Below are 56215 nucleotides of genomic sequence, written 5' to 3'. Positions count from 1 at the left end.
TGATCGCGCCGTGCCCACCGTCCTTCGCGGATGGTCTGTCGGCGGGCACGCCCTCACGCGGCTCGCGCCGCCCGATGTCTTTGCCCATCCTACGTTCGATGCACATCAGGCGCAGCATCTGTGTCTGCATATGCGACAGTCGAACGACAAACACAGCTGTCGTCCCGGCGAGCGCCGGGACCCATACCCCCAGGGAGCAGCTTGAGGCACGCTGGCGATTGGCTTCGTGCCCTTCACGTCCGCCGCGGAGTATGGGTCCCGGATCGGCGCCGCGCCGCGCTGATGCGCGGCACGGCTTGTCCGGGACGACAGCGATGGGTGGGGCTCGCATATCGAACCGCAACTCCCACCAGCGCGCAGGCTAAACGCTGGGACTCATAAGATGGACTCTTATTTCGACCCGTCGGTCTGTCCGAGATGAAGCAATCAGTCCTTCGCGACGGCCTGTCGGTGGGCACGCCGTCGCGCGGCTCGCGCCGCAGGACGTCTTTGCCCACCCTTGCTACAAACCCCGTCGTCATTGCGAGGAGCGCAGCGACGAAGCAATCCAGAGTCGCGCACTCGGCCCTGGATTGCTTCGCTTCGCTCGCAATGACGCGTGGCGATAGCAGTCGGCTACTGATACGCCGATACGATGTCGCTCACCGCGCGCTCCAGCTGCTGCGCTGTCGCACACGGGCGCACGACGTTGCAGAAGGTCTGGTAGCGCGGCATCTCGGAGTCGCCCCAGCCCCAGGTGACGCGGCCTTCCGGGTTGAGCCAGACGACGCGCTTGGCGCGTTCGGAGATCGCTTTCAAAATATCCGCGCGCGGGTCGAGCTTGTTGCTGCGGGCATCGCCGAGAACGATCACGGTGGTCTGCGGCGTGACCGAGGCCATGAACTGCTTCTCGAAATCGACCAGCGACGAGCCGTAGTCGGACGAGCCGAAGCCGACCTTGTGCATGATCTCGGCCATGGCCTCCTCGGCGGACTTCTGCTCGAGGATTTCGCTGACCTCGATCAGATGGCCGGAGAAGGCAAACGAGCGGACGTCGCTGACGACGTCGTGCAGGCTGTGGATCAGCAGCAGGAAGAAGTCGGACACGCGGGCGACCGAGCCGGAGACGTCGCATAGCGCGACGATCTTCGGGCGGTCGCGGTGCTTTCGCTTCCAGGCGGTGAGGAAGGGAACGCTGCCCCAGGCGGCGTTGCGGCGGAGCGTGCGGCGGACGTCGAGATGGCCGCGGCGCTGTCGCTTGCGCGGTTTGCTGTAGCGCTCGCGCAGGCGGCGGGCGATCTGCCGGATCAGCGCCCGCATCTCCGCGACCTGGCGCGGCTCGATGCGCGACAGCTGCGCGTTGCGCAGGATCTCGTGGCGCAGGTTCTCGGTCTCCTCGCGGCCGTACAGCGCGAGCGCCTGCGCGACCGCGTCGCGCACGGTGTCGCGCAAGGCCTCGAGGCCGGCCTGCAGCCGCTCGGCGAGCGCCGGGTTGGTTTCGGTCAGTGCGTCCAGATCGTCGCGCAGCCGCTGTATGCCCATCGTCTCCAGCATGCGGCTGGAGTACAGGCCGCGCTGGGTGAAGTAGCGGATCTCGGAGAGGCCGACGGCGCTGGAGGCGTTGGCGATCGCGGCCGAGATCTCGGCGGTGTTCTGTGCGAGCAGCATCTGGGCGAGGGGGCCGAGCTCCACATTCGCATCGTCACCGGCGGGTTGTCCGGGTGGCGAAGCCGCCTGGGCCTCGGTCGACGCCGTCTCCTGCTGCGTCTCGTCATTCGCCTCGGCCTGCGCCGGATCGACATGCGCGAAGAACAGATCGAAGCAGGCGCCGAGCGCCTTCTTCTCGTCTTCGCTCTTGGCGAGAGTCAGCAGCATCGTGTCGCGCAATACCGTGCGATCGGCGACACCGACGCTGGCGACGGCGCGCATCGCGTCGATGCTCTCGGCCGGCGAGACGTGCACGCCGGCGCCGCGCGCCGCCCGGAAGAACCGATGCAGGTTCTCCTGCATGGCGCCTACCCGAAGATGTTCTGGCGCTGTGCCTTGGCGACGAAGGTCGTCACCTGCGGCAGCGCCACCTCGATGTCGGACTCGTATTTCAGCAGCACATTGAGCGTGTCCTTGACCACCTCATGGCCGAGTTCGGCGGCTTGCAGCAGCACCAGTACGCGCGCCCAGTCGATGGTCTCGCTGACCGACGGCTGCTTCTTCAGGTCGAGCGTGCGGATGTCGTGGATGAAGGCGACGAGCTGGCGCCGCAGGGTCTGCGAGATGCCGGGCACGCGGCTCTCGACGATGCGCTCCTCCAGCCGCTGCTCGGGGAAGCCGATATGCAGGTGCAGGCAGCGCCGCTTCAGCGCGTCGCCGAGATTGCGCTCGGAGTTCGAGGTCAGGATCACGGTCGGCGGCCTGGCGGCGGCGATGCTGCCGAGCTCGGGGATGGTGACCTGGAAGTCGGAGAGGATTTCCAAGAGCAGCGATTCGAACTCGGCGTCGGACTTGTCGATCTCGTCGATCAGCAGCACGCAGCCCTCGGGCTCGAGCAGGGCCTGGAGCAGCGGCCGCGGCTCGACGAATTCTTTCGAGAAGAACACGTCGCCGAAATCATGCAGCTGGCCGAGCGCAGCGTGCAGGGTCTGGGCGCCGCCGAGCACCTCGCCGAGCTTGTCCTTGAGGATTTGGGTGTAGAGCAGCTGCTTGGCGTATTTCCACTCGTACAGCGCCTTGGCCTCGTCGAGCCCCTCATAGCATTGCAGCCGGATCATCTTCAGGCCGCGCCAGGCGGCGATCGCCTTCGCAAGCTCGGTCTTGCCGACGCCGGCCGGACCCTCAACCAGGATCGGCTTGTCGATCGCCTGCGACAGATAGACCGCGGTCGCGATCTGGCGGCTGGCGATATAGCCCTGGGCGGCGAGGCCGGCTTCGACGGCCGCGATCGAGGCGATGGCTGAAGAGGGGGCCGGGGAATCAGCCACTGACGGTGCTCCGTTTCCTGGTATCAGGACCCGGGCGCAGAATTGATCGGCGTTCCCGTCCCTGGACGTTGGCGTCAGGGGAAAACCCTGACTTTTCCTCGCATTGTGTTATGTCCTGGCTACGCGCACCGAGCGGCCCTGTCCAGTGCGCGGGTGGGTGCCTCGGTCGCATGGCTGCCGGTCGCCAGCGAGCCAGCCGAGAACCTTCTCATGAAAATCACGCCGAGCGGAATATGAACCGATCCATCCTGCATCTTCTCGTCCTCCTGGTCCTCGTGGTCGGAGGCGGCTGGATCATCGGCGCCTCCAACATGCCCGGCGCCTGGTACGGCTCGCTCAACAAGCCCTGGTTCACCCCGCCCGGCTGGCTGTTTCCGATCGCCTGGACGGTGATCTACATCCTGGTCGCGGTCGCCGGCTGGCGCACCTATGAGCGGGTCGAGAGCGGCGCCGTGATGCAGGTGTGGTGGGGCCAGCTGGTGCTCAACTTCGCCTGGTCGCCGGTGTTCTTCACCGCGCATCTGATGTGGGTCGCGTTCGCGATCATCGCCGGCATGTTCGTGCTGATCGTGACCTTCATCGTGATGCAGTGGCGCGAGGACCGCACTGCCGCGCTGCTGTTCGTGCCCTATGCCTGCTGGGTCGCGTTCGCGTCGGTGCTGAATTTCTCGGTGAACGTGCTGAATTGAGATGAGTTTGATGGAAGCTCGCTGCCAGACGCAGACGCCGGTGCGCTCCCTCTCCCCGTCCTTACGGGGAGAGGGTTGGGGTGAGGGGCGACCGCACGGGAAGTGTCTGCGTCGAGACCTCTACTCCCTCACCCGGATTACTTCTCTTCTTGCAAGCAATGCGGGGCTGTCGCGACGAACGATCGTGCCCGTTAGTTACTCCGTCATGCCCGGGCTTGCCCCGCCTGCGCGGCCGAAGCCGCTTCGGCGCGGCGAAGGCCCGGGCATCCACGTGGTTCCCAGCTTGCCGAACGACGTGGATGGCCGGGACAAGCCCGGCCATGACGGCGCGGAAGCAGGCAGGCGCAAGACCCCGACCGTCAAACGCCATGGCGCTGCCGCTGGCCCTGGGAGGTTGCGTCCAGCGTGTCGATCGGACGTCGCGTCGCAGGCCTGGGAGTCGCGGGCCCACCCATGAACCTCAAGCAGCTCGAATATTTCGTCCAGGTCGCCGAGCTCGGCTCGTTCAGCAAGGCGGCGAGCGTGCTCGACGTCGCCCAGCCGGCGCTGTCGCGGCAGGTGCGGGCGCTGGAATCCGAACTGAAGCAGCAGCTGTTCGCGCGCAATGGCCGCGGCGTCGAGCTCACGGAGGCCGGCAAGCGGCTGCTCGATCACAGCGTCGGAGTGCTGCAGCTGGTGGCGCATGCGCGCGAGGATCTCGGCGCCAGCCGTGACGCGCCGGTCGGCCGCGTCACCATCGGCCTGCCGCCGAGCATCGCGCGGCAGCTGACCCTGCCGCTGATCGATCGCTTCCGCAAAGAGTATCCGGCGGCGCGGCTCGCGATCGTCGAGGGCCTGTCGACGCACGTCGTCGAGTGGATCACCTCGGGCCGCATCGATGTCGGCATGGTCTACAATCCGGAAGCCCAGGCCGGCATCGAGATCACGCCGGTGCTGCAGGAGCCGCTCGCACTGGTCAGCCACGCGCCGAAGGGCAAGCGCCGCGTCACCGCGCCGCTGCCGATGGCCGAGCTGTCGCGCTACAGCCTGATCATGCCCGAGCGCGTGCACGCGATGCGGCGGCTCCTGGAGACGCAGGCGGCGCTCGCCGGCGTCAAGCTCGACATCGCCTGGGAGGTGTCGAGCGTGCCCTCGATCATCGATCTCGTCTGCGCGGGCTATGGCCACGCGGTGCTGACGCCGAGCGGCGTCGCGGCGTCCGGGCGGGCGGCGGAGCTTGCCATCCGGCCGCTGACCGAGCCGGCCCCGACCAGCGTGCTGTGCTTCGTCACGTCAGCCCACAAGCGCCCGACGCCGCTGGCGCAGCAGACGATGAAGCTGGCGACGGCGCTGATCAAGAAGCTGCCGCGGTGAATCGCGAATAACGTCAGCTCGGGCGGTGCCACCCTCCCCTGGAGGGGGAGGGTCGTCTCACATGGAGCGCAGCGCAATGTGAGACGGGGTGGGGTGAGCCACACGAGTAGTCCCGCCGGGGCTCACCCCATCCCGCTCGCCCGCTTCGCGCGCGATGAGCAACCGGGGACATAGGTGACAGATCTGACCGACGACATAGTTGACACAATTCTCGTTTTGTTCAGATCTTCAATTCTTGTGTCCTTTGCTGCTTTTGCTGCTGTGGACCCTGTGGGCAACGCGTAGCGTTGTCCACAAGTCCACGGCGCTTTCGCTTCGGCGGCCTGAGCTGATGCCTCTTTGGATCGATGGTGCCGAGCAGGACGGGTCCATAGCTCACAGTCCAGCCCGCCTCGGTTTCCGAGAGGCCGACGGGCTCACCCGCGAGTGCCTGGTTGATGTAGATCGTTTCGCCGCCCCACCTGATCTCGCCATTGTGGCGAACACGCCGGACGTCCCTATCCGCTTCGTATTCGGGTGAGCGCAGCACGCCATGATAGGCGCGCGGCGAGGGACGATAGCGATCGGCTGGCGTTGCGTTGTCGAGAGCCTCGTGCGGCCGTTCTTCGTTGAAGATGCGCTGGAAGCTCTGGAAGCGCTTGATCTGCTCGCGCAACGTCCGGGCCGGCGGCTTCGCGGTGTCCTGCAACAACGTCAGATGCATACGTTCATGGCGGCCGTTCTGCTGCGGCTTGCCGGGCGTGATGCGCTCCGGTGTGACGCCGGCCTTGATCAGCTTCACCGATAGCCGCGACAACCCGCCCGCCCCCTGTGATGCGAAGGGTGCGCCATTGTCCGAGCGCATCCTCAGCGGCAGGCCAAATTCACGGAATGCCGCATCCAGCACGGGCCAAACATGCTCACCGTCGGTACGCTGCAACGGCAGGCACCGCAGCAGACAGCGGCTCTCTGCGTCCGTCAGCGTGAGCGGTTCGCAACGGGTGCCATCCGCAGTCAGAAACCAGCCCTTGAAGTCGATGCACCAGACATCGTTGGCTTGCTCGCAATCGGCAAATGGAAAGCTCGAAGGAGGGCTGCGTCGACGAATCTTCCGCTTCACCGTGAGACCCTCGCGGTCAAACAGCGCTCCGATCGTGCTGGCCGCGGGCCACGTCGTGCTGGGCCGCTTCCGCTCGAGAAAGGCGCGTACCTTCGCTGGTCCCCAGGTCGGATGAGCCCGTCGGACTTCGAGGCAGAACTCGGCGATCTTCCCGGAGATTGCTTGGGGGTGGTGCAAAGGCGCTCGGGACCTGTCGAACAGACCCTCCAAACCCTCCTCCTGGTAGCGGTGCCACCACTTGTAGCCCTGCTGCCGGCTGATCCCGAACTCCCGACAGAGTGCCGCAAACGACTTCTCTCCCGCTTCAACTGCCAACACAAAACGCATCCGTTCGTCCACAGCGCAGGTTTCCTTCCAGCCCATCGGCAAGTCCTCCTGCCGATCACCTCAACCTGTCACCCATGTCGTCGGTTTGTTCTGTCACCTATGTAGCCGGTTTGGACCGCGAGCGACCCTCCCCCTCCAGGGGAGGGTGGAGCCCGCGGCGTCCAGCGGGGCAAAAAGCAAACAGCGGAGCTCTCCAGACCCATTCTAAAATCAGCATGGCTCATCTGATATCTTATGCCATTTCGGAATAGCTGATAGATACCGCCCGGCGCTGGTGCGGGCGGTCGCCCTCGGTCACATACCCTGTCAAGCTGCCGAAGCTGCAGGACCCGATCGCGCTGGAAACACGCGCCTGCGGACCTCGGCGAACGAGCCAGAACAGCACCCCAAGGAAGCAGAAGCGATGCCTACGACCGCCCGTGTCGACGTCCAGGCCTTTCTCGACGATCACCCGTTCTCCGCCTTCCAGTGGCTGATCTTCGCGCTCGGCTTCATCATCGTGCTGCTCGACGGCTTCGACACCGCGGCGATCGGCTTCATCGCGCCGTCGCTGCTCAAGGAGTGGGGCATCGAGAAATCGGCGCTCGGCCCGGTGCTGAGCGCGGCGCTGTTCGGCCTGGCCGCGGGCGCGCTGCTCGCCGGTCCCGTGGCTGACCGCCTCGGCCGCAAGCTGGTGCTGGTCGGCTCGGTTCTGATCTTCGGTGTCGCCTGTCTGGCCTCGGCCTTCGCGACCAACCTGACCGAGCTCACGGTGCTGCGGTTCGTCACCGGCGTCGGCCTCGGCGCGGCCATGCCGAATGCGGTGACGCTGCTCAGCGAGTACTGCCCAAGCCGGCTGCGCGCCACCATGACCAATCTGATGTTCTGCGGCTTTCCGCTCGGCGCCGCCTGCGGCGGCTTCCTCGCCGCATGGATGATCCCGCAATGGGGCTGGCGCAGCGTGCTGGTGCTCGGCGGCGCGACGCCGCTGGTGCTCACCGTGCTGCTGATCGCGATCCTGCCGGAATCCGTGCACTATCTGCTGTCGCGCGGCGTCAGCGCCGAGCGCGTCCGCAAGGTGATGCGCAAGATCTCGGCCAGGGCTGCCGATGTCGGCCAGTTCGTGATGCTGGAGCCGGAGCATGCCGAGACCACCCGCCGCGTCAACGCCACCGGCATCGGCATGGTGCTGTCGCCGGTGCTGCGGATCGGCTCGGTGATGCTGTGGATCACCTATTTCATGGGCCTGGTGATCTTCTATTCGCTGATCAACTGGATGCCGATCCTGTTCAAGGATGTCGGGCTGAACCCGCAGACCGCAACCCTGATCTCGGCGCTGTTCCCGCTCGGCGGCGTCGGCGCGGTGTTCTTCGGCGTCCTGATGGACCGCTTCAACGCCAACCGCATCGTCGCGATCGGCTATGTGCTGACGGCGGTGACGATCTTCCTGATCGGGCAGGCGGCCGGCAACATGGGCTTCCTGGTGGTGATCGTGTTCGTCGCCGGCGTCGTCATGAACACGGCGCAGTCGTCGCTGCCCGCGCTGGCGGCGTCGTTCTACCCGACCCAGGGCCGCGCCACCGGGGTGGCCTGGATGATGGGCATCGGCCGCTTCGGCGGTATCGCCGGCTCCTTCCTGGTCGCCGAGCTGACCGCGCGGCACCTGACCTTCAGCGAGATTTTCACCGTGATCGCAGTTCCCGGCTTGATCGCGGCGCTCGCCCTTGTGGTAAAGCAGGCGGTCGGACCGGGCGGCCGCGCCAGCGGCAAGGATGTCGGCAGCCCCGTGGTCGCGCATTGAGCGGCGCCGGACGAATGAAAAGCTTGAGGGAGAGACTGACGTGATCATCGACGTGCACGGCCATTACACGACGGCTCCGAAGGCGCTGGAAGAGTGGCGCAACCGGCAGATCGCGGGCATCAAGGATCCGTCCGTGATGCCGAAGGTCTCCGAGCTCAAGATCAGCGACGACGAGCTGCGCGAGAGCATCGAGAGCAACCAGCTCAAGAAGATGAAGGAGCGCGGCAGCGACCTCACCGTGTTCTCGCCGCGCGCGAGCTTCATGGCGCACCACATCGGCGATTTCCAGGTGTCCTCGACCTGGGCCGGCATCTGCAACGAGCTGTGCTACCGCGTCAGCCAGCTCTTCCCCGATAATTTCATCGGCGTCGCGATGCTGCCGCAGTCGCCGGGCGTGGACCCCAAGACCTGCATTCCCGAGCTGGAGAAGTGCATCAAGGAATACGGCTTCGTCGGCATCAATCTGAACCCGGACCCGTCGGGCGGCCATTGGACCTCGCCGCCGCTGTCGGACCGGCACTGGTATCCGATCTACGAGAAGATGGTCGAGCTCGACATCCCCGCGATGATCCACGTCTCGACCAGCTGCAACGCCTGCTTCCACACCACCGGCGCGCATTATCTCAATGCCGATACGACGGCGTTCATGCAGTGCCTGACCTCGGACCTGTTCAAGGACTTCCCGACCCTGAGGTTCCTGATCCCGCATGGCGGCGGCGCGGTGCCGTATCATTGGGGCCGGTTCCGCGGCCTCGCCCAGGAGCTGAAGAAGCCGCTGTTGAAGGATCACCTGCTCAACAACATCTTCTTCGACACCTGCGTCTATCACCAGCCGGGTATCGACCTTTTGACCGGCGTGATCCCGATCGACAACATCCTGTTCGCTTCGGAGATGATCGGCGCCGTCCGCGGCATCGATCCGGAAACCGGCTTCTACTACGACGACACCAAGCGCTACATCGAGGCCGCCAAGCTGACCCCAGAGCAGCGCCACCAGATCTACGAAGGCAACGCCCGGCGCGTGTTCCCGCGTCTCGACGCCGCGTTGAAGGCCAAGGGCAAGTAATCTAAAGCGAGCCATGAGCACCCCCATGAACAATCTCGGCATCGTCAAGACCAAGATCACCCGCGCCGACAAGGCGGCGGTGGAGAAGCTGTCGAAGTTCGGCGTCGCCACCATCCACGAGGCGATGGGCCGCGTCGGCCTGATGCAGTGCTACATGCGTCCGATCTATCCGACCGCGAAGATGTGCGGCACCGCCGTCACCGTGCTGCTGCAGCCCGGCGACAACTGGATGCTGCATGTCGCGGCCGAGCAGATCCAGCCCGGCGACGTCGTCGTGGCCGCCTGCACGGTGGAGAACACCGACGGCTTCTTCGGCGATCTCCTGGCGACGAGCTTCCGCGCCCGCGGCGCGCTGGGCCTCGTCATTGACGGCGGGGTCCGTGACGTGGCCGACCTCACCGAGATGCAGTTCCCGGTGTTCTCGCGCGCGATCTCGGCGCGTGGCACGGTCAAGGCGACGCTCGGCTCGGTCAACATCCCGATCGTCTGCGCCGGTGCTGCCGTCAACCCGGGCGACGTGATCGTCGCCGATGTCGACGGCATCGTCGTTGTTCCGGCGGCCGTCGCGCACCAGGCGGCGGACGCCGCGGCTGCGCGCGAGGCCAACGAGGCCGACAAGCGCGAGAAGCTGGCGTCGGGTGTGCTCGGCCTCGACATGTACAAGATGCGCGAGCCCTTGGCGAAGGCCGGGCTCAAATACATCGACTAAGCGATGACCGCTGCGTCCAACCAATGGCATGTCGGGCTGATCGGCTACGGCGAGGTCGGCAAGATCCTCGCCGAGGATCTTCGCAAGGACGGCGTGCGTGTCTCTGCCTATGACGTGAAGCTGTCGGATAACCGTGGTGACGCGATGCGTAGCCATGCCGGCAGCATCGGCGTGACGCTGACCGCGTCGCACGCCGAACTGGCGGCGCAAGCCGACTTCATCGTCTCGGCCGTGACCGCCAGCCAGGACGTGGCGGTCGCGGAAGCCTGCGCGCCGGCGATCAAGCCGGGCGCCTGGTTCCTCGACTTCAACTCGGCCTCGCCCGGCGCAAAGCAGCGCGCGGCCGCGCTGATCGACCGCGCCGGCGGGCGCTATGTCGAGGGCGCTGTCATGACCTCGGTGCCGCCGTATCGCATCCAGGTGCCGCTGCTGCTCGGCGGTGCCGGCGCGCGCGAGCTGGCGCCGCTGCTCAACGATCTCGGCTTTGCCGCCAAGCCGGCCAGCGACAAGCTCGGCGTGGCCTCGGCGACCAAGATGTGCCGCAGCATCATGATCAAGGGCCTCGAGGCGATGGTGATCGAGAGCTTCACCACCGCGCGTGCCTACGGGGTCGAGGATGCGGTTCTCGCATCGCTCAAGGAGACCTTTCCCGGCATCGACTGGGAGAAGCAGGGCGCCTATTTCTTTCAGCGCGTGATCGAGCATGGCCGCCGCCGCGCCGAAGAGGTGCGGGAAGTGGCGGAGACCGTGCGCGACATCGGGCTGACGCCATGGTCGGCGGAAGGTACCGCCGAGCGCCAGGCCTGGGTCGCCGACCTCGCCGATGACGGCCTGTTCGGCACGCGCGGCACCAAGGAGTTCGCGCGCAGCCCTGACTGGCGCACCGAGGCCGACCGTATTCTCAATAAGATCAAATCCAAGGAGTAGGGAACCTCATGGAGTTCCAGAAGACCCCGGGATGGCTCGACTGGTACGACGGCCCGTCGAAGCCGCGCTTCAAGGTGCCGGCCGGCAGCGTCGATGCGCATTGCCACGTGTTCGGCCCCGGCGCCGAATTCCCCTTTGCGCCCGAGCGCAAGTACACCCCCTGCGACGCCTCCAAGCATCAGCTCTACGCGCTGCGCGACCATCTCGGCTTCGCCCGCAATGTCGTGGTGCAGGCGACCTGCCACGGCGCCGACAACCGCGCCATGGTCGATGCACTCGTGCATTCCAACGGCAAGGCCCGCGGCGTCGCCACCGTGAAGCGCAGCGTCACCGACGCCGAGCTGCAGGCGATGCACGACGCCGGCGTGCGCGGCGTCCGCTTCAACTTCGTCAAGCGCCTCGTCGACTTCACGCCCAAGGACGAACTGGTCGAGATCGCCAACCGCATCAACAAGCTCGGCTGGCATGTCGTGATCTATTTCGAGGCCGTCGACCTGCCGGAGCTGTGGGACTTCTTCACCTCGCTGCCGACCACGGTCGTCGTCGATCACATGGGCCGGCCCGACGTCACCAAGCCGGTCGACGGCCCGGAGTTCGAGCTGTTCGTGAAGTTCATGCGCGAGCACGAGAACGTCTGGTCCAAGGTGAGCTGCCCGGAGCGGCTGTCGGTCAAGGGACCGCCGGCGCTGAACGGCGAGCAGAGTGCCTATCGCGACGTGGTGCCGTTCGCGAAGCGCATCGTCGAGACATTCCCGGACCGCGTGCTGTGGGGCACCGACTGGCCGCATCCGAACCTGAAGGACCACATGCCCGACGACGGCCTGCTGGTCGATTTCATTCCCCATATCGCCGTCACCCAGGAACTGCAGAAGAAGCTCCTGGTCGACAATCCGATGCGGCTGTACTGGCCCGAAGAATCCTAAGAGGAGGCAAGCGATGTCGCTCGACAAACCCTATACCGACGTTCCCGGCACGACCATCTTCGACGCCGACATGTCGCGGATGGGCTATCACCTCAACCAGTTCTGCATGTCCTTGATGAAGGCCGAGAACCGCGCCCGCTTCAAGGCCAATGAGCGTGCCTATCTCGACGAATGGCCGATGAGCGAGGAGCAGAAGCAGGCGGTGCTCGACCGCGATCTCAACCGCTGCATCGCGCTCGGCGGCAACATCTACTTCCTGGCCAAGATTGGCGCGACAGACGGCAAGAGCTTTCAGCAGATGGCCGGCAGCATGACCGGCATGACCGAAGACCAGTACCGCGAGATGATGATCAAGGGCGGCCGCTCGCCTGAGGGCAACCGCTACACCGGGGAGAAGAAGTAAATGGCAAAAATCTCCGCAAGCGTTTTCACCTCGCACGTTCCTGCGATCGGCGCAGCGCTCGACCTCGGCAAGACCGGCGAGGACTATTGGAAGCCGGTGTTCGCCGGTTACGACTTCGCCAAGCAGTGGGAGAAGGAGCAGAAGCCTGATGTCGTGTTCCTGGTCTTCAACGACCACGCGACCGCCTTCAGCCTGGACATGATTCCCACCTTCGCGATCGGCACTGCGGCCGAGTATCAGCCGGCCGACGAGGGCTGGGGCCCGCGGCCTGTCCCGAAGGTGATCGGGCATCCGAAGCTCGCCGCGCATATCGCGCAGTCGGTGATCCAGGATGATTTCGATCTCACCATCGTCAACAAGATGGACGTCGACCACGGCCTCACCGTGCCGCTCAGCCTGATCTTCGGTCAGGTCGATGCCTGGCCGTGTCCGGTGATCCCGTTCGCCGTCAACGTCGTGCAGTATCCGGTGCCGTCGGGCCGCCGCTGCTTCATGCTGGGCAAGGCGATCCGCAAGGCGATCGAGAGCTATGACGAGCCGCTCAACGTGCAGATCTGGGGCACCGGCGGCATGAGCCACCAGCTGCAGGGTCCGCGCGCCGGCCTGATCAATCGCGAGTGGGACAACGCGTTCCTGGACAAGCTCATCAACGATCCGGAAGGGCTGTCCAAGGTGCCGCATATCGACTACGTCCGCGAGGCCGGCAGCGAGGGCATCGAGCTCGTGATGTGGCTGATCGCGCGCGGCGCCATGAGCGACGTCAACGAGACCAAGAAGGGCAACGCGCCGACCGTGCGTCACCGCTTCTACCATGTGCCGGCCAGCAACACCGCCGTCGGCCATGTCATTCTGGAGAACAACTAAATGGCCAACACGATCAAGGTCGCGCTTGCCGGCGCCGGCGCCTTCGGCATCAAGCATCTCGACGGCATCAAGAACATCGACGGCGTCGAGGTGGTGTCGCTGGTCGGCCGCCGCTTCGACCAGACCAAGGAAGTCGCCGACAAATACGGCATCAAGCACGTCTCGACCGAGCTTGCCGACAGCCTCAAGCTGCCCGAGGTCGACGCCGTCATTCTGTGTACCCCGACGCAGATGCATGCGGCGCAGGCGATCGACTGCCTCAAGGCCGGCAAGCATGTGCAGGTCGAGATCCCGCTCGCGGATTCGCTGAAGGACGCGCAGCAGGTGGTCGAGCTGCAGAAGGAGACCAAGCTGGTCGCGATGTGCGGCCACACCCGCCGCTTCAATCCCAGCCACCAGTTCGTGCACAAGAAGATCAAGGCCGGCGAGTTCCACATCCAGCAGATGGATGTGCAGACCTACTTCTTCCGCCGCACCAACATGAACGCACTGGGCCAGCCGCGCAGCTGGACAGACCATCTGCTGTGGCACCACGCCGCGCACACCGTCGACCTGTTCGCCTACCAGGCGGGCTCGCCGATCGTGAAGGCCAACGCGATCCAGGGACCGATCCATCCGACCCTCGGCATTGCGATGGACATGTCGATCCAGCTCAAGGCCGCCAATGGCGCGATCTGCACCTTGTCGCTGTCGTTCAACAATGACGGCCCGCTCGGCACCTTCTTCCGCTACATCGGCGACACCGGCACCTACATCGCCCGCTACGACGATCTGGTTGATGGCAAGGAACAGAAGATCGACGTCTCGAAGGTCGACGTCTCCATGAACGGCATCGAGCTGCAGGACCGCGAGTTCTTCGCCGCGATCCGCGAGGGCCGCGAGCCGAACGCGAGCGTCGCCCAGGTGCTGCCCTGCTACCAGGTGCTGCACGACCTCGACGAGCAGCTCGCCAAGGGCTGAGTGGAGTGCTGAATTCAGCCCCTCCTCGCGCTGATGTGCGCGGGGAGGGCAGCTCCGGCGCCGGGAGGCGTTGCGCAGGAACGGCCGCTTCGCTTAACCTCCGGCTTCAGCAGATGAGGCCGCCTTTGACCGTCCAATCGCCGCAATCGTTCCCGACCGAGAGCTTCACCGACGCCGCGGCCGCGGTGGCCCGGCTCGAGGAGATCTACGAGCGCAATACGGCGTTCCTGCGCGGGCATTTCGAGGCCTATGCCAACGGCGTGGTGCCGGCGACCCGCATCCGCGCCACCTATCCCTTCGTGCGCCTCACCACCGCAAGTCATGCGCGGCTCGACTCGCGCCTCGCCTATGGCTTCGTCGCCGGACCCGGCGTGCACGAGACCAGCATCACGCGGCCGGACCTGTTCCGCTCCTATCTGACCGAGCAGATCCGCCTGCTGATCGAGAACCACGGCGTGCCCGTCGAGATCGGCGAATCCGCCGAGCCGATCCCGGTGCATTTCGCCTACCGTCGCGACATCAACATCGAGACGGCGCTGCCGCATCATGAGAGCCCGCTGGTGACGCGCTCGCTGCGCGACGTGTTCGATGCGCCGGATCTCGCGACCATGGACGACGCCATTGCCGACGGCACGCTCGAGCTGAAGCCGGGCATGCCCGAGCCGCTGTCGCTGTTCCGCGCGGCGCGCGTCGACTACTCGCTGCGCCGGCTCTATCACTATACGGGGACCGACCCGGATCACTTCCAGAATTTCGTGATCTTCACGAACTATCAGTTCTATGTCGACGCCTTCGCCGATTGGGGCCGGCAGCAACTGGCGGCCGGGCAGGGCGCGGCGGAAGCTTTCGTCGAGCCGGGTAACGTGATCACGCGCAACGCCCGTCTCGGCGGCGGCACCACCGGCGCAGCGCCGGCGCGCACGCCGCAGATGCCGGCGCTGCATCTCGTCGAACCCGGGCACCAGGGCATCACCCTGATCAACATTGGCACTGGCCCGTCGAATGCGCGCAACGTCACCGACCACATCGCGGTGCTGCGGCCGCACGCCTGGCTGATGGTCGGGCACTGCGCCGGCCTGCGCAACACCCAGCGGCTCGGCGACTACGTGCTGGCGCATGGCTACGTCCGCGAGGACCATGTGCTCGACCAGGAGCTGCCCCCGTGGGTGCCGATCCCGGCGCTCGCCGAGGTGCAGGTCGCGCTCGAAGAGGCCGTGGAGGCCGTCACCGGCTATTCCGGTTTCGAGTTGAAGCGGGTGATGCGCACCGGCACGGTCGCGAGCGTCGACAACCGCAATTGGGAGATCTCGGGCCCCGCCGTGATCCGGCGGCTGTCGCAATCGCGCGCCGTCGCGCTCGACATGGAGTCGGCCGCCATCGCCGCCAACGGCTATCGCTTCCGGGTGCCCTACGGCACCTTGCTCTGCGTCTCGGACAAGCCGCTGCATGGCGAGATCAAGCTCGCCGGCATGGCCAGCGACTTCTACCGCCAGCGCGTCGGCCAGCATCTCCAGATCGGCCTCAAGGCGCTGGAGCTGTTGAAGCACCAGGAATCCGAGCGGCTGCATTCGCGCAAGCTGCGCAGCTTCGCCGAGGTCGCGTTTCAGTAGCCGCCCTGAGATCAGCGCGCCCGGCGCTCGTCGAATGCCTGACGCGCCTGCTCGACCTCCGGCATCTTGGCAATGGTCCAGGCGTAGAGCGCGCGGAATGGCGGCTGCAAGGTGCGGCCGAGCGGCGTGATCTCGTATTGGACGGCGATCGGTGACCCCGCGATCACTTCCCGCGATACGAGGCCATTGCGCTCAAGCCTGCGCAGGCACTGCGTCAGCGCCTTTTGCGTCACGCCCTCGAGCTGCTTCTTGATCGCGTTGAAGCGCAGCGGGCCGCCGTCGAGCACCGCCAGCACCATCATCGACCATTTGTCGGCGATCTGGTCGATCAGCACCCGGCTCGGGCATTCCGACGAGAAGTGCTGCGGCTTGCAGCGGAGCGGGGCGGTCTCGGACGTCGGCGTAGCGGTCAAGGCGGTGGTTTCCTCTGATATACCTGAGCGACTTCGGGTGCCCCATTGACTTCAGGTTTCCGAAGTATACTGGAGCGGTTCCGAACGCAATGGAGCCTTCTGAATGTCCGATCTCGATACCAGCGTGCTGTTTCGTCCGTTTCGCCTGAAGTCGCTGGAACTGAAGAACCGCATCGTCATGGCGCCGATGACGCGCAACGCAGCGCCGAACGGCATCCCCGGCGAGGCCAACGCCGCCTATTACCGCCGCCGCGCCGAGGGCGGGGTGGGGCTGATCCTGACCGAGGGCACGGTGATCAACCGCCCGGCCTCGCGCAACGAGCCCAATATTCCGTTCTTCCACGGCGAGGCCGCGCTGGCCGGCTGGCAGAAGGTGGCGAGCGCCGTGCACGCCGCCGGCGGCCGCATCGCGCCGCAGATCTGGCACACCGGCTCGACCAAGGGCATGAGCCGCTGGGAGCCGGACGCGCCGGTCGAGAGCCCCTCGGGCCTGATCGCGCCGGAAAAGCCGCGCGGCAATACGATGACCGAGAACGACATCGCCGACACCGTCGCCGCGTTCGCGCAGGCTGCCGCCGATGCCAAGCGTACCGGCTTCGACACGGTCGAGGTTCACGGCGCCCATGGCTATCTGGTCGATGAGTTCTTCTGGTCCGGCACCAACAAGCGCGAGGACCGCTATGGCGGGCCGACCATCAAGGAGCGCTCGCGTTTTGCCGGCGAGATCGTCGCGGCGATCCGCAAGGCGGTCGGGTCCGACTTCCCGATCATCCTGCGCGTCAGCCAGTGGAAGCAGCAGGACTACGCGACACGCCTCGCCGAGACGCCAGCGCTGATGGGCGACTGGCTGCAGCCGCTGGTCGACGCTGGCGTCGACATCCTGCACTGCTCGCAGCGCCGCTTCTGGGAGCCGGAGTTTCCGGAGATCGACGGCGAGAAGGGGCTCAACTTCGCCGGGTGGGCGAAGAAGATCACGGGCGCGGCGACGATCAGCGTCGGCTCGGTCGGCCTGTCCGACGAGTTCTTCTCGGCCTTCGCCGGCAAGCCGTCGAGTTCGGCCGATCTCGATGCGCTGCTCGAGCGCATGGCGAAGGACGAGTTCGACCTCATCGCCGTCGGACGCGCGCTGATCAGCGATGCGGATTGGGTGGCGAAGATCAAGGCCGGCGACAAGGCCGGGCTCAAGGGCTTCAACGCGGCGGATCTTGGCGCTTTGGTGTGAGCTGTCGTGGCTCGGTCGATCTTCACCTCTCCCCGCGTGCGGGGAGAGGTCGGATGGCACCGAAGATGCCATCCGGGTGAGGGGGGCTCTCCGCACGGTCGGTGGGTGAGGCCGCCCCTCACCCCAACCCTCTCCCCGTAAGAACGGGGAGAGGGAGCGCACTGTCCGCGGGGCGCGAGCCTGGGTTCTCATCTAGTCCTTGCAACAACTAATGCACCGTCAGCTCCAGGTACAGCGGGCTGCGGAAGGTGGAGGACGGCATCCAGGGCAGTTGTTCCTGGGTGCGGCGATACTCCGGAACAACCTTGTGCAGTTCGTCGAATGCGATCTTGATCGCCATCCTTGCGATCGCTGAGCCTAAACAGGCATGCACGCCGCCGCCGAAGCCGAGGTGGCCGCGCGGTTTCCTCGTGATGTCGTAGACATCGGGATTTGGAAACTGCCGCTCGTCGCGATTGGCGGAGCCGTAGGCGAGGCAGACGAAGTCGCCTTCGCGCATCGTCTGGCCGTGCAAAGTGAGATCCTTCTGCAGGCAGCGGCGGAAGCGTTGGGCCGAGGTGTTGAAGCGCAGCGACTCTTCCACCGCATCCGCCAGCAGATCGGGATTGGCGACGACGGCGCGGCGGGCGTCCGCATGGTCTGCGAGATTGTAGGCCAGCATGCTCATGAAGCCGCCGAGAGACTCGATGCCGGCCATGATCAGGGTCGTCGTCGTCAGCAGCACCTCGCGCTCGTCGAGCCGGTCGCCGTCGATCTCGGCCATGCTGAAATGCGAGATCAAATCGTTCTGCGGCCGCGCGCGGCGTTCGGCGATGACGGATGCCGCATAGTCCTGCATCCAATTGTAAGCGGCGATGTGCTGCGGCCCCTTGGCGCGGCTAACCGGATCGCTCTGCACCATCAGCACCGCCTTGTCGCGCACCGTCTGCTCATCGCCGAGCGGCAGGCCGAGCGCCGCGAACAGCACCCGCACGGTGAATTTCGAGGAGAACGCCTCGATGAAGTCGAAGCGCTCCTGGCCGCGCAGCGCCTCGGCGCTGGCGCGGGCGATGTCGCGGATCGGACCCGACAGGCTCTCCAAATTGCGCTTCATGAAGGCGTGCTGCACCAGGCCGCGCAGCCGGTCGTGGCGCGGCGGGTCGGTGGTGCCGAGCGTCGCGCCGGCGCGGTTCGGCAGCTCGGTCATCAGATTGCCCTTGGCCGACGAATAGGTCTGCCAGTTGGTGCCGGCCGCCGCGACATCGGCATAGCGCGACAGGATCCAGACCTGGGCCTGGGGACTCCAGAAGCAGGGGTGCTCGTCGCGCAAGGTCTTGTAGAACGGGAACGGGTCGGCATCGACCGCCGGCGAATACGGATCGAACGTGAACATCTCCTTGGCCTCCTCTCCATTGAGTATGGTCGTTGTTGTTCTTTTCACGATCCTAACCGCGTCCTTGCCGCGGCGTGAGACACGAACCTCGGCCAAGACTTGTACTTTTCCGGCATTCCGGCTTAGCTGTCGCGCATGCCACGCTTTCGCACCAAGCCCTCGATCCCCGCCTTCGCGCTGTATGGCGAGGCGTCCGCCGCGCAGCCGGATATGCTGCATATCGAGCCGATCCAGGTGCGCAGCAAGCTGTATCGCTGGGAGATCGAGGCGCATACGCATCAGGGCCTGCATCAGATCCTCTGGGTGGCGTCCGGCCCGGCCGAGATCGCCTTGGACGAACGCCGCGAGCGCTGCACCGGGCCGGTGGCGGTGATCATTCCGCCGGGAGTCGTGCATGCCTTCCGATTCTCGCGCGACACCGACGGCTACGTGCTCACCTTCAATCCTCGTGCCGTTGTCGAAGGCGACGTGCCGGCGACCGGCGAAGCGCTGCGCGACCTGTTCGCGACCGCGCAGATCCTGCAGCTCGATCCGCAGGCGGTCGCCACCCGCCGCATCGCCGCGCTGTTCGTCGACCTCGCCGATGAGTTCGCGGCCGCGGATTCGGCGGCCTCGCCGGTGCCGCATTGGCTGGGGCGCTCGATCGTGTGGCGGCTGGCGCAGCAGAGCGCGCGGCTGTCGGAGGGCGCGCGGCGCGGCAGCGGACAGGCCGCGTTGTTCACCCGCTTCATCGTGCTGGTCGAGGCGCATCACCGCGATCACTGGTCGGTGGCGCGCTATGCCGACCAGCTCGGCATGACGCCGGAACGGCTGAACCGGCTGACCCGGGCGGAGACCGGACAGTCTGCGCTCGATATCGTGCATGCGCGGCTGGCCCGCGAGGCTTGCCGCCGGCTCACCTACATCGCGGCGCCGGTGTCGAAGCTGGCGTTCGAGCTCGGCTTCAAGGACCCCGCCTATTTCTGCCGCTTCTTCAAGCGCCATACCGGAGCGAGCCCGCGCGATTACCGCCGCGCGATAGGCGTCGGCGATGGCTCCGCGCTTCCCGGCGGCTGAGCTGCGCCGCGAGCATCTCTGTTGCGCTGCGGCATGATGCCGGAAAAGTGCAAGAGATTGCCGGGTCCATCCAAGTGACCAGCCGCATTCCTTGCTAAAATCCGCGACTGACAAGCAAAGCCAACAAACCTGTTGTCGCGAATCCGGGAGATGAAGCCCATGAAAGTCCAAGTCTGCATCATCGGCGGCGGCCCGTCGGGCCTGATGCTGTCTCAGCTGCTGCATCTGCAGGGCATCGACACGATCATCCTGGAAAAATCCAGCCGCGACTACGTGCTGTCGCGCATCCGCGCCGGCGTGCTCGAGCACGGCTTCGCCAAGCTGATGCGCGAGGCGCAGTGCGGCGAGCGCATGGACCGCGAAGGCGAGATCCATCACGGCTTCTACATCGCCCATGACGGCAAGCTCGACCGCGTCGACCTGCACAAATATTCCGGCGGCAACTCGGTGATGGTCTATGGCCAGACCGAGCTGACCCGCGACCTCTACGAGGCCCGCGACAAGCTTGGCGGCAAGGTCGTGCACAACGCGCTCGACGTGACGCCGCACGACATCGATTCCGACGCGCCCTACGTCACCTATCGGACCGGCGACGAGGTCATCCGCGTCGATTGCGACTACATCGTCGGCGCCGACGGCTTCCATGGCGTCAGCCGCAAGTCGATCCCGCAGGACAAGATCAAGGAGTTCGAACGGGTGTATCCGTTCGGCTGGCTCGGCGTGCTCTCGCGCACCAAGCCGGTGTCGCCGGAACTGATCTACGCCAAGCATGAGCGCGGTTTCGCGCTGTGCTCGCTGCGCTCGCAGGTGCTGAGCCGCTACTACATCCAGGTGCCGCTGACCGACACGGTGGAAGGCTGGAGCGACGACGCGTTCTGGGAGGAACTGAAGCGCCGCCTGCCTGAGGAGGTCGCCGCCAAGCTGATCACCGGACCGTCGATCGAGAAGAGCATCGCGCCGCTGCGCAGCTTTGTCGCCGAGCCGATGCGCTATGGCCGGATGTTCCTCGCCGGCGACGCCGCCCACATCGTGCCGCCGACCGGCGCGCGCGGGCTGAATTCCGCCGCCTCCGACATCTATTATCTCTATCATGGGCTGCTCGATCACTACAAAAAGGGCGACGACCGCGGCATCGACGGCTACTCGCAGCGCGCGCTGGCGCGGATCTGGAAGGCGCAGCGCTTCTCCTGGTGGATGACGACCCTGCTGCATCGCTTCCCCGACCGGCTGCCGTATGAGGACAAGCTGCAGGACACCGAGTTCGCGTATCTGTTCTCGTCCGACGCCGCGCAGCGGTCGCTGGCCGAGAACTATGTCGGCCTGCCGTTCTAGCGGCTTGCGCCGTCCGTAGGGTGGGCAAAGGCGCGCCAAAGCTGCGAGTTGTTTGCTCCGCTGCATCGCGCGCCGTGCCCACCATTCCTTCCACGCGTGCCTATGCACGGTGGGCACGCGACCGCCCTGCCGGCGTCCGCTTTGTCCACCCTACAAGGCCGCGCATCGACCATCGCAGCTTCAACAAGCACCGCCGTCATCCCGGCATTGAGTGCGGCGAGCGGTCCGCTCTGATCGCCTCCGGATGAGTTCCATCACCTCCCCGACATCGCGATGGACTGTTGCTGATGCTGCTCGCATCGTTCCGCATCTCGGCAAATGCGAGCAGCAGGTTCCCTGTTAGTAGTTCCCTCATTCTTCTCATCAATCGTGCGTTAAGCCGCGCGCGCGATGGTCAGGCGAGGGAGACGCCGATGTCCAACGACCACCATGATGATGCACGCCGCCTGGAGACGCTGGCGGAACTCGACGTTCTGGATACGCCGCGCGAGCGCGCCTTTGACCGTCTGACCGGCCTGTGCCGGAAGATCTTCGACGTGCCGATGTCGACGCTCACTTTCATCGACGGTCATCGTCAATGGTTCAAGGCGGTCGACGGGGTGGCGGACCGCGAGGGCGAGCGCCGTCCGGCCTTCTGCAACTACGCGATCCAGCAGCTCGAACCGCTGATCGTTGCCGACACCCACCGTGATCCGCGCTTTGCCGACAACGTGCTGGTGCATGGGCGGCCCTTCATCCGCTTCTATGCCGGCGCGCAGCTTCGCATCGCCGGCGTCAATGTCGGCACATTGTGTGCGATGGACACGAAGCCGCGCGAATTCAGCGCCCAGGACGCGGAGATTCTGAAAGACCTGGCGGCCATCGCCATCGACGAACTGATGCTGCGCAATCTGAGCATGCGGGACAGCCTCACCGGGGCGCTGTCGCGCCGCGCCTTCCGCAGCGAGGGCGAGCGGCTGCGGGCGCTGGCCGAGCGCCACGGGCACAGGCTGACCTGCGCGCTGATCGACGTCGACCACTTCAAGTCGGTCAACGACCAGTACGGCCATGCCGTCGGCGATCTCGTGCTGTCGCAAGTGGTCGAGAGTTGCCGCGGCGTCCTGCGCGACTCCGATGTCATCGGCCGTCTCGGCGGCGAGGAGTTCGGCATCGTGCTGCCGCACACCAGCCTGGCCCAGGCGATGGCGGTGCTCGAGAAGATGCGCCTGGCGGTAGCTGGCCTCGCGGTCGACAGCCCGTGTGGACCGATCCGGGTGACGGCGAGCTTTGGCGCCGTGGACTTCGTTCCCGGGCTGACGTTCGACGCGATGCTGGAGCGTGCCGATCTTGCGATGTATGCGGCCAAGGATGATGGTCGCAACCGCGTCGTCGCGTGGGTGGAGGCTGCGCCGTCGCTCGCGCCCTCGCTGCGGCGCGTGTTCAAGGCCGGGCAGATCGCGTTCAACGCAGGACGATCGACCTTCGACTGCACGGTCCGCGCGCTGTCCGAGACGGCGGCCTCGCTCGACGTGATGTCGGTGGCCGATGTGCCCGAGCAGTTCAAGCTGGCGATTGCCAGTGACGGCATCTCGCGTGCCTGCCGCATGACATCGCGGTCGGACCGGCGGATCGAGGTCGCGTTCGTGTAGCGCCCTGCCGGCCGGGCTCGCGGAACCCGGGTCCTCGGCCCTCAGAAATGAGTTGCGTACCTCAAAAATCGCGCTAAGTTCCTCAACCCGAAGGGGAGGAGCATGGACGCACCGCTGACATTGCGGGATATCGCGCGGCAGGCCGGCGTGAGCCTGGCCACCGTCGACCGTGTGCTGCACAACCGTCCGGGCGTGCGTCCCGACACCGTGCGCCGTGTCAAGGATGCCATGGCGCGCAGCAGCTTTCAGCCGCATGCGGCGGCGTCGGAGCTTGCCCGCGCGCGGTCGCGGCGCTTTGCTTTCGTCATGCCGTCCGGACCCAACCCATTCATGCAGCAGATCCAGACGCAACTCGGCGAGATGGCGAACTGGATGGCGGCGCGGCGCCTGACGGTCGATGTGCGAACGACCGATGTATTTGATCCGCTCGTGCTGGCCGGCAGGCTCGACGACCTCGTCGGCCGCGTCGATGGCGTGGCCGTGGTCGCGCTCGATCATCCGAGCGTGCGCGCGGCGATCAACGATCTCGTCGAGTCCGGGGCCAAGGTGGTGACGTTGGTGTCGGACGTGCCGTCGTCGCGCCGGCATCATTATGTCGGGATCGACAATATCGCAGCCGGCCGCACCGCCGGTGCGCTGGTCGGGCGCTTTGCCAGCGGCAGGACCGGGCGGATCGCGATCATGGCCGGCTCGCTCGGCCTGCGCGACCATGCCGAGCGGATCTTCGGCTTCAGCCAGGTGCTGGCGGCGGAGTTTCGGCAATTGGAGGTTTTGCCCGTCGCTGAGGGGCATGATGCGGACGACCGCTCAGAACACCTCATGCGGAAGCTCCTGGCCGAGCATTCGGACATCGTCGGTCTTTACAATGTCGGCGCCGGCACCTCCGGGGTCGCCAAGGCGCTGGCCGAGTCCGGCCGCGCCGGCGAGATCGTGTTCGTCGGCCATGACGTCACGGCGCTGACGCGCAAGCTGCTGCTCTCGGGCGCGATGGATGCGGCGATCTCGCAGAACCCGGGACATGAGGCGCGCTCGGCGCTGCGCGTGCTGCTGGCGCTGGCGCGCGGCGAGCCGATCCTGAGCGAACAGGAAACGATCCGCATCGACATCGTGATGCGCGACAATCTGCTGTGACCGGTGCGGCCGCGTCGCGGCCGGGCTGATCGCGGATGGACGACGAGACGAGCAGGGGCTGTGCGAAGCGACGCAGATCGCCACGTCCAGCAACCCGTGGGAGGAGTAGACCGTGTTTCTCGGACTGGATGTCGGCACATCCGGCGTGAAGGCCGTGCTGGAGGATGACAAGGGCGCGCTGATTGCGAGCGCCGGCCGTCCGCTGGCGCTGTCGCATCCGCAGCCGCTGTGGTCCGAGCAGGATCCCGATCATTGGGTCGAAGCGACGTTGGGCGCGATCGACGATCTCGCCCGCGCGCATCCGCGCGAGACCGCGGCGGTGCGCGGCATCGGCCTGTCCGGACAGATGCACGGCGCGACCCTGCTCGCGCGTGACGGCCGGCCGTTGCGGCCGGCGATCCTGTGGAACGACGGCCGCTCGCAGGATGAATGCGCCGAGCTCGAGCGGCGCTGCCCGGAACTGCACGCCATCGCCGGCAATCTCGCGATGCCGGGCTTCACCGCGCCGAAGCTCGCCTGGGTCGCGAAGCACGAGCCGCAGATTTTCGATCGTGTGGCGAAGGTGCTGCTGCCGAAGGCCTATGTGCGCTACCGGCTGTCGGGCGAGATGGTCGAGGACATGTCGGATGCCGCGGGCACGCTGTGGCTCGATGTCGGCGCGCGGCGCTGGTCGGAGACGCTGCTGGCGGCGACCGGGCTCGGTCTCGATCACATGCCGCGTCTGGTCGAAGGCAATGAGCGCAGTGCCGTTCTGTCACGCGAACTGGCGCGGCGCTGGGGCATGGGCGCCGATGTCGTGATCGCGGGCGGCGCGGGCGACAATGCGGCGAGCGCGATCGGGCTCGGCGCGATCAGGCCCGGTGACGCCTTTCTGTCGCTCGGCACGTCGGGCGTGCTGTTCCGCGTCACCGACCGTTTCGCACCGGCGCCGGAGGCGGCAGTGCATGCGTTCTGCCACGCGCTGGGTGGTCTCTGGCACCAGATGGGCGTGATGTTGTCGGCGGCGGCGTCGCTGGCATGGCTCGCGCGCATTCTCGATGCGCCGGAAGCTGAACTGCTGGCGCCGCTGGGCGCAGCCGTGGAACGCCCGAGCCCGGTGCAGTTCCTGCCTTATCTCGATGGCGAGCGCACGCCGCACAATGATGCCCGCGCCGCGGGCGCACTGGTCGGCCTGCGCAGCGCCGCTGACCGCAGCGACCTCGTGCAGGCGGTCCTCGAGGGCGTGGCGTTCGCCGCGCGTGACATGCTGGCAGCCCTCGGCCGCAACGCTCAGGCGATCACCGAGGTCGATCTCGTCGGCGGCGGCTCGCGCTCGCTGGTGTGGGCGCAGATCATGGCCGATGTGCTCGGCGTCGCCGTGCACCGCGTCGAGGAGGGCGAGGTCGGCGCCGCGATCGGCGCGGCCCGGCTCGGCCGTCTCGCCGCCACCGGCGAGGCGCCCGCCGATGTCTGCCGCAAGCCGCGGCGGCTGCAGAGCTTCGCGCCCCGCGCCGCACAGCGTGCGGCTTACGACGCAGCTTACGCGCAATGGCGCAAGCTCTATCCCGCTCTCAAGGAGTCGATCTCGTGAACGTCCAGGCCCCCTTCTTCCAGACCGGTGCGACCATCGCTTATGGCGGGCCAGAGTCGCGTAGCCCGCTGTCGTTCCGCTGGTACGACAAGGACCGGATTATCCGCGGCAAGCGGATGGAGGAGCATCTGCGCTTCGCCGTCTGCTACTGGCATTCGCTCTGCTGGCCGGGCTCCGATCCGTTCGGCGGCGAGACCTTCCTGCGGCCGTGGCAGCATGGAGACGACGCGCTGGCGCTGGCGCGCGCCAAGGCCGATGTCGCGTTCGAGCTGTTCCGGCTGCTCGACGTCCCGTTCTTCACCTTCCATGATGTCGATGCCGCGCCGGAAGGCGCGACGCTGAAGGAATCCGTCGCCAATCTCAACGCCATCGCCGATCTGTTCGAACGGAAGATGGCGTCCGCCAAGGTGCGGCTGCTGTGGGGCACGGCGAACCTGTTCTCGCACCGCCGCTACATGGCGGGCGCCGCGACCAATCCCGATCCGGATGTCTTCGCCTACGCGGCTGGCCAGGTGCGCGCCGCGCTCGAGGTGACGCATCGCCTCGGCGGCGCCAACTACGTGCTGTGGGGCGGCCGCGAGGGCTATGAGACGCTGCTCAACACCGACATGAAGCGCGAGCTCGACCAACTCGGCCGCTTTGTGTCCATGGTGGTCGAGCACAAGCACAAGATCGGTTTCAAGGGGCCGCTGCTGATCGAGCCGAAGCCGAAGGAGCCGACCAAGCATCAATATGATTTCGACGTCGCGACCTGCTACGGCTTCCTGAGGCGCTACGATCTGCTCGACGACGTCAAGCTCAACATCGAGCAGAACCATGCGATCCTCGCCGGCCATTCGTTCCAGCACGAGATCGCGCTGGCCCAGGCGCTCGGCGTGTTCGGCTCGCTCGACATCAACCGCGGTGACGACCTCCTGGGCTGGGACACCGACCAGTTCGCGATGAACGTGCCAGAGCTGGCGCTGGTGTTCCACGACATTCTGCGGGGCGACGGCTTCACCACGGGCGGATTGAACTTCGACGCCAAGATCCGGCGGCAGTCGATCGATCCCGACGATCTGCTGCACGCCCATGTCGGCTCGATGGATGCGTGCGCGCGGGCGCTGATCGCGGCCGACCAGATGCTGGAGGACGGCGCGCTGACGGCGCCGCTCGCGCAACGCTACGCCGGCTGGGACGGTGACGAAGGGCAGGCCATTCTCGCCGGCCGCCGCTCGCTCGCCGAGCTCGCCGACCGCGCCATCACCTCCGGCCTCGATCCGCAGCCGCGCTCGGGCCGGCAGGAATATCTGGAAAGTGTGGTGAACCGCTATGTCTGACGACAGCAGCCTGCGCATGCCAAACGAGACGGCCGCCATGGGCGCGACGCCCACGGCACAGCCGGTGCTGGAGCTCAAGGGCATCGGCAAGCAGTTCGGCGCGATCCGCGCACTTCACGGCGTCGATCTGACGATCGGCGCCGGCGAGGTCGTCGGCCTGATGGGCGACAATGGCGCCGGCAAGTCGACCCTGGTGCGCATCATCGCCGGCAACTTTCCGCCGAGCCAGGGCGCGATCCAGTTTTGCGGCCGCGAGGTGCATTTCCATCGCCCGATGGACTCGCGCAGCGTCGGCATCGAGGTCGTCTACCAGGACCTCGCGCTCGCCAACAATCTTACCGCCGCCGCCAACGTCTTCCTCGGCCGTGAGCTCAGGCGCAATTTCGGACCGCTCAAGCTGCTCGACCACAAGGGCATGGAGGCGCGCGCGCTGGAACTGTTCCGCGAGCTGCGCTCGGAGACGCGGCCGCACGATCTCGTCAAGGACATGTCGGGCGGCCAGCGCCAGGCGGTGGCGATCGCGCGCACGCGGCTGTCCAATGCCAAGCTGGTGATGATGGACGAGCCGACGGCGGCGATCTCGGTGCGCCAGGTCGAGCAGGTGCTGAGCCTGATCCATCGCCTGAAGGAGCAGGGCATCGCCGTGATCCTGATCTCGCACCGCATGCCCGACATCTTCGCGGTGTGCGACCGCGTCGTCGTCATGCGGCGCGGCGAAAAGAAGGCCGACAAGCCGGTCGCCGAGACCAGCCCCGAGGAAGTCACCGCGCTGATCACTGGCGCCAAGGAGGCCGCGTGATGTCCGTTCCATCCGAAACGAGCGCGACGAGCCCCGACGTCACCTTCACCAATGTCGGCGCCAGCAGGTGGTGGCATCGCGGCGTGTTCGCGTCGCAGACGGCCTATGTGACGATGGCGCTGGTCGCGCTGATCGTCATCATGAGCTTCGCCAGCCCGTATTTCCTGACCCAGGGCAACCTGCAGAACGTCGCCAAGAACTTCTCCTTCATCGCGATCGCGACGCTCGGCATCACTTTCGTCATCATCACCGGCGGCATCGATCTCTCGGTCGGCTCGCTGATGTGTTTTGCGGCGATGATCACCTCCATGGTGATGACGTCGCTGTCGACGCCGGGAATGCCGCTGTCGTCGCTGTTCGTGCATCTCGCCGCCGACGGCAAGACGGTGGTGGCGAACGTGCCGGGACTGATCCTGATCGTCTCGGTGCTGGCGGGCCTCGTCGTGTCGCTGATCGTCGGCCTCGTCAACGGCGTCTGCGTCGCGCTGCTCGGGCTGTCGCCGTTCGTGACCACGCTCGGCATGCTCTCGATCGTGCGCGGCCTCGGCTACGTCATCTCCAACGGCAAGGGCAGCTTTCCCGGCGGCCCGGATGCCGATTATTTCTATGCGCTGACGCAAGGCGACGTGTACGGCGTGCCCGCGCCGTTCATCTATCTCATCCTGCTGGCGCTGCTGATGGCGCTGGTGCTGCACCACACGACGTTCGGCCGCCACGTCTTCGCGATCGGCGGCAACGAGAAGGCGGCCGAGCTGACCGGCGTCTCGGTGCCGCGCGTCAAGATCGAGGTCTATGTGGTCGGCGCGCTCGCAGCGGGCCTGCAGGGCATCATCATCTCCGGCTGGCTCGGCTCCGCGCCGGCCAACATGGCGACGTCCTACGAGCTCAACGTGATCGCGGCGGCGGTGATCGGCGGCGCCAATCTCGCCGGCGGCATCGGCGGCCCGCTCGGCGCCATCGTCGGCTGCGTGCTGCTGGAAGTGATCCGCAACGGCCTCGTGCTGGCGCAGGTCAACTCCTACTGGCAGCAGACCTTGGTCGGCGTGATCATCATCGCGGCCGTGCTGGTCGATCGCATCCGCGCGCGACTCTTGTGACGGGATACTGGCCGGGATGTGACTGTTCAGTCTATCCGCGCCCGGCGCAGACAATCATCAAGGATAGACATGGAGGAGGGAAGCCATGAAGAAGCTGCTGTATGCGGTCGCATCGCTCGCGATCCTGATGGGCCCGGCGCAGGCCGAGACCAAGTATCGTTTCGCCATCGTGCCGAAGGCGATGAACAACCCGTTCTTCGACGTCGCGCGCGACGGCTGCCTGAAGCGCGCCAAGGAGCTCGGCAATGTCGAGTGCATCTACAAGGGCCCGGTCGAGCACGAGCCGGCCACCCAGGCGCAGATCATCCAGGACTTCATCACCCAGAAGGTCGACGGCCTCGCGATCTCGGTGGCCGACGTCGCGGCGATGACCAAGTCGATCGACGCGGCGACGGCGGCCGGCATCCCTGTCATCACCTTCGACGCGGATGCGCCCGGCTCCAAGCGCCTCGCTTACATCGGCACCAACAACAAAGATTTCGGCCTTGCGCTCGGCAAGCAGCTGCGCGAGCTCCGGCCTGATGGTGGCAAGTACGCCGTGGTGTCCGGCGGTCCCGGTGCCAAGAATCTCGCCGAGCGCGTCGATGGCGTGCGCGAGGCGCTGAAGGGCTCGAAGTGGACGGAAGTGGCGGGCTCGCCGACCTTCTGCAACGACGATCCAGCGCTGGCCGTCCAGCAGATGGCTGACCTCCGCACCGCGACCCCTGACCTCGGCGCCATCGTGCCGATCGGCGGCTGGCCGATGTTCGCGCCCGAGGGCTACAAGGCCTTCGTCAACAAGAACAAGAAGGACATCGATGCCGGCAAGCTGACGCTGGTTGTCGCCGATACCTTGAAGATGCAGCTCGAGCTGCTGCGCGACGGCTATTCCAACGCGCTCACCGGCCAGCGTCCGTTCGAAATGGGCGAGAAGTCGATGGACACGCTGCTCGCGATCAAGAAGGGCGAGAAGGTGCCGGAGGTGATCTACACCGGCCTCGATCTCGTGACCAAGGACAACGTCGCGAAGCTCTTGAACTGATCTGAGTTCCTCCCGGGGAAAACCTGGCGGTCCGGCACCCGGCTTCGGCGGGGTGTCTGGACCGCCTTTTTTTGTTGAGTGGAAGCGCAGACGCGGCCGTTCGGCGCGACCTTCCGCAATGCGTGACGTCACCGAGGTGTGACGCCGTCGCTTGTTTTACTCCGCCGGCATGCCCGTGAAGGCGGGTCCAGTACGCCGTGGCCTATCGTTCAATCATGGCCGCCGCGGCGTACTGGATCATCCGCCTGCGCGGATGAAGACGGTGGTGGTTGGGGCTGTCGGCCTCCACTTCATTGACAGAGCATGATATCTGACTTAAGTCAGATATCATGCTCGATCCGATCGCCCGCGTTCGCCGCTTCAACCGCGCTGTCACCTCGGAGGTCGGCGCGCTCGACACCTCCTTCCTCGGGCGGGGGCGGCCGCTCGGCGCGGCGCGTGTGCTCAATGCGATCGGCCATGGCCGCAGCGATGTCGCCGAGCTGCGCGACTACCTCGCGCTCGATTCCGGGCTGATGAGCCGGCTGCTGCGCGGTCTCGAGGAGGAGGGGCTGGTGATCACCAGGCCGCATCCGGACGATGCGCGCCGCCGCATCGCAAAACTCACCGCCGCCGGCCGTCGCGAGTTCGACGCCTATGAGACGCTCTCCAATGCGCAGGCTCAATCGATGCTGGGGCGCTCCAGCCGGCGCGATGAGCTGCTCGCGGCCATGGACATGGTCGCCGCCGCGCTCGGCCGCGACCGCATCGGCATCGACGAGGTCGATCCGCGCAGCGAACCGGCGCGCTACTGCCTGACCGAGTATTACGCCGAGCTGTCGCGCCGCTTCGCCCGCGGTTTCGACGTCAAGCTGTCGCGCGATCCCGACGCGCTGGATATGTTGGCCCCGCGCGGCGCGTTCTTTATTGCGCTGTCGGACGGGCTACCGCTCGGCTGCGTCGGCCTGAAGGGCTCGGGGCAGGAGATCGCCGAGATCAAGCGGCTCTGGGTCGCTCCTGCAGCGCGCGGCCTGGGCCTCGGCCGGCGCCTGATGGACGCCGCCGAGACCGCCGCGCGACACCTGTCGATCACGACGCTCCGGCTCGACACCAACAGCGCGCTCGGCGAAGCCCAGCAGCTCTACCGCAAGACCGGCTGGACCGAGATCGACCGCTTCAACGACGATCCGTATCCGGATTTGTTTTTCGAGAAGGTGCTTTAGGTTGAGTGCGGCTTGCGTTCGGCTCGAGTTGGCGCGCGATCGCTATAAGGGCACTCGCCGTCTCGGCTGGGCACAATGTGGGATGAAGGTGTGTTCCGTTCAGCTTCTCGACTGGCCAACGCAGGCGGAGCGCCTCTGCACTAGCATGCTCATAGATCGGCGAAGTTTGGAGGTAGCCAACGGGGATATGGCGCCACGGCATCAGGTCCATGTCCTCTTCGAACCAGCTCAGCGTCATAGCGGGAAGGCCATCCTCGAATTGCGCTAACGCGATCGGATTCTGGGACAGCTGGTCCAAGCCGATGAGCGTGGCCCGCTGCGGGTCCTGAACGAACCACCGCGACCAGATTGGAAGAATTCCGTCTGCTGCAGCAATGCGGCGCACGAACTCATGCAGTGCGGGGCGGACCGGCCATGCGCGGCCTCCGTCCGGCGGAATGTCGCCATCGACAATGATGATGCCGCGGACTGGGAGCTTGGTCGCAAGACTGGCGACGAGCGCACTCGCTGAACTGTGGCCGACGAGAATGGAGGCGTCGGTTGGCGCGATGTGATCGAGCAGAAGCCGTGGCCAAGCGCTCCAGGCCGGTGGCGTTGCATGATGCGCGAGAATATCTGGCACTTGCAGCGAGTAACCTAATTTCCGCAGGTGTTCGGCCGTTGGCTGCCAGCTCGACGCGCGCACCATGGGGCCGGCAATCAGGATGAAATCTTTGCTCATGTCGTCTCGATAAAAATGGTCGTTAAGCGGAACTGTTGAAGTCTCAACCCGCCGCGCCGACCAGTGCGACCCTCATGTCGGCTGCCTCGAAGACGCACCTGCCGTCGGCCAGCACGCGGCCGTCGGCGATGCCGAGCACCAGCCGGCCACGCCTGACCTGGCGCATGTCGACCTCGTAGCGCACGCAGCTCACGTCCGGCGTGATCTGGCCGCGGAAGCTGACCTCGCCGACGCCGGTGGCGCGGCCTTTGCCCGGCGAACCCACCAGCCGAGCCAGTAGCCGACCATCTGCCACATCGCGTCGAGGCCGAGGCTGCCGGGCAGCACCGGATCGCCACGGAACAGGCAGTCGAAGAACCACAGCTTCGGCGTGATGTCCAACTCGGCCACCACACGTCCCTTGCCATATCGGCCGCCGTCCACGCTGAGCGCCGTGATCCTGTCCATCATCAGCATGGGCGGCGCCGGCAACTGCGCGTTGCCCGGGCCGAAATAGCCGCCCTCGCTCGACCGGAGCAGGTCATCCTTGGTGTAGGACGATTGCGGCGTGTGAAAATCGCGCGGGTCGGGCATTGCCTCTCTTCCCTTCGGGCCGGGTGAAAAGCGGGCCCGGATGGTGCCGAGCTCGCCTGCGCGATGGAGCGTGGGCACGCGGAACAGCGCATTCAAGCGCTCCCGGAAAATTTCGTTCATCTTGTCGCATGACGGTTGTTCCGCCCGTGCGAAGCCCGCGGACCTCGCCGCGCCCTTTCGCGTTAAGTGACGGGCAACCGGTGGGGTGTTGGATGCGGTGTCTTCAGTGTTGGGGTGATCACAGCGGCCGAAGGGGGCAAGCACGTCAGCGGATGTGTGCAGGCACCTGACGCAAATGCGGCAAGTGAGGCCGATTGAGGCGGTTGTCCGCCTCACTTCACCCCAAGACATGATCGAGCGTATATACCCTGCGTCGCTCGCGCGGGCGGAACGGCAATGGCGAATCGGGAATAGGGCATGGTGACACGATCCTCGGCGGCTCAGAACCTTGCAGCGATGCACCCACCCGGACCGGCTCTCGTGCTTCTGGCGGCCCTGGCGCTGGGACTGACCAGCCCCGTGGCGCATGCCCGGCAGGCGAAGCCCGCGCCGGTGACCGAGGCGACCGCGCCGCGCGCGCATGGCGATCCGATCATGGCGATCGTCTCGATCAAGACGCAGAAGGTCACGTTCTACGATTCGGAAGGCTGGATCTGGCGCGCGCCGGTGTCGACCGGCGTGTCCGGCCGCGAGACGCCGGCTGGCGTGTTCGCCGTGCTGGAGAAGGACAAGGACCACCACTCGACGCTCTATGACGATGCCTGGATGCCGAACATGCAGCGCATCACCTGGAACGGCGTCGCACTGCATGGCGGGCCGCTGCCGGGCTATGCCGCCTCGCATGGCTGTGTGCGCATGCCCTATGGGTTTGCTGAGAAGCTGTTCGACCGCACCTATATCGGCATGCGCGTGATCATCGCCCCCGGCGACGCGGCGCCGGTCGAGTTCTCCCATCCCGCGCTGTTCGTGCCAAAGCCGGACGCGCTGGCCGCCGCGCCGTCGCGCGCGAGCACGCTGAACCGCGAGGCCGAGGAGGCGACGAAGGCCGCCGACGAGGCGAAAGCCGCTGCGGCCGCCGCCGAGCGCGAGGCGAAGTCGGTGAAGTCGAATTTGCGCAAGCTGGAGCAGGCGAAGGCGCGTGCCGATGCCGAGCTCAAGATGGCCGACAAGAAGCTCGCCGCGGTGAAGACCGATCAGGCGAAGCCGGCGGCCGAGGAGGCGCAGCAGAAGGCGGCGGCGAAGGCTGCCGACGCGGCCGCGCAGCTCGACGCCGCCAGGGCGGAGGCTTCCGCCAAGCTCGCCGCCGTCACGACGACGAAGGACGCCGCCAAGGCGGCCGCGGCGAGGAAGGCCGATACGAGCAAGGCGGCGACCGACGCCAGCCTCGCGACCGAGCCGGTCTCGGTCTATATCAGCCGCTCGACCCAGATGCTGTATGTGCGGCGGAACACGCACAAGCCGGCGCGTGACGGCGGTGGCGAGGTGTTCGACACCTCGATCGAGTCGCCGGTGACGATCCGCGATCCCGACCGCCCGCTCGGCACGCATATCTTCACGGCCGTGGCGCAGAACGGCGCGGGCCTGCGCTGGACTGCGGTGACGATCGACGACGGCGACGACGCCAAGGACGCGCTCGACCGCATCACGATCCCGAAGGATGTGCTCGACCGCATCGCACCGACGGCGGTGCCGCGTTCCTCGATCATCGTCTCCGACGAGCCGCTATCGAGCGAGACCAATTATCGCACCGAGTTCGTTGCCGTGCTGAGCAATCAGCCGCAGGGCGGCTTCATCACGCGCAAGCCGACGACCAATGTCGACGTCGTCGCCAGCGGCGATCCATATGATGACGGGTTCGGGAACTTCTTCCAGCGCAGCTGGGATGGCCAGCCGGTCCAGCGCGGCTGGGATGGTCAGCCCGTCGCGCCGCAGCGTCGCCGCGGCCAGGCTCCGACCTATTATCGGCCGGTGCAGCCGGGCTGGTGGTAACCAGCCGGGCTTGTGCCTGACCGCGGGCTGCGGTCAGGCCATCGTTCAAGTCAAATCAGTTGCGGCCGGCAGGGATGACGCCGGGCCACTGCATTACGAAAGGCTGCGGCTCCGACTGAGTCTCCGGCGCGCGCGCCACGCGCTTGATGCGGTGAGGACGGCTGCGCGAGATCGAGCTGGTGGCTTCACGCGCGGTCTCGATCCGCGTCAGTTGCTTGCGCATCTCGCCGGTGCTGGTCCGCAACTGCTCGATGGCCATGTCGGTGTTCGCGGCGGCGGTGCGCATTCCACCGAGCTCGGTCGTGACGTCTTCCTGCGCGGAGCGCAGGCGGATGGCCTGGCGCTTCAGCAGCGCGAGATCCTGCTCGATCTTGTCAGCGGTTTCGCGACGGCGGATCTCGCTGTCGTCGGCGGTGGTCCGCAGCGTCGCGAGGCCGGTCTCGGCGGTCGACAGGCTGGCCCGGAGCTGCAGCAGCTCGCCGGAGGTGTCGTTCTGGCGGTCGCGCAGCTGCGCGGTCTCGGCCTTAAGCTGGGTGATCTCGGAGGTCAATGCGGCGACGCGGGTCTCCAGCGATGATGACCCGATGCCGGCAAAGGACAAGCTGTTGGCCCCGCCGCTGCTCCACCACATCACGCCGGCGCTCGCTGCGAGCGCAAGGCTCAGGACAATTCGTAGAGAGGTTGTGCCGCTGCTCGGCGGAGCATCCGGCGTCTTCACAGTCTTGCGCATCGACACGTCTCCAGGGATTCGATTGCGGCAATTATGACCGTATTAAGGTTTCCAATGTTCTAAGCGCGCCGTGCCGTCGTAACATTTCATCCACGTAGTTTTCCGGAATCTCGCGTGCAGTGATGAGATGGACACGCGGCGCGACACTGGCGGTCCGGTCGAAGCGTGCCGTTCGGGTTTTGCGAGCGTGTCCGCAATGCGTGGATGCCGGGCGAAGCGCGAGGTGGATGGTTCGCCGCAAGCCTTGCATTCGGGCAAAAGACGTCGCGCCTGTGACGGCGATGCGCTAAGTCTCGGGCCATGTCCGACACACCGAGTTCCGCCGCGCCGCCGGCTTTCGACGACCTCGCCGAGGCCATCAGGCACCGCCGCTCGGTCTATGGTCACATCAGCGGCTTGAGAATGGACCGCTTCGCGCCCGGCGAGGCGTGGTCGACCTTGCCCTATCGCCCGGTGTTCGTCGGCGACAGCGACACCGGCGTGATCCATGGCGGCGTCGTCACCGCGATGCTGGATGAGAGCTGCGGCATGGCGGTGCAGCTTGCGCTCGACGGCAGCCGTGCGATCGCCACGCTCGACCTGCGCATCGACTATCAGAAGCCGGCAACGCCCGGGCTCGACATCAAGGCGCATGCCGTATGCTACCGCGTCACGCGCTCGATCGCCTTCGTGCGCGCCACCGCCTATCAGGAGGAGGAGAGCGCGCCGGTGGCGACCGCCACGGCCTGCTTCATGATCGGCGCCAACCGCACCAACATGCTGACGGACCGTCCGGCCTTCGGCGGCGAACCGCCGCCGCTCGATGCGCCCGATGATCCCACGGGGCGGTTCGCGAACAGCCCGTTCGCGCGGTGCCTCGGCATTCGAGTCGCCGATGACGGCACGGCGATCATGCCGTTCTCGCACCGGATCATCGGCAATCCCGTGCTGCCCGCGATCCACGGCGGCATGACCGGGGCGTTCCTGGAGACCGCGGCGATCGTCACCGTCATGCGCGAGCTCGGCGTGGCCGCGCCGCCGAAGCCGATCGGACTGACCGTCAACTATCTCCGGTCAGGCCGCGCGCTCGACAGCATCGCGTCGGCCTCGATCGTGAAGCAGGGCCGCCGCGTCGTCGCCTTCGAAGCCCGCGCCTGGCAGGACGACGCCACCAAGCCGCACGCCACGGCATTCGGCCATTTCATGCTGCGGCCCGAGGCGGGACAGGACCAGGACTGAGAGCGATCAGGATCTGCGCAGGATCTTGTCCATCGCCTTGCCCCGCGCCAGCTCATCGATCAGCTTGTCGAGATAGCGGATCTCGCGCATCGTCGGCTCCTCGATCTCCTCGACGCGGACACCGCAGATCACGCCCTTGATCTCCGACCGCGCCGGATTCATCGCGGGCGCCTGCGCAAAGAAGGTCTCGACATCGGTCTGCTTTTGCAGCTGGGTCTCGAGCTGCTTCTGGTCGTAGCCCGTCAGCCAGCAGATGATCTGGTCCACCTCGGCCTTGCTGCGTCCCTTCTTCTCGCCCTTCGCGACGTAGAGCGGGTACACACTCGCAAAGCTCATCGTGTAGATCTTGTGTTTCGCCATGGCTGCTCCCGCTCCGCCTGCCGTCAAGATCGTTCATGCTGCCTGTCGAGCGAGTCCAAGGCCCAGCGCAATTGGCGCTCGGTGGCGCGCAGCCGGATCTCGTCGGATGCCAGCTTCGCCAGCGCGAGCAGCGTCTTTTCCTGATCGGCGTCGAGCGTGCGCGGTTCATAGTCGATGACGCACAGCGCCCCGACGGCGAAGCCGTCGGGGTCGGTGACGGGCGCGCCGGCGTAGAAGCGAAAATGCGGTTCGCCGGCGACGGCCGGGTTGGTATCGAACGGAGCTTTGCCCGCGAGGTCGTCCACGGCAAAGACGCCCTTCTGCAGAATGGTGTGATTGCAGAACGACCAGCTTCGCGGCGTCTCGGTCATCTGCAGCCCGACCCGCGACTTGAACCATTGGCGGCTGTTGGTCAGAATCGTCAGCAGCGCGACAGGGGCCTTGAGGCTGCGGCTCGCGAGCCAGGTCAGGCGGTCGAAGGCGTCCTCAGGCGCAGTATCGACCAGACCCGAGCGCTTCAGTGCTGCAAGGCGCCGGCCCTCATTCGCGGCGAGCGGAAACGGCGCGCCGTCCACGATGATGTCCCGCGGCGCGTCCCGATCCTGGAGCAGGCTGTGCAACGCAGCCGGCAGTTGGTCTCGCGGCGTCACGGTCACGCGCCGCAAGCTGGCGAGATCGCCGCTCGTCGTGGCCTCGGCTCCTGCGACGGCAAACAGGGCGATCGAGCCGAACGCCGGATTCATGTCGATATGCTTCAGGAACGCCAGCCGGTCCGGATCGGCGTCGGTCAGGTCGACGATCACCGCGGCTGGCTGTCGCGAGCCGATGACGAAGGCCGCGGTGTGAGCATCCTGGTGGATCGCGACGGTGCATTCCGGCACGTCCGCCAGCGCCGTTTCGTAAGCCGCTCGCCGGTCCGCGGAGCACACGACGATGACGAGCGTGGAGTCCAGGACAGGCGCCGGCTTGGTGCGAGCGATCAGCGCTTCGACTTCGGTCCGGTAGACCCGGCGGTGTCCTCCCGGAGTCTTCCAGGAGGTGAGCGTGCCGCCCTCGATCAGCAATTGCGCCGTGCGCACCGAAATCCCGAGCAGCTTCGCCGCCTCGGATGTCGTCAGAACGTCCTTATCCATCGACCGCACCGTATCGGCTGGCAGCATGGTTCGCAGCTTCCGCTGAACCGCCGCACCCGCGTTCACCACATGGGCCGGTTTGGTTCAAGCGCAAGCGCGCCTGCGTGATCACGAAACAATCATATTTAGTGATATTGATAAAATCGATAGATTTGATATTTTCTCTTCGCGCTGCGGCATCATATTACCTATTGTCGGTACGATCCGCCTGCGTCTGCACGTTGTGGATGTGTTGTGTCCACCTCAAACGGAGAGAGAGCCAATGATGACGACCGTGACCCGTGACGACGATCCGCAGCGGACCAGCCTGCGAGCACCCGAAACCAGCACAGGGCACTATGACTTCATCGTCTGTGGCGCCGGATCGTCGGGGTCCGTGGTGGCCGCGCGGCTGGCGGAAGATCCGGCGGTGCGCGTGCTCCTGCTCGAAGCGGGGGGCAGCGACGATGTTCCGGAGGTCATGAGCCCGGCGCAGTGGCCGCTGAACCTCGGCTCGGCGCGCGATTGGGACTTCAGGGCTGAACCCAATCCGCATCTGAACGGTCGGGCCATTCCGCTCAACATGGGCAAGGTGCTGGGCGGCGGCTCGAGCATCAACGTGATGGTCTGGGCTCGCGGACACCGCAACGATTGGGAGCGCTTTGCCGCGGAGGCGCAGGATGCGGCGTGGGGCTATGAGTCGGTGCTGGAGATCTATCGCCGCATCGAAAACTGGCAGGGCACCCCGGACCCGCGGCGCCGCGGCACTGGCGGGCCGGTGCACGTCGGTCCCGCGGCCCATCCGCAGCCGATCGCGCGGACGATGATCGAGGCCGCACAATCCCTGGGGCTGCCGGCGTTCGACAGTCCGAACGGCGCCATGATGGAAGGGCGCGGCGGAGCCGCGATCAACGACCTGATCGTCAAGGACGGGCGGCGTTCGTCGATCTACCGGTCCTACGTGTATCCGCGGCTCGGCCAGTCCAATCTCACGGTGCTGACGGAGACGATGGTCACACGGCTGATCTTCGACGGCCGCTCCGTCGTCGGCGTGGAAGCGATGCGGGATTCGCAGCAATGCCGGTTCATGGCCGGCCGCGAGGTCGTGCTCTCGCTCGGCGCCATCAATACGCCAAAGGTTCTGATGCAGTCCGGCATCGGCCCGGAGGACGAACTCCGCCGTCACGGCATTCCGGTGATCCAGCATCTGCCGGGCGTCGGCCGCAATCACCAGGATCACATCGCCTTCGCCTGCGTCTTCGAATATCGCGAGCCGCAGGCCGTCGGTTACGGCGGTTCGGAAGCGACACTCTATTGGACGAGCGACGCGAGGCTGGCTTGCCCCGACATGTTTCACTGTCAGGTCGAGTTTCCGGTCGTCAGCGCCGAGATCATGGGGCCCGACGTTCCGGAGCATGGCTGGACGATGTTCGCGGGCCTCGCACATCCGAAGAGCCGCGGCACGCTGCATCTGTCCGGGCCGGGTCCGGACGATCCCATCCGAATCGAAGCCAACACGCTGTCGCACCCGGATGACCTTGCCGCGGCCTACGCCAATATCGAGCTGTGCCGCGCCCTGGGCGGCGATCCAGCCTTCAACAGGCTCGTGAAGCGCGAAGCGCTTCCCGGCAAGCGCGACAAGGCCGCGATGGAAACCTTCGTGCGCAACGCCGCCGTCACCTATTGGCACCAGTCGTGCACGGCCAAGATGGGACACGACGCGATGTCCGTCGTCGATGGCAAGCTGAAGGTCTACGGTGTCGACAGGCTGCGCATCGCCGATGCGTCGATCATGCCGGAGATCACCAGCGGCAATACGATGGCGCCCTGCGTCGTGATCGGCGAGCGCGCCGCCGACATCATCAAGGCCGCGCATGGCGTGAACTGACATCGCGCGACCGGCCCGCATCGTATCCTCACGGACCGGTCCCTCGAATTCACACAGATCCATTCTCGTGCCGCTCGGTTGCGGGCGGCACGCCAGCTTGCTCTGCTGACAGCTATCAAGAGAGATTTTTCAATGACAAACGAATTGACGCTGCTCGTCCTGCACGTCCGTGTTTGGCTCGACATCCGGGTTGCGGCCTATCTTCAGCGGCGGGCCGCGATAATTCAGGCACGCAACCGGCGGGCGGCGCGGGGCGATGTTCGACCCTTCGACAGCGTGACGATGCCGATCTCGTCGGGCGCGCCCCGGCGGCTCGTGCTGGTTCTGATCTGAGGCCGCCTGCATCGTCTTGCCTTGCTCTGTCACCGGCGTAGTCACCCGCTATCCCGCCACGAACATCGGAAACGACACGCCGAGCGACCATGCCAGGATCAGGCCGAGGCCGACGCCTTCGGCGACCGGCGAATTGGTCCTGCGGCCGACGCTGCCGCCGATCAGGCCGAACACGATGAAGAACAGCACGATCACGGGGATGATGATCAGCAGGAAGAACAGCCGCCTGACGTCGAGCGCCACGGCGCCGCCGAGCGACGCCAGAAAGGCGGCACGGATGAACAGCGTGCGCCAGAGCGCGGCGCGACCGCCCTGATTGGCGATGCTGTCGGCCAGCATGTAGGGAACGGCGCCCACGGCGATCGCGGCGATGATCGGCAGGCGCGCCGGGATCGGCATGAAGGAGGCGACGTAACGGTCGAGCGCGCCGCCGAAGCCGAGGATTCCGTAGGCCGCCAGCGCGAGCGCCGCGAGCCAGGCGACGCGGCCGAAGCGAACGCCCTGCAGACGCAGCAGCGCCAGCGACAGCCCGCCATAGACCAGAAGATGCACCGCGAGGTAGTCGGCGACCAGCACCGGCAGGAAGCTTGTGTCGACGAAGCGCAGCGCGACCGGTGTCACCACCGCGGGCACGAGCGTGGCGATCAGCAACTGGCGCAAGGCGATCGCAGGCGGCGGCGCAGCGCGTTGCGGCAGCAACTGGGCCAGAGGCCAGGCCAAGAGCACGATGCCCGCAAGCAGCAGCACGATGGCGCCGCCGGTCGCGGCGACCGGGCCGCTGCTGCTGCGGCCGAACGCCTGGTCGAGCCACCTGCGTGCCTCGCGCAGCGCCGTCGCTGAATACAAGACGCTCACATGCTCGACGTCAGGCGCCACGACGGCGCGACGGCCGCCGCCTTGAGCGGGATCGCCCACGGTCTGGCCTTCATCCGCGGCGGCATCGGCGAGCCTCAGATTGCGCAGCGCATCGCGGCGCAGCGCCGACTCCCATTCCCCGGTGATGATCAGCAGGTCGCGCGGCGCGTTCGCGGTGACTGCCTGCGAGAACATCGAGATCGCCACCGTCGCGCCGATGCGCGGATCGGCCAGCGCCTGACGTACGATGATGTCTGACGCCATGGAGTGACCGAGCAGGGCCACGCGGCCATCGGCGCCCGGAAGCGCCAGCGCCGCGTCGGTGACGCGCCCGATCTCGCTCATCAGCTTCCGCGTTGTGCCGTCGATACGCGTGACATCGCCCGACATCGGCGCGGGGTTGCGGCCATGGCCCTCGAAGTCGAACGAGACGGCAAGATAACCCGCGTGCGCGAGCGTCAGCGCATAGGCCTCCATGAACTGGCGCGAGCCCGCGAAGCCATGGGCGATGACCACCACGGGTGCGGAGACCGCGTCACCGCGCCGATAGATGGTGATGGGCGTGGTGTCGACCTGGCCTTGCGTGATGGTGAGGCCGGCGCGCTCCGTCTCCAGGCGCCAGATGCCGGCCGCGCAGAGCGCAAGCCCGAGCAGCGCCGCAGCCAGCAGCGCCATCGCGCGCGCACGCTTCGCAGTTGATGGGCGCGGCGCGCCTGACATGACCTGCTCCATTGCAGCCGATTTTAGCGCAGGGACATCCGGGGTAAACAGTCGGCGTGCGTGGAGAGGGCCGGCATCGAACGAAACCGGGGCCGCTTCGTTGACGACAGCGCTGCGGGAACCATATTCGATGAGCCCGCCGCGGCGACAAGGAGGATGCATGAAACCGGACGTGATCTGCCTGATGGCCTCGAGCGTCGACGGCCGGACATGGCCGAGCCGCTGGCGCCCGAAGGGCTCGGGCGACCTGTTCGAGCAGGTGCATGACAAGCTCGGCGGTGATGCTTGGCTGATCGGCCGCGTCACCGGCCAGGAGTTCGCCAAGGGCAAGTCTTATCCGGCAACGACCACGGAGCGCTTCCCGCGCGAGCATTGGATCAGCCGGCGCGATGCCAAGGTCCATGGCGTCGTGCTCGATGGCCACGGCAAGATCTGCTGGGGCCGCTCCGACATCGGCGGCGATCCAATCGTCGTCGTGCTGACGGAAGCCGTCTCGGATGCCCATCTCGCGGGTCTGCGCAGCGAGGGCGTGTCCTACATCTTCGCGGGTGAGACCAGGCTGGATCTGCCGCGCGTACTCGACATCCTCGCGCGCGAGCTCGGCGTGAAGCGCCTGCTGCTCGAAGGCGGCGGCCATGTCAACGGCACGTTCCTGCGGGCAGGGCTGATCGATGAGCTCAACCTCGTGCTGTGCCCGGCGATCGACGGCGCGAAGGGCGCGCCGATGGTGTTCGATTCCTCGGAGGACGAGTCCGACCAGCGCGCGCCTTTGACGGCGATGACGCTCGAAAGCACGACGGCGCTGGAGGGTGGCGCGCTATGGCTGCGCTACAAGCTCGCCAACGGCGCTGATCTGCCGGCGCAGGCCAGCCATGGCTGAGCGGCGCCGCGACCACATCATCATCGTCGGCGCCGGCGCAGCCGGCCTGATGGCCGCGCGCGAGCTCGCGCGCGCCGGCCGCAAGGTCACGCTGCTGGAGGCGCGCGAGCGCTGCGGCGGCCGCATTCATCCCTTGCCGGAGAGCGAGTTCGGCTATCGCGCCGACGCCGGCGCCGAGTTCATTCACGGCGATGCGCCGGTCACGCACGCGCTGATGGCCGAGGCGGGGCTGAGGTCGGTGCCGGTCGACGGCGCGCGCTGGCATGTGAGGAACGGCGCGTTCTCGCCGGACGATCCCGCCGACCGGCAGATGCGGCGGCTGTACGAGGTTGCGCGGCAGCTCGATCAGGACATGACGGTGACGGCGCTGCTCGATCGCCATTTCGCCGGCGAGGACTTCGCGGCGCTGCGCCAATCCGTGCTCAGGACGGTGCAGGGCTATGACGCCGCCGATCCCGGCCGCGCCAGCGTGTTCGCGCTGCGCGACGAATGGATGGGCGGCGAGCGCGGGGCGCAGGGCCGCATCGTCGGCGGTTATGCATCGTTGGTCGATTTCCTCGTGGAGGAGTGCCGACGTCTTGGCGTCGCATTCCAGTTCGGCGCGGTTGTCAGCGCTGTCGAGACGGCAGAGGAGGGCGTCGTCATCCGCTGCGCCGACGGGCGAGTCGAGCACGGCGATCGCGTCATCCTGACGGTGCCATTGCCGCTGCTGCAGACCATTGTACTGCCGCCGGGCATGCGCGCTCCGCAGGCCGCGGCCGACGCCATCGGCTTCGGCAACGTGATCAAGCTGCTGCTGCGCTTCGAAAGTTGCTGGTGGCGCGGAAGCCGTACGGAAGATCTCTCGGATATGCTGTTCGTATTGTCCGATGCCGAGGTGCCGGTGTGGTGGACGCAGCATCCGAGCGAGCACGCGGTGCTGACCGGCTGGCTCGCCGGCCCGCCGACCCACGCGTTCGCGGCCATGACCGAGCCGGAGCTGATCGCATGCGGCCTATCGGCGCTCGCCTCGATCTTCGCGCGGCCGGCGAGCGCGCTGCGGCACGAGCTGATCGCGGCGCGTGCCGTGGATTGGTCCAAGGATCCGTTCGCGCGCGGCGCCTATTCCTATGCGACGCTCGCCTCGCATCAGGCGCAGGACGCATTGTCGCGCGCGGACGGCCCGCTGCTGATCTCCGGCGAAGCGCTGTATCGCGGGCGCGACATGGGCACCGTCGAAGCGGCGCTGGCGAGCGGCCTCGACACGGCGCGGCGGCTGCTTGCCATCTGAGCGCGTCGCGTGCATGACGTGGCGTCCGCACGCTCTGCGGACGTCAATTGTCCCGGACCAGAAAGGATCGTCATGCTCGACCACGTCGGCTTTCCCGTCTCCGACTTCGCTCGCGCCAAGGCCTTCTATGCAGCGGCGCTCGCGCCGCTTGGCTACGTCCTGATGATGGAGATCACCGACGCGCAGACCGGAGGCCACGGCGATCACGCCGGCTTCGGTGACGGCCGCCCGGACTTCTGGATCGGCACCGGCGGCAAGGCGGCGACCTCCACGCATGTCGCGTTCCAAGCCAGGGATCGCGCGACCGTCGATGCGTTCTACCAGGCGGCCATCGCGGCGGGCGGCCGTGACAATGGCGCGCCGGGACTGCGGCCGCATTATCATGCGACCTATTATGGCGCCTTCGTACGCGATCCCGACGGCAACAATGTCGAGGCGGTCTGTCATACGCCGGAGTGAGTGATCCCCAGGCGGACTACGCCATCACCGGCATGTGCTCCGCTGCGGCGGCGAGGCTCGGCGCCACCACGATCTCGAGCTGCTGGCGCAGCCAGCGGTGCATCGGGTCATCATGGTGGCGCAGGTGCCAGACCATGTACATCGGCATGGGCGGGCAGGGGACCGGCACTGGCGCCACGGCGAGCCCTCGCAGCATGTAGGCGCGCAGCAGGCCCGGCAGGGTCGCGATCATGCGGCTGCCGCGCAGGAACGGGCCGATGCCGCCGAAGCCCGGCACTTGTGCGACGAACCGCCTGACGAGGCCGCGCTCGGCCAGGACCTCGTCGATATCAAGCCGGCGACGTGGCTCGTAGACGACGGTGACGTGATCGCTGGCGAGATAGTCCTCCAGGCTCCGCGGCGGCTCGCGCTGGCTTGCATCGTAGAACACGCGGTAGCTGTCCTCGAACAGCCGCTTCTGCAGGATGTCGCTGCCCTCGGGCGGGCGCGGCGTGATGATGAGCTGGCAATGCTCCTCACGCAGCATCTCCGGCGTCGGCGCGCCCGACGGGATCACGCGCAGGCTCAGGCCCGGCGCCTGCGCGCGGGCGTAGCGCAGCAGCGAGGGCAGCAGCAGGTCGCGCTGCAGGTCATTGGCGGCGATCGTCACTTGCGCGGAGATCTTGGCCGGCTCGAACGCGGCGGCATGCGAGAAGCCGCGGAGATCGTCGAGCAGGGCGCGGGCGCGCAACGCCAGCAGTTGCGCATGCGCCGTCGGCACGATGCCGCGGCCGGACTTGACGAACAGCGGATCGCCGGTGATGGCCCGCAATTTGTCGAGGAGATGGCTGACGGCCGATTGCGTCACGCCGAGCCGCTGCGCGGCGCGCGTCACCGAACCCTCCTCGATCACGGCGAGCAGGAGCTGCAGCAGATGGCCGTCGAGGTCCAAATGATCGAATTGGCTCATGGATCAGATCAGGCGGGCAGCCTTTATCGGATGTGTTTCCCGGCGATACTGGCGGGCATGGATCACGCCGCTTTTGATCCAGATCAAACGCGCGCGGTCAGAACGCTTTCAGGGGAGGTTTCAATGTCCGCCACATCGGCCCGGCAGCCCGTGCCCGGCACCACCATCTTCGACGGCGAGCAGGCTCGCAAGGGCTATGCGCTGAACAAGATGTGCTACTCGTTCAACGATGCCGCCAACCGCAAGGCCTTCGTCGCCGACGAGGACGGCTATTGCACGAAGTATGGTCTCAACGACCAGCAGCGCGCCGCGATCAAGAACCGCAACGTGCTGCAATTGATCGAGGCCGGCGGCAACGCCTATTACCTCGCCAAATTCGCCGGCATCTTCGGGCTCGACATGCAGGACATCGGCGCGCAGCAGACCGGACTGACCAAGGAGCAGTTCAAGGCCAAGCTTCTGGCGGCACGGGGGTAATCATCATGGCAAAGATCGTCGGCAGCATCACCACCTCGCACGTTCCGGCCATCGGCGGCGCGATCGCCAAGGGACTGCAGCAGGATCCCTATTGGAAGCCGTTCTTCGACGGTTTCCCGCATGTCCGCGAATGGCTTGCCAAGGTGAAGCCGGACGTCGTCGTGCTCGTCTACAACGACCACGGCCTCAACTTCTTCCTCGACAAGATGCCGACCTTTGCGATCGGCGCCTGCGAGAGCTATGGCAATGCCGACGAGGGCTGGGGCATTCCGCAGACCGCGCCGTTCAAGGGCGACAGCGAATTGTCGTGGCACCTGATCGAGCATCTGGTGAAGGAGGATTTCGACCTCACCACCTGCCAGGAGATGGTGGTCGACCACGCCTTCACCCTGCCCATGGCGCTGTGCTGGCCGGACCAGAAATGGCCGGTGCGCGTCGTGCCCGTGGTGGTCAACACGGTGCAAGCGCCGCTGCCCTCGGCCGCGCGCTGCTACAAGCTCGGCCAGGCATTGGCGCGCGCGATCGAGTCCTGGCCGAAGGACGAGCGCGTCGTGGTGATGGGCACCGGAGGCCTGTCGCACCAGCTCGACGGCGAGCGCGCCGGCTTCATCAACAAGGATTTTGACGAGAAATTCATGGCCAGCATGGTCGATGACCCCGCCTGGGCGACGAAGTTTTCGACGACGGAGCTGGTCGAGCTGTCGGGCACGCAGGGCGTCGAATTGCTGAACTGGATGGTCGCGCGCGGCGCCTTGCCGGAGAAAGTCCGCAAGGAGCACGCGAACTATCACATCCCGATCTCCAATACGGCGACGGGGCTGATGGTGCTGGAGCCGGCGTAGCGAGGGACCCCTTCTGGCGCGGTTTGACCAATGGCCCGATCAAGGCACGAGGGCGGGCATTTCGCCCCTCGCGCCTTCCTATTGAGGGGAGAGTGAACGGCCCACCGCCACATTGAGTCGAATTTTGGGCGGCTCGCGGCGAAAAACCGGCTGAAACGTCGCATTGCCGCGTCAACTCAAACGCGCTACCTCCCTATATGCACATTGACGTGTATATTGGACTCGCGCGCGTTGCTAGATTTCAGACACCGATTTGAACCCCGCGTGGATCATTGGGATCCCGTGCGGAGACCATTTCCGGATACGCCGGCGTGACAGTCAGCATGGCCGGCGCTCCGCCGGGCCGCATCAAGGTGCTGCACGCCTACAAGGTCTTTGTCCCCGATATGTTCGGCGGGATTCCGCATGTTATCGAGACGATCACCGCATCCGCCGCGATGTCATCCGCGGTGGTCGCGCCACGGTCGTTTGGGTGGGGCGGTCGCGATCAGCGCGGGACGACGAGGGTTCAACGGGTCGCATCGCTCGGCACGCTGTCGTCCGTGCCGCTGGCCCCGACCTACCCGTTCGCGATGGCGCTCCTCGCGTGGGATGCAGATGTCGTCGCTCATCACGCGCCGTTTCCGCTGACGGATCTGGCGTTGCTCGGGCTGCCCGAACACGTCGCGCTCGTCATCCATTGGCATGCCGATATCGTTGGTCGGGAATGGCTGAAGCGCGGCGTCGCGCCCTTGATCCGGCGTTCGTTGACAAGGGCCGACCGCATCGTCGTGACCGACGATACGATGCTGGAGAGCAAGGCTCTCGCCTGCTTCCGTGACAAATGCACGACCGTGCCGCTGGGATGCGATGTTCGCTACTGGGGGACGCTGGACGGACCAATGGCGCAACGGGTCGCCGAGCTCCGCCGCCGGAAGCCGCGTCTGGTCGTCGCCGTCGGGCGGCTCGTCGGCTACAAGGGGTTCGACGTGCTGCTTCACGCAGCAAAGCATGTCGATACCGATGTCGTCGTGATCGGCGACGGCGTGCTTCGGCAGCCGCTGTCACGGCTGGCCCAGCAACTCGGGATCGCCGAGCGTATCGAGTTTCGCGGCGGCGCCGACCGCGACGACGTCAAGGCGCACATGCACGCCGCCGCCGTCGTCGTCGTCCCGTCGGTCACGGACGCCGAGGCCTTCGGACTTGTGCAGATCGAGGCGATGGCCGCAGGACGTCCGGTCATCAACACGGCGCTGCGAACCGCCGTGCCGCGCGTCGTGCGTCATGGACTTGAAGGACTGACGGTGCTGCCCGGTGATGCGCCCGCGCTCGCCAAGGCGATCGCGCGCCTGCTTGCTGATCCCGACTTTGCCGCGCGGCTTGCGGCCGGCGGGCGACAGCGGGCCTTCGCGGAGTTCGATCAGTCGGTGTTTCAGTCCCGCATCGAAGCGGTCTACGCCGACGCGCTGGCGCGGCGGCGACGCCGTGTCGCGATGGCCGCGCCATGAGGGCGCAAGGCGGCGCATCGCTCGTGATCGGCGTCGAAGCCGGCCTGATCAGAGGGCCGCGCACCGGGGTCGTCAATTATACGATCCACATGGTGCGCGCATTGCTGGCCCGCGATCTGCCGCCACAATTCGCGGCGCTGGGGGGCGGGCGCTGGTCCGCTCTCGATTTGCAGGGGCTCGATGAGCTGGTAGGCGATGCCGACGGGATCGCCTCGACGCCGCGGCCCGCAACCGTGCGGATCGAGGCTGCCCTGCGCCATCGTCTGGCGCGGTTTTCACCGCTCCGCTCAGCCTATCGCGCGTTGCGGCGCCGGCGTTTTCGAAACGCGGCGCTTCCTGCGCGGCTCGATCTGTTCCACGCCTTCAACTTCATGCCGCCGGTCAGTTTGTCGGTGCCGGTCGTCCCCGTCATTCACGATCTATCCGTGGTCAGATATCCGGAATTCCATCCCGCGGACCGGGTCAGGCTGCTCCGCGGACTGGCCGATGTGGCGGCGCGGGCGCCAGCGATCCAGACCGTTTCCGAGTTCTCGAAGCGAGAGATCAAGGCAATCCTGGGGATCGCCGGCAACAAGATCGTCGTCGCCCCGCCTGCGGCGGCAGCGATCTTCAGGCCGTTGGGCGAGGCGGCCTGCACCACGCATCTCGCCGCGCGGGACTTGCGTTTCGGCCGCTATGTGCTGGTGGTCGGCACGCTCGAGCCGCGCAAGAATCTCCGCACGCTGGTGGACGCCTTCAGCCGCCTGCCGGCGCCAACCCGAGCCCGATGCCCGATGGTCGTCGTGGGCATGACAGGGTGGGGCGATCTCGCGCTGCCGGCGGCCACCGAGCGGTTGAGGGCCTCCGGCCACCTCCGGTTTCTCGGCGCAGTGACCAACCGCGAACTGCGCTCGCTTTACGAGGGCGCCCGGCTGCTGATCATGCCGTCCATCTATGAGGGCTTCGGCATGCCGGTGGTGGAGGCTCTGGCGTGCGGGACGGCTGTCGCTCATAGCAGCGATACGGCGATGGACGAGATCACCGCCGGTCTCGGCCGGCGCGCCGCGGCGCTGGATGTGGAGGGGTGGACGCACGTCCTCGACGAGGCGGCAAATGGTGACGCCCATGCCGATCCCTTGCTGCGCGAGCAGCGGCTTCTCCGTGCCCGCTCCTTCAGCTGGCAAGCCAGCGCGGATCGCGTCGCCGAGCTCTACCGAAGCCTTTCCTGATTCATGGGACGAGGCGACGGATCGGAGGTCGGCGCCAGACGCGCGATGGCGGCCTCCACATCCGCTGCAATGGCGCGGTCATCGCATTGGGCTGGCCCGCGCGCCCCGATCCATTGCGGCACGTCGGCCAGCACCGCGGCGATGTCCCGCGCGTGATCGGGCTCATTCAGCAGAACGAAGGAGAAGCCGCGGCGCAGGCGGACGGTCTCGATGACGGCGGGCAGAGGGGCTGCACCGGGGCCGCCGATGATCCGGCTGAACGGCTCCAGCAACCGCAGCAGCTTCCGGATCCAGCGCGGCTGCGGGCAAGCGCCAAGCAGCGCCGCGCTGGATGCGCCACGCTGCTCGACCATCTCGCGGATCGCGGAGCGCCGGAACTCGCGCTGCGACACCAGCAGTTCGGCCACGGCGAATCCCCGCGCGGCGAGCAATCTGAGGCGCTGCTCCCGAACTGAGTCCGGGCCGCTCGCAGTCTTGACCGAACTGACATGGAGAACAGGCAGGCGAGGCCGCACTGTGTGCTCGCTGGTATCGGTGAGCCAGGCGGTCATCCGATGCCATTGCCTCACGGCATCGGCAGCCAAGATCTCCTCACCGCTGCGCGGGCGCGCGATCAATGCGGCGGCCATGTCGGGCCAGCCGCGCCAGTCGGTCAGGAAGAGCGCGGCTCCGTTCGAGTGCTCCTGCTCGGCGGACATGCCGGAGGCGGCGAGCACCGGCTTTCCCGCCAAGGCCGCTTCAAGGAACACCCGGCTCACCCGCCAGCCATAGGCATCAGGATCGTAAGGCAGCAGGATCACATCGGCGAGCCGAAGCAGCGCGCCATAGGCCTCGTCCGAAAGATCGTCGGGATGAACCAGCGTACCGGGATGGGTCGAGACAGCATCGATTTGCGGCCGTGCTCCGTCACCGATGTCCGGCCGCTGCAGCAGCAGCCGATAGCGCGGGTTTGCGTCGGCTAGCGCTCCAATGATGGTAGGAAGCAGAGCTGCGCCCTTGTCGGACCGCATCCTTCCGGGGCACCAGGCCAAGCGTCCTCCGTCGCGCCGGAATGCGGTCAGGCTGTCCAGGAGCGCTCGTTCCTGCGGTGGAAGCGGCGTCTCATACATTGTAGTTGATGAACCCGTCAGGCGCGCGATCTCGTCGTCGTCGAAGACATCGCCGATGCCGTCGACGGCCACGCCGAGCAGGTCCTGCAGTCTTGCTGCCAAACGGCGGTTGGTTGCGAAACAGCCGATCCGATCGGCCCATCCGCTGCCCTGCACGCGCCAGCGCAAGGCGCCGACGTCGAGCGGCCGGTACCACGACGTGTAAAGCTCCGGCTTCTCGTGAAACATGAGCGCCATGCGCGGCGGGGCGGCGAGAAACAGCGGCAGCGCCAGCAACTCGGCAAGCATCGCGACGGTGGCTGTCGGCACCAGCACGCGCAGCGCATCCGACCGGGCGGCCTCGATGTCGATGGCCTCGAGCACCGCGCTCGCGAAAGGAGAGAAGGTGCTGGTCTCGAACATCCGGTCGGTGGCCGCTCGCGCGGCAGAGCTGTCTCGCCGTTCGTAGTAGGACCGCGCAAATGTCGGGATGACCTCCGCGCCCTCGATTCGTGACGGGCCGCGATAGGCGGCGTTCGCCAGGATACGGGCGGACCATCCAAGACGTTCCAGGCGGCGGGTCAGCGCGATCGCATAGCGCCAGGGATGACCGAAGCTGCCTTGCAGGTGCGGCTCGACGATCAGGACAGTGGCTGTCATGCGACGGAAATCACCGGAGCGTCGTACCGGTCGAGCAAAGCGCTGACATGTTCGCGGTAGCGCTGGCCGATGACGGCCCAATCCGCGCAGGCGAGCGCGGCCGCGCGCGTCGCCGCCCCGATCCGCCGCAACGTCTCGTCATCGCGCAGTGCGAGCTCCGCAAGGCGCCGCCCGAATTCGGCGGGCTCACATAGAATGAACTGATCGCGCAGCTCCGGCGGCACGCCGCGCGCGCCGAACCGGGTCGACAGCACCGCCAGCCCGCCGGCGGCATATTCGAAGGTCTTGATGTTCGAGCCCGAGCCGCTCTCGATCGGGTTGAGCGCGATGTCGCTGACCTGGAAGGCAAGCCATTTGGTGCTCTCGTCGACCTCGCCGAGACGGATCACGTTGACGGCATGGGATCGCTTCAACGCCTGATAGCCGCAGACCGATCCGACAAAAAGGAAGGTGATCTCGGGCATCCGGGCAGCCAGCGCCAGGATGCGGTCGGCCGCTTCGAAGTTCGGATAATGATAGGAGCCCGCGAAGATGGCCAGCCGCCCCGTACGCGTGTCGTGCAAGGCGTGACGAATGCGCCGGCGCGCCTCGGCGGTCAATGTGGGGACGCCGCGCGCGTCGACGCCGTTGGCCACCAGATGAAGCGGGACACGCTCGACATCGTAGTCGTCGCGCAGCCCCTGAATGTCGTCTGGCGAGCAGCACACGATGAGATCGGCCTCGTCAACGGCCGTGGTCTCCACAGCGCGGACGGCGTCCAGCAGAGCGGGGTGCTGCTCCAGCAACGGCGCCTTCAGGCGGACTTCCACGTTGTGGGCGTCATAGATCAGCGGAATCGGCTGCGCGCAGCGGGCGTCCAGCAGCGCATGAATGGAATAGGGGTGCGAGCTGACGCACAGGTCGGCGCCGGCGAGGCGTGCGGCCAACGCGGCCTGGTAGTTGCGGCATTTGGCCCAATGCAGCGTATAGGCCGCATCGGAGGCCATCTCGACTGTCTGCTCGATCGCGTCGAGTTGCCGGTCGTAGCCGGGATCGGTCTTGATCCGGATTTCCCGCAGGTGCGGATTGAAGGTGATGATGCGGTCGCGCCCCCTGATCTGCGGTGTGACGATCTCGACGTCGAACGTCCGCGACAGCTCGCGCGCAAGGAAGAAGATGCGCCGCTGGCCGCCGTGCATCACGGGCCAGACGGGATAGAGATTGGCGATCACGACACGGCGGCGCGACGGCGCGGGTGAAGGCTTGCCCTGTGGCTGTCGCAGCGATCTCAGCAACATCCGGCGCAGCGACGTGTCCGGAGCGAGCCGGGTCCCGAGACGGCGCGCGCGCCAGCGGAAGAAGGCAAATGCCAGACGCCCTGCTGTGGCAAGGCCGAGCCCCGTCAGGCGCCGATGCAGATGCCACAGCAGGCGATCGACCAGGCGGATGTTGGTCCGGATGCGGCGCCCGTCCTTGCGGTTCGCAGCATCGAGCTCGATGAGGAGGTCGAGCTTCTGCCACATGTGAAGATCGCTGGCGGCGATCTGGTATTGCGCCGGACCAGGCAGGCGCCCGCGCAGCGCGGCCGTCGCCGACGCGACGAAGTCGCGGCCGTCCAGAGCGATCAGATCTTCGACCGCGTATTCATTGTGAGCCGACAGGAGCGTGAGCAGGTCGGCGAGACCGCCGCTGTCGCCTTCGACGTAGCGGCTCTCGCGAACGTCCTGCGCGAATTCATAAGGATGGAATTTGCTCCAGTGCTCCAAGGTCGCGCGAAATCTGGAGCTCTGATCCGGACTTTCCACAATGAACCAACGTCAGCAATGACATTACACACGAGGCGCCGGCGGCAACATCGCAGCCGGCATCGACAAGAAACACAGTCCATGCTTCTTATCGAGCAGACCTGATGATGTCGAGTCGGTGCCGGCCCGCCGCATCGCGACGCATCGAGCGAATGCCGCGTGACGAAGGTCACTGTCTCTTCGTCCGGTCGTTCCCCGATTTCAGCTTCATCATGAACTGCTTGAACGCCGGGCCGAACTCGGCGAACAGCGGCTCGCGGCGATGCTTCAGCATCACGCCGCCGAGCAGCTTCAACCCGGCGACGAACGCCTTGCGCTCGTGGTCGTCGTTGAACAGGCCGCGGCGCTGGATGCGCGCGACGATCTCGTTGAGATCGTCATGGCTTTGGAATGTGAAATCATAACTGGGGCCCGCGTGGCCGTCGCTGCGCGGGCTGATGTCGGTGACTTCGATGGCATAGGCGTGGGGCATCTCGTCGATCTCTCGATGATTGGCCGCGGATCAGGCTGCGCCGTCGTCGCCCTGGATCTCGGCGATCGCGCGGGTGAGGATGTCGCTGACACGCTTGGCCTCCGCCTCGCTCCAGCCCGGTCGGTGCATCTTGAGCGCCATCTTCAGCGTCTGCACCGCCTGCAGCACCTGCTCCGGCGGGTGCATGCCGCCCATGGCGCGGGCCATGATGCGCATCCGGCTGAGAAGGCCCTCGATGGCGGCTGCGTCGTCCTTCAGCGCATGGCGGCCGGCCTCGGTGATGGCGAACAGCTTCTTGCCGCCCTCGGCTGATGCGGCTTCGATCTGGCCCATGTCCTCGAGCAGGCTGAGGATCGGATAGACCGAGCCGGGGCTCGGCGAGTAGGCGCCGCCGACCAACTGCTCGACGGCCTTGATCAGCTCGTAGCCATGTCGCGGCTTCTCGCCGATCAGCCACAGCAGCAGGCTGCGCAGGTCGCCGGGGCCGAAGAAGCGACCGCCGCCGCCACGGCCGAACTCCTCGCGGCCGCCGCGCCGTCCATCGCCTTCAAACCGGCCCGGCCCGCGATGGCGGCCGAAACCGGGACCGCGGCCGGCCAGGCGAGCGTCTTCACCCCCCTCGTCGAAGCCGTGGTGTCGCTCATGGCGGCGATGATGACCCCAGCCGCGATGCTCGCGCTCCTCGTCCCAGCCGTGGCGATCGAAAGTCCAATGATGATGTCTCATACGATATGATCTCCGTTTCATACGAACGATATATCGTTTATGTGCATCGTTTGTCAACAACGATCGACTGGGCGCCTCGAACGGTGAGCCAAGCACCTGATATATTGAGCCTTTCGTTTGCTATGGAGCGGCCGCCACGGCGGTGTCCGCGTTCGTCGCATGCGCTGTGCCGCGGTGGGCGATCAGGGCGTAGGCGACGGGGACCACGAACAGCGTGAACAGCGTCCCGATGGCGAGCCCCGTCGCGATCACGAGGCCCATGTTGAAGCGCGACACCGCGCCGGCGCCGCTGGCGGTGATCAGCGGGATCACGCCGAGCACCATCGCCGCCGTCGTCATGAGGATCGGCCGCAGTCGGATGGTGGCGGCCTCGATGATCGCCTCGGTGCGGTCCTTGCCCTGTTCGCGCAGCTCATTGGCGACCTCGACCATCAGGATGCCGTGCTTGCTGACGAGCCCCATCAGCGTGACCAGGCCGACCTGGGTGTAGATGTTGATGCTGGCGCCGCCGAGCCCGAGGCTGATGAAGATCAGCGCACCGGCGAGCGACATCGGCACCGACACCAGGATGATGATCGGGTCGACGAAGCTGTTGAACAGGGCGGCGAGCGCGAGGAAGATGATGATCAGGGCGAACACGAAAGTCGTGACGAAGCCGCCGGATTCCTGCTCGAGCTGTCGAGAGGCGCCGCCATAGTCGATCGAATAACCCGACGGCAGCGATGTCGCGAGCTCCTTCAGGCTGTTGAGCGCATCGCCCATCGCGACGCCCGGCATCGCCACGCCCGAGATCGTCGCTGCGTTGATCTGCTGGAAGTGGTTGATCGATTCCGGGATCGTCTTGTGCTCGAGCCGGGCGACGGTCGACAGCGGCACCATCGTATTGCCGCTGGTGCGGATCGAATAGTCGAGCAGCTGGTTGTCGGTGAGACGGTCGTTTTGCCGGACCTGGGGAATCACCTTGTACGAGCGGCCCTCCAGGCTGAAATAGTCCAGATAGTTGCCGCCCAGCATGGTCGCGAGCGCGCCGCCGAGATCGCTCATTTTCAGGCCGAGATCGGCCGCCTTGTCGCGGTCGAAGACGACGGTGGTCTGCGGCTTGTCGATCTTCAGGTCGGTGTCGAGGAAGATGAACTTGCCGCTCGCGAGCGCCTTGGCCATGAAGTCGCGCGAGACGTCGTTGAGCTCGGAAAACGCACCCGTTGTGCCGATCACGAACTGGACCGGCAGGCCGTTGCTGCCCGGCAGCGGGGCGGGCTGGAAGGCGACCGAGCGGGCGCCGGCGATGCCGTTCAGCATCTGCTGGAATTCCGGCTGCAGGGTCTTGGTCGTCGCCTTGCGCTGATCCCAGGGTTTCAGCACCCAGCCGCCGATCGCCTGCGTCGGGGTGTCGATCTGGAACACCGTGCGCGTCTCCGGCCGCTGCGCGATCAGGCCGAACAGCTGCTTGCCATAGAACTCGCGCTGCTCGAGCGTGGCCGACGGCGCGGAGTTGGTCAGGGACAGCACGATGCCCTGGTCCTCGTCGGGCGCGAGCTCGCTGGTCGAGCTGACATAGAGCCAGGGGATCATCGCCAGCAGCAGCAGCGCGAACACGACGACGACAGGTTTTGTGGTGAAGACGCTCTCCAGCCCGCGGCGGTAGGCGTGGGCGAGACGTTCGAGCACGTGGTCGATGGTGCGGACCAGGCGCGCCTCCAGCGTCTGCGCGTCGCGCTCGGTCCGGCGCAGCAGCCAGGCGCAATTCATCGGCGACAAAGTCAGCGCGATCACGGCGGACACTGTGACGGCGCCGGCAAGCGTGAAGGCGAATTCGGTGAACAGCGCGCCGGTCAGGCCGCCCTGGAAGCCGACCGGCACATAGACCGCGATCAGCACCACGGTCATCGCGATGATCGGGCTCGCCAGCGCGCGGGCCGACTGGATCGCGGCATCGACCGGCGCGACGCCCTCGTCGATCAGCCGGTGCACCGCCTCGACCACGATGATGGCGTCGTCGACGACGAGCCCGATCGCGAGCACCAGCGCCAGCAAGGTCAGCAGGTTGATCGAGAAGCCCATCAGCAGCATCAGGCCGAAAGTGCCTATCAAGGACAGCGGGATCGCGATCACCGGGATCAGCACCGAGCGCCACGAGCCCAGGAACATGAACACCACGAAGATCACGATGGCGATCGCTTCCACCAGCGTATGGACCACCTCGTCGATCGAGGAGTTCACGAAGTCGGTGGAGTCGTAGAGAACCTCGCTGGTGATGCCGTTCGGCAGCTGGCGCTGCAGGTCCGGCAGGACCGCCTTCACGCCGTTGATGACGTCGAGCAGGTTGGCGGTCGGCGCCACCTGGATGCCGATATAGACGGCGGTCTTGCCGTTGAAGCGCGTCGCCGAGTCGTAGTCGTCATTCCCCAGCGTGACATTGGCGACATCGCGCAGGCGGATGATCGCGCCGTTGACCTGCTTGACGACGAGATTGCGGTACTGCTCCAGCGAATGCAGGTTGGTCGCGGCGGCGAGATCGACCTGCACGAGGCGGCCCTTGGTGGTGCCGAGACCGGAGATGTAGTCGTTGCCGGACAGCGCCGTCGACA

The 56215-nt window shown here is 66.5% G+C and carries 48 protein-coding genes and 2 pseudogenes (1 of these 50 running past the window's edge); 33 read left to right on the top strand and 17 right to left on the bottom strand.

The annotated features are described in order from the left end of the window. Window positions 1–615: 615 nt before the first annotated feature. Together ACQR1Y_RS05175 and ACQR1Y_RS05170 are read right to left on the bottom strand one after the other, a co-directional pair. Window positions 616–1989, bottom strand: a complete 1374-nt coding sequence (locus tag ACQR1Y_RS05175; RefSeq protein WP_434879782.1) for a vWA domain-containing protein — start codon at window positions 1987–1989, stop codon at window positions 616–618. A 5-nt stretch (window positions 1990–1994) separates the two neighbouring features. Further along, a complete protein-coding gene (locus tag ACQR1Y_RS05170) occupies window positions 1995–2954 on the bottom strand; it encodes an AAA family ATPase (protein ID WP_434879783.1) in 960 nt (319 codons plus the stop codon). A gap of 275 nt (window positions 2955–3229) precedes the next feature. On the opposite strand from ACQR1Y_RS05170, the gene ACQR1Y_RS05165 reads away from it, so the two are divergent. Together ACQR1Y_RS05165 and ACQR1Y_RS05160 are read left to right on the top strand one after the other, a co-directional pair. Then, complete coding sequence (locus tag ACQR1Y_RS05165) at window positions 3230–3643, top strand: TspO/MBR family protein (RefSeq protein WP_434857236.1); 414 nt, start codon at window positions 3230–3232, stop codon at window positions 3641–3643. 453 nt (window positions 3644–4096) lie between these two features. Then, entirely contained in the window at window positions 4097–4996 is a 900-nt protein-coding gene (locus ACQR1Y_RS05160; RefSeq protein ID WP_434879784.1) for a LysR family transcriptional regulator, read from the top strand. Window positions 4997–5300: 304 nt separating this feature from the next. Here the strand turns inward: ACQR1Y_RS05160 and ACQR1Y_RS05155 are convergent. Next, window positions 5301–6458 (bottom strand): annotated as a pseudogene (locus ACQR1Y_RS05155) (helix-turn-helix domain-containing protein); the annotation flags it as partial. Between the two features lie 367 nt (window positions 6459–6825). Between ACQR1Y_RS05155 and ACQR1Y_RS05150 the strand changes: the two are divergent. From ACQR1Y_RS05150 to ACQR1Y_RS05110, 9 genes are all read left to right on the top strand, one after another. Next, window positions 6826–8202: an MFS transporter gene (locus ACQR1Y_RS05150; RefSeq protein ID WP_434879785.1), complete on the top strand. Its 1377-nt coding sequence runs from the start codon at window positions 6826–6828 to the stop codon at window positions 8200–8202. A gap of 40 nt (window positions 8203–8242) precedes the next feature. Next, complete coding sequence (locus tag ACQR1Y_RS05145) at window positions 8243–9268, top strand: amidohydrolase family protein (protein WP_434879786.1); 1026 nt, start codon at window positions 8243–8245, stop codon at window positions 9266–9268. A 13-nt stretch (window positions 9269–9281) separates the two neighbouring features. Further along, entirely contained in the window at window positions 9282–9977 is a 696-nt protein-coding gene (gene ligK, locus ACQR1Y_RS05140; protein WP_434856689.1) for a 4-carboxy-4-hydroxy-2-oxoadipate aldolase/oxaloacetate decarboxylase, read from the top strand. A gap of 3 nt (window positions 9978–9980) precedes the next feature. Next, window positions 9981–10904: a DUF1932 domain-containing protein gene (locus ACQR1Y_RS05135; RefSeq protein ID WP_434879787.1), complete on the top strand. Its 924-nt coding sequence runs from the start codon at window positions 9981–9983 to the stop codon at window positions 10902–10904. A gap of 8 nt (window positions 10905–10912) precedes the next feature. Then, window positions 10913–11827, top strand: coding sequence for an amidohydrolase family protein (locus ACQR1Y_RS05130; protein WP_434879788.1), 915 nt, complete (start codon window positions 10913–10915; stop codon window positions 11825–11827). 13 nt (window positions 11828–11840) lie between these two features. Continuing rightward, a complete protein-coding gene (ligA, locus tag ACQR1Y_RS05125) occupies window positions 11841–12230 on the top strand; it encodes a protocatechuate 4,5-dioxygenase subunit alpha (RefSeq protein ID WP_009030426.1) in 390 nt (129 codons plus the stop codon). Next, window positions 12231–13094, top strand: coding sequence for a class III extradiol dioxygenase subunit beta (locus ACQR1Y_RS05120; RefSeq protein WP_006609597.1), 864 nt, complete (start codon window positions 12231–12233; stop codon window positions 13092–13094). Then, window positions 13095–14054 (top strand): Gfo/Idh/MocA family oxidoreductase, encoded by a 960-nt coding sequence (locus ACQR1Y_RS05115; RefSeq protein WP_434856685.1) that lies wholly within the window; start codon window positions 13095–13097, stop codon window positions 14052–14054. A gap of 113 nt (window positions 14055–14167) precedes the next feature. After that, window positions 14168–15664, top strand: coding sequence for an AMP nucleosidase (locus tag ACQR1Y_RS05110; protein WP_434879789.1), 1497 nt, complete (start codon window positions 14168–14170; stop codon window positions 15662–15664). A gap of 11 nt (window positions 15665–15675) precedes the next feature. Here the strand turns inward: ACQR1Y_RS05110 and ACQR1Y_RS05105 are convergent, their stop codons facing one another. Next, window positions 15676–16077, bottom strand: coding sequence for a winged helix-turn-helix transcriptional regulator (locus ACQR1Y_RS05105; protein ID WP_434879790.1), 402 nt, complete (start codon window positions 16075–16077; stop codon window positions 15676–15678). 103 nt (window positions 16078–16180) lie between these two features. Between ACQR1Y_RS05105 and ACQR1Y_RS05100 the strand changes: the two genes are divergently transcribed. Next, window positions 16181–17299 carry an NADH:flavin oxidoreductase gene (locus ACQR1Y_RS05100; protein ID WP_434879791.1) on the top strand — a complete coding sequence of 373 codons (1119 nt, stop codon included), beginning with the start codon at window positions 16181–16183 and terminating at the stop codon, window positions 17297–17299. A gap of 208 nt (window positions 17300–17507) precedes the next feature. On the opposite strand, the gene ACQR1Y_RS05095 is transcribed toward ACQR1Y_RS05100, so the two are convergent. Then, complete coding sequence (locus ACQR1Y_RS05095) at window positions 17508–18671, bottom strand: cytochrome P450 (protein WP_434879792.1); 1164 nt, start codon at window positions 18669–18671, stop codon at window positions 17508–17510. Window positions 18672–18806: 135 nt separating this feature from the next. Here ACQR1Y_RS05095 and ACQR1Y_RS05090 point away from each other — a divergent pair, with 135 nt between their 5' ends. From ACQR1Y_RS05090 to ACQR1Y_RS05045, 10 genes are all read left to right on the top strand, one after another. Beyond that, entirely contained in the window at window positions 18807–19727 is a 921-nt protein-coding gene (locus ACQR1Y_RS05090; protein ID WP_434879793.1) for a helix-turn-helix domain-containing protein, read from the top strand. Window positions 19728–19886: 159 nt separating this feature from the next. Next, entirely contained in the window at window positions 19887–21059 is a 1173-nt protein-coding gene (pobA, locus tag ACQR1Y_RS05085; RefSeq protein ID WP_434856680.1) for a 4-hydroxybenzoate 3-monooxygenase, read from the top strand. Window positions 21060–21472: 413 nt separating this feature from the next. Beyond that, entirely contained in the window at window positions 21473–22687 is a 1215-nt protein-coding gene (locus tag ACQR1Y_RS05080; RefSeq protein ID WP_434879794.1) for a sensor domain-containing diguanylate cyclase, read from the top strand. A 102-nt stretch (window positions 22688–22789) separates the two neighbouring features. Then, window positions 22790–23818 carry a LacI family DNA-binding transcriptional regulator gene (locus tag ACQR1Y_RS05075; protein WP_434856678.1) on the top strand — a complete coding sequence of 343 codons (1029 nt, stop codon included), beginning with the start codon at window positions 22790–22792 and terminating at the stop codon, window positions 23816–23818. Between the two features lie 112 nt (window positions 23819–23930). Then, window positions 23931–25388 carry a xylulokinase gene (xylB, locus tag ACQR1Y_RS05070; RefSeq protein ID WP_434879795.1) on the top strand — a complete coding sequence of 486 codons (1458 nt, stop codon included), beginning with the start codon at window positions 23931–23933 and terminating at the stop codon, window positions 25386–25388. Continuing rightward, entirely contained in the window at window positions 25385–26707 is a 1323-nt protein-coding gene (xylA, locus tag ACQR1Y_RS05065) for a xylose isomerase (RefSeq protein WP_434879796.1), read from the top strand. The genes xylB and xylA overlap by 4 nt, the downstream gene beginning before the upstream one ends. Window positions 26708–26744: 37 nt before the next feature. Then, window positions 26745–27506, top strand: a complete 762-nt coding sequence (locus ACQR1Y_RS05060) for an ATP-binding cassette domain-containing protein (protein WP_434857234.1) — start codon at window positions 26745–26747, stop codon at window positions 27504–27506. Then, window positions 27506–28603 (top strand): ABC transporter permease, encoded by a 1098-nt coding sequence (locus tag ACQR1Y_RS05055; protein WP_434856675.1) that lies wholly within the window; start codon window positions 27506–27508, stop codon window positions 28601–28603. The genes ACQR1Y_RS05060 and ACQR1Y_RS05055 overlap by 1 nt, the downstream gene beginning before the upstream one ends. A gap of 85 nt (window positions 28604–28688) precedes the next feature. After that, window positions 28689–29624 carry a sugar-binding protein gene (locus ACQR1Y_RS05050; RefSeq protein WP_434856674.1) on the top strand — a complete coding sequence of 312 codons (936 nt, stop codon included), beginning with the start codon at window positions 28689–28691 and terminating at the stop codon, window positions 29622–29624. A 329-nt stretch (window positions 29625–29953) separates the two neighbouring features. Next, window positions 29954–30826, top strand: coding sequence for a bifunctional helix-turn-helix transcriptional regulator/GNAT family N-acetyltransferase (locus ACQR1Y_RS05045; RefSeq protein ID WP_434879797.1), 873 nt, complete (start codon window positions 29954–29956; stop codon window positions 30824–30826). Here ACQR1Y_RS05045 and ACQR1Y_RS05040 read toward each other — a convergent pair. Both ACQR1Y_RS05040 and fabA read right to left on the bottom strand, forming a co-directional pair. Further along, entirely contained in the window at window positions 30780–31547 is a 768-nt protein-coding gene (locus ACQR1Y_RS05040; protein ID WP_434879798.1) for an alpha/beta hydrolase, read from the bottom strand. The genes ACQR1Y_RS05045 and ACQR1Y_RS05040 overlap by 47 nt on opposite strands. 43 nt (window positions 31548–31590) lie before the next feature. Further along, window positions 31591–32120 (bottom strand): annotated as a pseudogene (fabA, locus tag ACQR1Y_RS05035) (bifunctional 3-hydroxydecanoyl-ACP dehydratase/trans-2-decenoyl-ACP isomerase). Between the two features lie 417 nt (window positions 32121–32537). Between fabA and ACQR1Y_RS05030 the strand changes: the two are divergent. Further along, a complete protein-coding gene (locus ACQR1Y_RS05030; RefSeq protein ID WP_434879799.1) occupies window positions 32538–34109 on the top strand; it encodes a L,D-transpeptidase in 1572 nt (523 codons plus the stop codon). 55 nt (window positions 34110–34164) lie between these two features. On the opposite strand, the gene ACQR1Y_RS05025 is transcribed toward ACQR1Y_RS05030, so the two are convergent. Then, window positions 34165–34839 carry a hypothetical protein gene (locus tag ACQR1Y_RS05025; protein ID WP_434879800.1) on the bottom strand — a complete coding sequence of 225 codons (675 nt, stop codon included), beginning with the start codon at window positions 34837–34839 and terminating at the stop codon, window positions 34165–34167. Between the two features lie 300 nt (window positions 34840–35139). Here ACQR1Y_RS05025 and ACQR1Y_RS05020 point away from each other — a divergent pair, with 300 nt between their 5' ends. Further along, the gene (locus tag ACQR1Y_RS05020; RefSeq protein WP_434856668.1) at window positions 35140–36057 is read left to right on the top strand and encodes a PaaI family thioesterase; all 918 of its coding nucleotides are present in this window, start codon (window positions 35140–35142) and stop codon (window positions 36055–36057) included. A gap of 6 nt (window positions 36058–36063) precedes the next feature. On the opposite strand, the gene ACQR1Y_RS05015 is transcribed toward ACQR1Y_RS05020, so the two are convergent. Beyond that, window positions 36064–36417 carry a DUF2200 domain-containing protein gene (locus ACQR1Y_RS05015; RefSeq protein WP_434879801.1) on the bottom strand — a complete coding sequence of 118 codons (354 nt, stop codon included), beginning with the start codon at window positions 36415–36417 and terminating at the stop codon, window positions 36064–36066. A 23-nt stretch (window positions 36418–36440) separates the two neighbouring features. After that, on the bottom strand, window positions 36441–37550 hold the full coding sequence (locus ACQR1Y_RS05010) for an excisionase family DNA-binding protein (RefSeq protein ID WP_434894296.1): 1110 nt from the start codon (window positions 37548–37550) through the stop codon (window positions 36441–36443). Window positions 37551–37815: 265 nt separating this feature from the next. Between ACQR1Y_RS05010 and ACQR1Y_RS05005 the strand changes: the two genes are divergently transcribed. After that, window positions 37816–39417, top strand: coding sequence for a GMC family oxidoreductase (locus tag ACQR1Y_RS05005; protein ID WP_434879830.1), 1602 nt, complete (start codon window positions 37816–37818; stop codon window positions 39415–39417). A gap of 132 nt (window positions 39418–39549) precedes the next feature. Further along, the gene (locus ACQR1Y_RS05000) at window positions 39550–39750 is read left to right on the top strand and encodes a hypothetical protein (RefSeq protein ID WP_434894295.1); all 201 of its coding nucleotides are present in this window, start codon (window positions 39550–39552) and stop codon (window positions 39748–39750) included. Window positions 39751–39798: 48 nt separating this feature from the next. Here ACQR1Y_RS05000 and ACQR1Y_RS04995 read toward each other — a convergent pair whose 3' ends face one another. Next, entirely contained in the window at window positions 39799–41325 is a 1527-nt protein-coding gene (locus tag ACQR1Y_RS04995; protein ID WP_434879804.1) for a serine aminopeptidase domain-containing protein, read from the bottom strand. Window positions 41326–41485: 160 nt separating this feature from the next. Here ACQR1Y_RS04995 and ACQR1Y_RS04990 point away from each other — a divergent pair, with 160 nt between their 5' ends. The 3 genes from ACQR1Y_RS04990 (at window position 41486) to ACQR1Y_RS04980 (ending at window position 43934) form a co-directional block, all read left to right on the top strand. Continuing rightward, complete coding sequence (locus ACQR1Y_RS04990) at window positions 41486–42205, top strand: RibD family protein (protein WP_434879805.1); 720 nt, start codon at window positions 41486–41488, stop codon at window positions 42203–42205. Further along, window positions 42198–43475: a flavin monoamine oxidase family protein gene (locus tag ACQR1Y_RS04985; protein WP_434879806.1), complete on the top strand. Its 1278-nt coding sequence runs from the start codon at window positions 42198–42200 to the stop codon at window positions 43473–43475. The genes ACQR1Y_RS04990 and ACQR1Y_RS04985 overlap by 8 nt, the downstream gene beginning before the upstream one ends. Window positions 43476–43547: 72 nt before the next feature. Next, window positions 43548–43934 (top strand): VOC family protein, encoded by a 387-nt coding sequence (locus ACQR1Y_RS04980; RefSeq protein WP_434856661.1) that lies wholly within the window; start codon window positions 43548–43550, stop codon window positions 43932–43934. A 16-nt stretch (window positions 43935–43950) separates the two neighbouring features. On the opposite strand, the gene ACQR1Y_RS04975 is transcribed toward ACQR1Y_RS04980, so the two are convergent. Continuing rightward, window positions 43951–44883, bottom strand: coding sequence for a LysR family transcriptional regulator (locus tag ACQR1Y_RS04975; protein WP_434879807.1), 933 nt, complete (start codon window positions 44881–44883; stop codon window positions 43951–43953). Between the two features lie 123 nt (window positions 44884–45006). Here ACQR1Y_RS04975 and ACQR1Y_RS04970 point away from each other — a divergent pair, with 123 nt between their 5' ends. The 4 genes from ACQR1Y_RS04970 to ACQR1Y_RS04955 all read left to right on the top strand — a co-directional run bounded on the left by ACQR1Y_RS04970 (window position 45007) and on the right by ACQR1Y_RS04955 (window position 48897). After that, window positions 45007–45360, top strand: a complete 354-nt coding sequence (locus ACQR1Y_RS04970) for a protocatechuate 4,5-dioxygenase subunit alpha (RefSeq protein ID WP_434856659.1) — start codon at window positions 45007–45009, stop codon at window positions 45358–45360. Window positions 45361–45365: 5 nt separating this feature from the next. Continuing rightward, a complete protein-coding gene (locus ACQR1Y_RS04965) occupies window positions 45366–46202 on the top strand; it encodes a class III extradiol dioxygenase family protein (RefSeq protein ID WP_434879808.1) in 837 nt (278 codons plus the stop codon). Between the two features lie 353 nt (window positions 46203–46555). After that, complete coding sequence (locus ACQR1Y_RS04960) at window positions 46556–47689, top strand: glycosyltransferase (protein WP_434879809.1); 1134 nt, start codon at window positions 46556–46558, stop codon at window positions 47687–47689. After that, window positions 47686–48897, top strand: a complete 1212-nt coding sequence (locus tag ACQR1Y_RS04955; RefSeq protein WP_434879810.1) for a glycosyltransferase family 4 protein — start codon at window positions 47686–47688, stop codon at window positions 48895–48897. Before ACQR1Y_RS04960 ends, ACQR1Y_RS04955 begins: the two co-directional genes overlap by 4 nt. Here the strand turns inward: ACQR1Y_RS04955 and ACQR1Y_RS04950 are convergent. From ACQR1Y_RS04950 to ACQR1Y_RS04930, 5 genes are all read right to left on the bottom strand, one after another. Next, a complete protein-coding gene (locus ACQR1Y_RS04950) occupies window positions 48879–50645 on the bottom strand; it encodes a glycosyltransferase (protein WP_434879811.1) in 1767 nt (588 codons plus the stop codon). The genes ACQR1Y_RS04955 and ACQR1Y_RS04950 overlap by 19 nt on opposite strands. Next, window positions 50642–52390 carry a glycosyltransferase gene (locus ACQR1Y_RS04945; RefSeq protein WP_434879812.1) on the bottom strand — a complete coding sequence of 583 codons (1749 nt, stop codon included), beginning with the start codon at window positions 52388–52390 and terminating at the stop codon, window positions 50642–50644. Before ACQR1Y_RS04945 ends, ACQR1Y_RS04950 begins: the two co-directional genes overlap by 4 nt. Window positions 52391–52598: 208 nt before the next feature. Then, entirely contained in the window at window positions 52599–52901 is a 303-nt protein-coding gene (locus ACQR1Y_RS04940; protein ID WP_434879813.1) for a DUF3861 domain-containing protein, read from the bottom strand. Window positions 52902–52931: 30 nt separating this feature from the next. Then, window positions 52932–53627, bottom strand: a complete 696-nt coding sequence (locus ACQR1Y_RS04935; protein WP_434879814.1) for a PadR family transcriptional regulator — start codon at window positions 53625–53627, stop codon at window positions 52932–52934. A 120-nt stretch (window positions 53628–53747) separates the two neighbouring features. Next, window positions 53748–56215: the 3' portion of an efflux RND transporter permease subunit gene (locus ACQR1Y_RS04930; RefSeq protein ID WP_434856651.1), read on the bottom strand. 607 nt of this gene lie beyond the right edge of the window; only the last 2468 of its 3075 coding nucleotides appear in the window; its start codon lies off the right edge, out of view; it ends in the stop codon at window positions 53748–53750.

Origin of the sequence: Bradyrhizobium sp. HKCCYLRH3099 (genome assembly GCF_051167855.1) — a bacterium.
GTDB lineage: Bacteria > Pseudomonadota > Alphaproteobacteria > Rhizobiales > Xanthobacteraceae > Bradyrhizobium.
This window is presented reverse-complemented; position numbering and strand designations above follow the sequence as displayed.

Excerpts from the sequence above, each read along its gene's own strand:
- ACQR1Y_RS05015 (WP_434879801.1), bottom strand. The coding sequence starts at position 36,417 with ATGGCGAAACACAAGATCTACACGATGAGCTTTGCGAGTGTGTACCCG.
- ACQR1Y_RS05100 (WP_434879791.1), top strand. The coding sequence starts at position 16,181 with ATGTCCGATCTCGATACCAGCGTGCTGTTTCGTCCGTTTCGCCTGAAG.
- ACQR1Y_RS05005 (WP_434879830.1), top strand. The coding sequence starts at position 37,816 with ATGACGACCGTGACCCGTGACGACGATCCGCAGCGGACCAGCCTGCGA.
- ACQR1Y_RS05020 (WP_434856668.1), top strand. The coding sequence starts at position 35,140 with ATGTCCGACACACCGAGTTCCGCCGCGCCGCCGGCTTTCGACGACCTC.
- ligK (WP_434856689.1), top strand. The coding sequence starts at position 9,282 with ATGAGCACCCCCATGAACAATCTCGGCATCGTCAAGACCAAGATCACC.
- ACQR1Y_RS05045 (WP_434879797.1), top strand. The coding sequence starts at position 29,954 with ATGCTCGATCCGATCGCCCGCGTTCGCCGCTTCAACCGCGCTGTCACC.
- ACQR1Y_RS05090 (WP_434879793.1), top strand. The coding sequence starts at position 18,807 with ATGCCACGCTTTCGCACCAAGCCCTCGATCCCCGCCTTCGCGCTGTAT.
- ACQR1Y_RS04985 (WP_434879806.1), top strand. The coding sequence starts at position 42,198 with ATGGCTGAGCGGCGCCGCGACCACATCATCATCGTCGGCGCCGGCGCA.
- ACQR1Y_RS05040 (WP_434879798.1), bottom strand. The coding sequence starts at position 31,547 with ATGAGCAAAGATTTCATCCTGATTGCCGGCCCCATGGTGCGCGCGTCG.
- ACQR1Y_RS04940 (WP_434879813.1), bottom strand. The coding sequence starts at position 52,901 with ATGCCCCACGCCTATGCCATCGAAGTCACCGACATCAGCCCGCGCAGC.
- ACQR1Y_RS04965 (WP_434879808.1), top strand. The coding sequence starts at position 45,366 with ATGGCAAAGATCGTCGGCAGCATCACCACCTCGCACGTTCCGGCCATC.
- ACQR1Y_RS04955 (WP_434879810.1), top strand. The coding sequence starts at position 47,686 with ATGAGGGCGCAAGGCGGCGCATCGCTCGTGATCGGCGTCGAAGCCGGC.
- ACQR1Y_RS05175 (WP_434879782.1), bottom strand. The coding sequence starts at position 1,989 with ATGCAGGAGAACCTGCATCGGTTCTTCCGGGCGGCGCGCGGCGCCGGC.
- ACQR1Y_RS05060 (WP_434857234.1), top strand. The coding sequence starts at position 26,745 with ATGGGCGCGACGCCCACGGCACAGCCGGTGCTGGAGCTCAAGGGCATC.
- ACQR1Y_RS05115 (WP_434856685.1), top strand. The coding sequence starts at position 13,095 with ATGGCCAACACGATCAAGGTCGCGCTTGCCGGCGCCGGCGCCTTCGGC.
- ACQR1Y_RS05135 (WP_434879787.1), top strand. The coding sequence starts at position 9,981 with ATGACCGCTGCGTCCAACCAATGGCATGTCGGGCTGATCGGCTACGGC.
- ACQR1Y_RS05000 (WP_434894295.1), top strand. The coding sequence starts at position 39,550 with ATGACAAACGAATTGACGCTGCTCGTCCTGCACGTCCGTGTTTGGCTC.
- ACQR1Y_RS04980 (WP_434856661.1), top strand. The coding sequence starts at position 43,548 with ATGCTCGACCACGTCGGCTTTCCCGTCTCCGACTTCGCTCGCGCCAAG.
- ACQR1Y_RS05030 (WP_434879799.1), top strand. The coding sequence starts at position 32,538 with ATGGTGACACGATCCTCGGCGGCTCAGAACCTTGCAGCGATGCACCCA.
- pobA (WP_434856680.1), top strand. The coding sequence starts at position 19,887 with ATGAAAGTCCAAGTCTGCATCATCGGCGGCGGCCCGTCGGGCCTGATG.
- ACQR1Y_RS05025 (WP_434879800.1), bottom strand. The coding sequence starts at position 34,839 with ATGCGCAAGACTGTGAAGACGCCGGATGCTCCGCCGAGCAGCGGCACA.
- ACQR1Y_RS05130 (WP_434879788.1), top strand. The coding sequence starts at position 10,913 with ATGGAGTTCCAGAAGACCCCGGGATGGCTCGACTGGTACGACGGCCCG.
- ACQR1Y_RS05055 (WP_434856675.1), top strand. The coding sequence starts at position 27,506 with ATGTCCGTTCCATCCGAAACGAGCGCGACGAGCCCCGACGTCACCTTC.
- ACQR1Y_RS04995 (WP_434879804.1), bottom strand. The coding sequence starts at position 41,325 with ATGTCAGGCGCGCCGCGCCCATCAACTGCGAAGCGTGCGCGCGCGATG.
- ACQR1Y_RS05080 (WP_434879794.1), top strand. The coding sequence starts at position 21,473 with ATGTCCAACGACCACCATGATGATGCACGCCGCCTGGAGACGCTGGCG.
- ACQR1Y_RS05150 (WP_434879785.1), top strand. The coding sequence starts at position 6,826 with ATGCCTACGACCGCCCGTGTCGACGTCCAGGCCTTTCTCGACGATCAC.
- ACQR1Y_RS05075 (WP_434856678.1), top strand. The coding sequence starts at position 22,790 with ATGGACGCACCGCTGACATTGCGGGATATCGCGCGGCAGGCCGGCGTG.
- ACQR1Y_RS05110 (WP_434879789.1), top strand. The coding sequence starts at position 14,168 with ATGAGGCCGCCTTTGACCGTCCAATCGCCGCAATCGTTCCCGACCGAG.
- ligA (WP_009030426.1), top strand. The coding sequence starts at position 11,841 with ATGTCGCTCGACAAACCCTATACCGACGTTCCCGGCACGACCATCTTC.
- ACQR1Y_RS04990 (WP_434879805.1), top strand. The coding sequence starts at position 41,486 with ATGAAACCGGACGTGATCTGCCTGATGGCCTCGAGCGTCGACGGCCGG.
- ACQR1Y_RS05160 (WP_434879784.1), top strand. The coding sequence starts at position 4,097 with ATGAACCTCAAGCAGCTCGAATATTTCGTCCAGGTCGCCGAGCTCGGC.
- ACQR1Y_RS04950 (WP_434879811.1), bottom strand. The coding sequence starts at position 50,645 with ATGACAGCCACTGTCCTGATCGTCGAGCCGCACCTGCAAGGCAGCTTC.
- ACQR1Y_RS04975 (WP_434879807.1), bottom strand. The coding sequence starts at position 44,883 with ATGAGCCAATTCGATCATTTGGACCTCGACGGCCATCTGCTGCAGCTC.
- ACQR1Y_RS05050 (WP_434856674.1), top strand. The coding sequence starts at position 28,689 with ATGAAGAAGCTGCTGTATGCGGTCGCATCGCTCGCGATCCTGATGGGC.
- ACQR1Y_RS05120 (WP_006609597.1), top strand. The coding sequence starts at position 12,231 with ATGGCAAAAATCTCCGCAAGCGTTTTCACCTCGCACGTTCCTGCGATC.
- ACQR1Y_RS04935 (WP_434879814.1), bottom strand. The coding sequence starts at position 53,627 with ATGAGACATCATCATTGGACTTTCGATCGCCACGGCTGGGACGAGGAG.
- ACQR1Y_RS05010 (WP_434894296.1), bottom strand. The coding sequence starts at position 37,550 with ATGGATAAGGACGTTCTGACGACATCCGAGGCGGCGAAGCTGCTCGGG.
- ACQR1Y_RS05095 (WP_434879792.1), bottom strand. The coding sequence starts at position 18,671 with ATGTTCACGTTCGATCCGTATTCGCCGGCGGTCGATGCCGACCCGTTC.
- ACQR1Y_RS04970 (WP_434856659.1), top strand. The coding sequence starts at position 45,007 with ATGTCCGCCACATCGGCCCGGCAGCCCGTGCCCGGCACCACCATCTTC.